This is a genomic window from Geodermatophilus sp. SYSU D00710, from assembly GCF_054050195.1.
This window is the reverse complement of record NZ_JBJGYX010000016.1, coordinates 1-57422: the sequence shown is the minus strand read 5'-3', so window position 1 is coordinate 57422 and position 57422 is coordinate 1. Positions and strand designations below refer to the sequence as shown.

52 protein-coding genes, 1 tRNA gene and 1 pseudogene are annotated in these 57422 nt (G+C 75.8%); 43 read left to right on the top strand and 11 right to left on the bottom strand.

Annotation, left to right across the window (positions count from 1 at the left end):
- The first annotated feature begins 49 nt into the window (after positions 1–49).
- Both ACI78U_RS10005 and ACI78U_RS10000 read left to right on the top strand, forming a co-directional pair.
- Positions 50–382: a TadE family type IV pilus minor pilin gene (locus tag ACI78U_RS10005; protein WP_456875154.1), complete on the top strand. Its 333-nt coding sequence runs from the start codon at positions 50–52 to the stop codon at positions 380–382.
- Positions 379–708 (top strand): annotated as a pseudogene (locus ACI78U_RS10000) (Rv3654c family TadE-like protein); the annotation flags it as partial. The gene ACI78U_RS10005 and the pseudogene ACI78U_RS10000, both read left to right, overlap by 4 nt.
- A 51-nt stretch (positions 709–759) precedes the next feature.
- Here the strand turns inward: ACI78U_RS10000 and ACI78U_RS09995 are convergent.
- A complete protein-coding gene (locus ACI78U_RS09995; RefSeq protein ID WP_456875153.1) occupies positions 760–3399 on the bottom strand; it encodes a DEAD/DEAH box helicase in 2640 nt (879 codons plus the stop codon).
- Positions 3400–3602: 203 nt separating this feature from the next.
- Between ACI78U_RS09995 and ACI78U_RS09990 the strand changes: the two genes are divergently transcribed.
- The 5 genes from ACI78U_RS09990 to ACI78U_RS09970 all read left to right on the top strand — a co-directional run bounded on the left by ACI78U_RS09990 (position 3603) and on the right by ACI78U_RS09970 (position 11824).
- A complete protein-coding gene (locus tag ACI78U_RS09990; protein ID WP_456875152.1) occupies positions 3603–5942 on the top strand; it encodes a sodium-translocating pyrophosphatase in 2340 nt (779 codons plus the stop codon).
- 167 nt (positions 5943–6109) lie between these two features.
- Positions 6110–6442, top strand: a complete 333-nt coding sequence (locus tag ACI78U_RS09985; RefSeq protein WP_456875151.1) for a hypothetical protein — start codon at positions 6110–6112, stop codon at positions 6440–6442.
- Positions 6439–8004 (top strand): alpha/beta hydrolase, encoded by a 1566-nt coding sequence (locus tag ACI78U_RS09980; RefSeq protein WP_456875150.1) that lies wholly within the window; start codon positions 6439–6441, stop codon positions 8002–8004. Before ACI78U_RS09985 ends, ACI78U_RS09980 begins: the two co-directional genes overlap by 4 nt.
- Positions 8005–8186: 182 nt before the next feature.
- Positions 8187–11054 (top strand): type I DNA topoisomerase, encoded by a 2868-nt coding sequence (gene topA, locus ACI78U_RS09975; protein ID WP_456875149.1) that lies wholly within the window; start codon positions 8187–8189, stop codon positions 11052–11054.
- Positions 11055–11062: 8 nt separating this feature from the next.
- Positions 11063–11824: a class I SAM-dependent methyltransferase gene (locus tag ACI78U_RS09970; RefSeq protein ID WP_456875148.1), complete on the top strand. Its 762-nt coding sequence runs from the start codon at positions 11063–11065 to the stop codon at positions 11822–11824.
- Here ACI78U_RS09970 and ACI78U_RS09965 read toward each other — a convergent pair.
- Positions 11811–12605 (bottom strand): trans-aconitate 2-methyltransferase, encoded by a 795-nt coding sequence (locus ACI78U_RS09965; protein ID WP_456875147.1) that lies wholly within the window; start codon positions 12603–12605, stop codon positions 11811–11813. The genes ACI78U_RS09970 and ACI78U_RS09965 overlap by 14 nt on opposite strands.
- Here ACI78U_RS09965 and tmk point away from each other — a divergent pair.
- The 8 genes from tmk to ACI78U_RS09925 all read left to right on the top strand — a co-directional run bounded on the left by tmk (position 12598) and on the right by ACI78U_RS09925 (position 19630).
- Complete coding sequence (gene tmk / locus ACI78U_RS09960; protein ID WP_456875146.1) at positions 12598–13362, top strand: dTMP kinase; 765 nt, start codon at positions 12598–12600, stop codon at positions 13360–13362. The genes ACI78U_RS09965 and tmk overlap by 8 nt on opposite strands.
- The gene (locus ACI78U_RS09955; protein WP_456875145.1) at positions 13359–14558 is read left to right on the top strand and encodes a DNA polymerase III subunit delta'; all 1200 of its coding nucleotides are present in this window, start codon (positions 13359–13361) and stop codon (positions 14556–14558) included. The genes tmk and ACI78U_RS09955 overlap by 4 nt, the downstream gene beginning before the upstream one ends.
- A gap of 57 nt (positions 14559–14615) precedes the next feature.
- Positions 14616–14688: transfer RNA gene (locus ACI78U_RS09950), tRNA-Thr, on the top strand.
- A gap of 64 nt (positions 14689–14752) precedes the next feature.
- The gene (locus tag ACI78U_RS09945) at positions 14753–15202 is read left to right on the top strand and encodes a helix-turn-helix transcriptional regulator (RefSeq protein ID WP_456875144.1); all 450 of its coding nucleotides are present in this window, start codon (positions 14753–14755) and stop codon (positions 15200–15202) included.
- 5 nt (positions 15203–15207) lie between these two features.
- The gene (locus ACI78U_RS09940) at positions 15208–15618 is read left to right on the top strand and encodes a VOC family protein (RefSeq protein WP_456875143.1); all 411 of its coding nucleotides are present in this window, start codon (positions 15208–15210) and stop codon (positions 15616–15618) included.
- A gap of 103 nt (positions 15619–15721) precedes the next feature.
- Complete coding sequence (locus ACI78U_RS09935) at positions 15722–18109, top strand: ATP-binding cassette domain-containing protein (protein WP_456875142.1); 2388 nt, start codon at positions 15722–15724, stop codon at positions 18107–18109.
- Between the two features lie 103 nt (positions 18110–18212).
- On the top strand, positions 18213–18863 hold the full coding sequence (locus ACI78U_RS09930; RefSeq protein WP_456875141.1) for a flagellar brake protein: 651 nt from the start codon (positions 18213–18215) through the stop codon (positions 18861–18863).
- An 8-nt stretch (positions 18864–18871) separates the two neighbouring features.
- Positions 18872–19630, top strand: coding sequence for an SAM-dependent methyltransferase (locus tag ACI78U_RS09925; protein WP_456875140.1), 759 nt, complete (start codon positions 18872–18874; stop codon positions 19628–19630).
- Between the two features lie 117 nt (positions 19631–19747).
- On the opposite strand, the gene ACI78U_RS09920 is transcribed toward ACI78U_RS09925, so the two are convergent.
- The gene (locus ACI78U_RS09920) at positions 19748–20239 is read right to left on the bottom strand and encodes an inorganic diphosphatase (protein WP_456875139.1); all 492 of its coding nucleotides are present in this window, start codon (positions 20237–20239) and stop codon (positions 19748–19750) included.
- 165 nt (positions 20240–20404) lie between these two features.
- Here ACI78U_RS09920 and dacB point away from each other — a divergent pair, with 165 nt between their 5' ends.
- The 10 genes from dacB (at position 20405) to ACI78U_RS09870 (ending at position 29661) form a co-directional block, all read left to right on the top strand.
- Positions 20405–21736: a D-alanyl-D-alanine carboxypeptidase/D-alanyl-D-alanine endopeptidase gene (dacB, locus tag ACI78U_RS09915; protein ID WP_456875138.1), complete on the top strand. Its 1332-nt coding sequence runs from the start codon at positions 20405–20407 to the stop codon at positions 21734–21736.
- A gap of 85 nt (positions 21737–21821) precedes the next feature.
- Positions 21822–22907 carry a zinc-dependent metalloprotease gene (locus tag ACI78U_RS09910; protein ID WP_456875137.1) on the top strand — a complete coding sequence of 362 codons (1086 nt, stop codon included), beginning with the start codon at positions 21822–21824 and terminating at the stop codon, positions 22905–22907.
- A gap of 10 nt (positions 22908–22917) precedes the next feature.
- Complete coding sequence (gene tilS / locus ACI78U_RS09905; protein WP_456875136.1) at positions 22918–23928, top strand: tRNA lysidine(34) synthetase TilS; 1011 nt, start codon at positions 22918–22920, stop codon at positions 23926–23928.
- Positions 23925–24512, top strand: coding sequence for a hypoxanthine phosphoribosyltransferase (hpt, locus tag ACI78U_RS09900; RefSeq protein ID WP_456875135.1), 588 nt, complete (start codon positions 23925–23927; stop codon positions 24510–24512). The genes tilS and hpt overlap by 4 nt, the downstream gene beginning before the upstream one ends.
- A 220-nt stretch (positions 24513–24732) precedes the next feature.
- Complete coding sequence (ftsH, locus tag ACI78U_RS09895; protein ID WP_456875134.1) at positions 24733–26787, top strand: ATP-dependent zinc metalloprotease FtsH; 2055 nt, start codon at positions 24733–24735, stop codon at positions 26785–26787.
- Positions 26784–27401 carry a GTP cyclohydrolase I FolE gene (folE, locus tag ACI78U_RS09890; RefSeq protein WP_456875133.1) on the top strand — a complete coding sequence of 206 codons (618 nt, stop codon included), beginning with the start codon at positions 26784–26786 and terminating at the stop codon, positions 27399–27401. The genes ftsH and folE overlap by 4 nt, the downstream gene beginning before the upstream one ends.
- Positions 27398–28261 carry a dihydropteroate synthase gene (gene folP / locus ACI78U_RS09885; RefSeq protein WP_456875132.1) on the top strand — a complete coding sequence of 288 codons (864 nt, stop codon included), beginning with the start codon at positions 27398–27400 and terminating at the stop codon, positions 28259–28261. Before folE ends, folP begins: the two co-directional genes overlap by 4 nt.
- Positions 28254–28649 carry a dihydroneopterin aldolase gene (gene folB, locus ACI78U_RS09880; RefSeq protein WP_456875131.1) on the top strand — a complete coding sequence of 132 codons (396 nt, stop codon included), beginning with the start codon at positions 28254–28256 and terminating at the stop codon, positions 28647–28649. Before folP ends, folB begins: the two co-directional genes overlap by 8 nt.
- Positions 28646–29149 (top strand): 2-amino-4-hydroxy-6-hydroxymethyldihydropteridine diphosphokinase, encoded by a 504-nt coding sequence (folK, locus tag ACI78U_RS09875; RefSeq protein WP_456875130.1) that lies wholly within the window; start codon positions 28646–28648, stop codon positions 29147–29149. The genes folB and folK overlap by 4 nt, the downstream gene beginning before the upstream one ends.
- The gene (locus ACI78U_RS09870; RefSeq protein WP_456875129.1) at positions 29146–29661 is read left to right on the top strand and encodes a DUF3180 domain-containing protein; all 516 of its coding nucleotides are present in this window, start codon (positions 29146–29148) and stop codon (positions 29659–29661) included. The genes folK and ACI78U_RS09870 overlap by 4 nt, the downstream gene beginning before the upstream one ends.
- A 99-nt stretch (positions 29662–29760) precedes the next feature.
- Here the strand turns inward: ACI78U_RS09870 and ACI78U_RS09865 are convergent, their stop codons facing one another.
- Entirely contained in the window at positions 29761–30306 is a 546-nt protein-coding gene (locus ACI78U_RS09865; protein ID WP_456875128.1) for a TetR/AcrR family transcriptional regulator, read from the bottom strand.
- 71 nt (positions 30307–30377) lie between these two features.
- Between ACI78U_RS09865 and ACI78U_RS09860 the strand changes: the two genes are divergently transcribed.
- Positions 30378–31043: a GAP family protein gene (locus tag ACI78U_RS09860; protein WP_456875127.1), complete on the top strand. Its 666-nt coding sequence runs from the start codon at positions 30378–30380 to the stop codon at positions 31041–31043.
- A gap of 11 nt (positions 31044–31054) precedes the next feature.
- Here the strand turns inward: ACI78U_RS09860 and ACI78U_RS09855 are convergent, their stop codons facing one another.
- Positions 31055–32242, bottom strand: a complete 1188-nt coding sequence (locus ACI78U_RS09855) for an ABC transporter ATP-binding protein (RefSeq protein WP_456875126.1) — start codon at positions 32240–32242, stop codon at positions 31055–31057.
- Positions 32243–32260: 18 nt separating this feature from the next.
- Here ACI78U_RS09855 and ACI78U_RS09850 point away from each other — a divergent pair, with 18 nt between their 5' ends.
- From ACI78U_RS09850 to ACI78U_RS09835, 4 genes are all read left to right on the top strand, one after another.
- Positions 32261–32992, top strand: a complete 732-nt coding sequence (locus tag ACI78U_RS09850) for an ABC transporter permease (protein WP_456875125.1) — start codon at positions 32261–32263, stop codon at positions 32990–32992.
- Positions 32989–33726: an ABC transporter permease gene (locus tag ACI78U_RS09845; RefSeq protein ID WP_456875124.1), complete on the top strand. Its 738-nt coding sequence runs from the start codon at positions 32989–32991 to the stop codon at positions 33724–33726. The genes ACI78U_RS09850 and ACI78U_RS09845 overlap by 4 nt, the downstream gene beginning before the upstream one ends.
- 159 nt (positions 33727–33885) lie before the next feature.
- The gene (locus ACI78U_RS09840; protein WP_456875123.1) at positions 33886–34896 is read left to right on the top strand and encodes a glycine betaine ABC transporter substrate-binding protein; all 1011 of its coding nucleotides are present in this window, start codon (positions 33886–33888) and stop codon (positions 34894–34896) included.
- A gap of 164 nt (positions 34897–35060) precedes the next feature.
- Positions 35061–36212 (top strand): DUF6779 domain-containing protein, encoded by a 1152-nt coding sequence (locus ACI78U_RS09835; protein ID WP_456875122.1) that lies wholly within the window; start codon positions 35061–35063, stop codon positions 36210–36212.
- Positions 36213–36231: 19 nt separating this feature from the next.
- Here ACI78U_RS09835 and ACI78U_RS09830 read toward each other — a convergent pair whose 3' ends face one another.
- Positions 36232–36978: an SDR family oxidoreductase gene (locus ACI78U_RS09830; RefSeq protein WP_456875121.1), complete on the bottom strand. Its 747-nt coding sequence runs from the start codon at positions 36976–36978 to the stop codon at positions 36232–36234.
- A 303-nt stretch (positions 36979–37281) separates the two neighbouring features.
- On the opposite strand from ACI78U_RS09830, the gene ACI78U_RS09825 reads away from it, so the two are divergent.
- The 9 genes from ACI78U_RS09825 to ACI78U_RS09785 all read left to right on the top strand — a co-directional run bounded on the left by ACI78U_RS09825 (position 37282) and on the right by ACI78U_RS09785 (position 47869).
- Complete coding sequence (locus ACI78U_RS09825) at positions 37282–38226, top strand: Rossmann-like and DUF2520 domain-containing protein (protein WP_456875120.1); 945 nt, start codon at positions 37282–37284, stop codon at positions 38224–38226.
- On the top strand, positions 38223–39071 hold the full coding sequence (panC, locus tag ACI78U_RS09820; protein ID WP_456875119.1) for a pantoate--beta-alanine ligase: 849 nt from the start codon (positions 38223–38225) through the stop codon (positions 39069–39071). Before ACI78U_RS09825 ends, panC begins: the two co-directional genes overlap by 4 nt.
- Positions 39068–39493, top strand: coding sequence for an aspartate 1-decarboxylase (panD, locus tag ACI78U_RS09815; RefSeq protein ID WP_456875118.1), 426 nt, complete (start codon positions 39068–39070; stop codon positions 39491–39493). Before panC ends, panD begins: the two co-directional genes overlap by 4 nt.
- On the top strand, positions 39490–41172 hold the full coding sequence (locus tag ACI78U_RS09810) for an L-aspartate oxidase (RefSeq protein ID WP_456875117.1): 1683 nt from the start codon (positions 39490–39492) through the stop codon (positions 41170–41172). Before panD ends, ACI78U_RS09810 begins: the two co-directional genes overlap by 4 nt.
- Entirely contained in the window at positions 41166–42074 is a 909-nt protein-coding gene (gene nadC / locus ACI78U_RS09805; RefSeq protein WP_456875116.1) for a carboxylating nicotinate-nucleotide diphosphorylase, read from the top strand. Before ACI78U_RS09810 ends, nadC begins: the two co-directional genes overlap by 7 nt.
- Before the next feature lie 6 nt (positions 42075–42080).
- Positions 42081–42875: a type III pantothenate kinase gene (locus ACI78U_RS09800; RefSeq protein WP_456875115.1), complete on the top strand. Its 795-nt coding sequence runs from the start codon at positions 42081–42083 to the stop codon at positions 42873–42875.
- A gap of 41 nt (positions 42876–42916) precedes the next feature.
- Entirely contained in the window at positions 42917–44419 is a 1503-nt protein-coding gene (gene lysS / locus ACI78U_RS09795) for a lysine--tRNA ligase (protein ID WP_456875114.1), read from the top strand.
- A gap of 158 nt (positions 44420–44577) precedes the next feature.
- On the top strand, positions 44578–44931 hold the full coding sequence (locus ACI78U_RS09790; protein WP_456875113.1) for a histone-like nucleoid-structuring protein Lsr2: 354 nt from the start codon (positions 44578–44580) through the stop codon (positions 44929–44931).
- Between the two features lie 394 nt (positions 44932–45325).
- Entirely contained in the window at positions 45326–47869 is a 2544-nt protein-coding gene (locus ACI78U_RS09785; protein WP_456875112.1) for an ATP-dependent Clp protease ATP-binding subunit, read from the top strand.
- 302 nt (positions 47870–48171) lie between these two features.
- Here ACI78U_RS09785 and ACI78U_RS09780 read toward each other — a convergent pair whose 3' ends face one another.
- Positions 48172–49089, bottom strand: a complete 918-nt coding sequence (locus ACI78U_RS09780) for a GNAT family N-acetyltransferase (protein ID WP_456875111.1) — start codon at positions 49087–49089, stop codon at positions 48172–48174.
- A 67-nt stretch (positions 49090–49156) separates the two neighbouring features.
- Positions 49157–50032 carry an A/G-specific adenine glycosylase gene (locus ACI78U_RS09775; RefSeq protein ID WP_456875110.1) on the bottom strand — a complete coding sequence of 292 codons (876 nt, stop codon included), beginning with the start codon at positions 50030–50032 and terminating at the stop codon, positions 49157–49159.
- A gap of 77 nt (positions 50033–50109) precedes the next feature.
- Between ACI78U_RS09775 and ACI78U_RS09770 the strand changes: the two genes are divergently transcribed.
- Positions 50110–50787: a MucR family transcriptional regulator gene (locus ACI78U_RS09770; protein WP_456875109.1), complete on the top strand. Its 678-nt coding sequence runs from the start codon at positions 50110–50112 to the stop codon at positions 50785–50787.
- Between the two features lie 26 nt (positions 50788–50813).
- Here the strand turns inward: ACI78U_RS09770 and disA are convergent, their stop codons facing one another.
- From disA to ACI78U_RS09755, 3 genes are all read right to left on the bottom strand, one after another.
- A complete protein-coding gene (disA, locus tag ACI78U_RS09765) occupies positions 50814–51902 on the bottom strand; it encodes a DNA integrity scanning diadenylate cyclase DisA (RefSeq protein WP_456875108.1) in 1089 nt (362 codons plus the stop codon).
- 108 nt (positions 51903–52010) lie between these two features.
- The gene (radA, locus tag ACI78U_RS09760) at positions 52011–53384 is read right to left on the bottom strand and encodes a DNA repair protein RadA (RefSeq protein WP_456875107.1); all 1374 of its coding nucleotides are present in this window, start codon (positions 53382–53384) and stop codon (positions 52011–52013) included.
- Between the two features lie 36 nt (positions 53385–53420).
- Entirely contained in the window at positions 53421–54044 is a 624-nt protein-coding gene (locus ACI78U_RS09755; RefSeq protein WP_456875106.1) for a hypothetical protein, read from the bottom strand.
- Positions 54045–54190: 146 nt separating this feature from the next.
- Here ACI78U_RS09755 and ACI78U_RS09750 point away from each other — a divergent pair, with 146 nt between their 5' ends.
- The 3 genes from ACI78U_RS09750 (at position 54191) to ACI78U_RS09740 (ending at position 57333) form a co-directional block, all read left to right on the top strand.
- Positions 54191–55756 (top strand): cryptochrome/photolyase family protein, encoded by a 1566-nt coding sequence (locus tag ACI78U_RS09750; protein ID WP_456875105.1) that lies wholly within the window; start codon positions 54191–54193, stop codon positions 55754–55756.
- Between the two features lie 78 nt (positions 55757–55834).
- The gene (locus ACI78U_RS09745) at positions 55835–56455 is read left to right on the top strand and encodes an RNA polymerase sigma factor (RefSeq protein WP_456875104.1); all 621 of its coding nucleotides are present in this window, start codon (positions 55835–55837) and stop codon (positions 56453–56455) included.
- Positions 56452–57333 (top strand): hypothetical protein, encoded by an 882-nt coding sequence (locus ACI78U_RS09740; protein WP_456875103.1) that lies wholly within the window; start codon positions 56452–56454, stop codon positions 57331–57333. The genes ACI78U_RS09745 and ACI78U_RS09740 overlap by 4 nt, the downstream gene beginning before the upstream one ends.
- The last annotated feature ends 89 nt before the right edge of the window (positions 57334–57422 follow it).

Genomic DNA, 57422 nt, shown 5'->3' with positions numbered 1-57422 from the left:
ACGGCGGCGCGACGGACGGACGAGGGGCGGGGCGGGCGGCGAGGCCGGGATGGTCACCGCCGAGACGGCCGTGGTGCTGCCCGTGCTCCTGCTGGTCCTGGCGGCGGTCGTCGCGGCGGTGCTGGTGGTCGGGGCGCAGCTGCGCTGCGTGGACGCCGCGCGCGAGGGCGCCCGGGCCGCCGCCCGCGGGGAGGACCCGGCCACCGTCCGCGCCCTCGTCGCGCGGATCGCGCCCGACGCGGCGGTCACGGCCGTCAGCGTCGGCGGCGGCGAGGTCCGGGTGACCGTCCGCGCGGAGGTCGCGCCGGTGGGGCCGGTGTCGCCCGGGATCGGCGTCGGCGCCACCGCGGTCGCCCGGGTCGAGCCCGGGGTCGTCGGGTGAGCGACGGCGAGCGGGGGTCGGCAACGGTGTGGACCGTCGCGCTGGCCGGTGTGCTGGCGGCCGTGGGGATGGCCGCCGTGCTGCTCGGGGCCGCGGCCACCGCGCGCCACCGCGCCGGCACCGCGGCCGACCTCGCGGCCCTCGCGGCGGCCGGCGCGGCGGTGACCGGGGACCCCGCGGCCTGCACCGTGGCCGCCGCCGTCGCCCGCGACAACGGCGCCGCGCTCGTCGCCTGCGCGGTCGACGAGGGCGCGGTGGTCGAGGTGACCGCCGAGGTGGGCGTCCGGCTGGGACCGCTCGGCGTCCGGCGCGCGCAGGCCACGGCCCGTGCCGGGCCCGTCCCGCCCGACGTGCCCGCGCCGGGGGATCCCGCCGGGTCAGAAGACGAGGTCGTCCTCGACGGGGCGGACGTCGCGCCCGGCGTCCTCGGCGGTCCGGTGGCCCTCCACGGCCGGGGCAGGGGGATGGGCCGGGGGCCCGGTGGCGACCTCCACCGCCCCCGTCCCCGCCTCGTCCGCGGCGGCCAGCTCGTCGAGCACCACGTCGAGCACGCGCACCGCACCGGCCTTGTCCAGCGGGTCGTTGCCGTTGCCGCACTTGGGCGACTGGACGCAGGACGGGCAGCCGCTGTCGCACTCGCAGCTGGCCACGGTGGCCCGGGTGGCGGTGAGCCAGCGCCGCAGGGCCGCGAACCCCCGCTCGGCGAACCCGGCGCCACCGGGGTGGCCGTCGTAGACGAACACCGTGGCGGTGCCGGTGTCGGGGTGCAGCGCCGTCGACAGCCCGCCGAGGTCCCAGCGGTCGCAGGTGGCCAGCAGCGGCAGGATGCCGATCGCCGCGTGCTCGGCGGCGTGCAGCGAGCCGGGCAGCGACAGGTCGTCGACGGCGGCGCGCGCGACGGCGTCCGCGTCCAGGGTCAGCCAGACGGCGCGGGTGCGCAGCTGGCGGGCCGGCAGGTCGAGCGGGAACTCGGCGAGCACCTCACCGGTCCCGGCCCGCCGCCGCTGGTAGGCGACCACCTGGTTGGTGACGTCGACGACGCCGGTGTGCGCCGTGACGGTGCCCAGCCGCCGGACGCGGTCGGTACCGACGATGCCCAGGTCGGTGACGTCCCGCGCCACGGTGGTCCACTCGGGGCTCTCGGCGTGCACGACCGCGCAGGCGTCCTCGAGGTCGAGCTCGTCGACGACGAAGGTGTCGCCGCGGTGGACGTAGAGGGCGCCGGTGTGCACCGTCGCGTGCGCGGCGCCGCCGTCGACGGTGCCGAGCAGACGGCCGGTGCCGCCCTCGATGATCGCCACCGGCTCCCCGCCGCTGCCGCGGATGTCGACGTCGGGCCGCCCGCGCCCCGCCCAGTACCAGCCGGCCGGTCGCCGTCGCAGCTGACCGGCCGCGACCAGCTCGTCGAGCCGGGCCTCGGCCACCGCGCCCCCGAAGTCCGACAGGTCGGCTGGCGTGAGGGGGAGCTCGGCCGCCGCGCAGCAGAGCTGGGGGCCGAGGACGTAGGGGTTGGCCGGGTCGGTGACCGTGGCCTCGACCGGACGACCGAACACCGCCCGCGGGTGGTGGGCCAGGTAGTGGTCCAGCGGGTCGTCGCGGGCGACGAAGACGACCAGCGACTCGCGCTGGGCACGCCCGGCCCGGCCCGCCTGCTGCCACAGCGAGGCCAGCGTCCCCGGGTAGCCGGCCAGCACCACCGCGTCGAGGCCGGCGATGTCGATGCCGAGCTCGAGGGCGTTGGTGGTGGCCACGCCCAGCAGCTCCCCGCAGGACAGCGCCCGCTCGAGCTCCCGGCGTTCCTCGGGGAGGTAGCCGCCGCGGTAGGAGTCCACCCGCCGGGCCAGGTCACCCCGGCCGCGGTCCTGCAGCAGGCGCCGGGCCTGCTCGGCCACCGACTCGGCGCTGCGCCGCGACCGCACGAACGCCAGCGTCCGGGCGCCCCGCTCGACCAGGTCGGCCAGCAGCCCGGCGGCGTCCGCCGCCGCCGACCGACGCAGGGGGGCGCCGTGCTCGCCGGTCCGCTCCGTCAGCGGCGGCTCCCACAGCGCGAAGGTCGCGCCGGGGCGCGGCGACCCGTCCTCGGTGACCGCCACGACGGGCGCACCGACCAGCCGAGAGGCGGCCGCCGCGGGCTCGGCCACCGTGGCCGAGGCCAGGACGAACACCGGGTCGGCGCCGTAGCGGCGGCAGATGCGGCGCAGCCGGCGCAGGACGTGACCGACGTGCGAGCCGAAGACCCCGCGGTAGGCGTGGCACTCGTCGATGACGACGTAGGCCAGCCGGCGCAGCGTCGAGGACCACCGCTGGTGCGCCGGCAGCACGCCCCGGTGGAGCATGTCCGGGTTGGTGACGATCCACCGTGAGTGACGGCGCACCCAGTCCCGCTCCTCGGCCGGGGTGTCGCCGTCGTAGGCGGCCGGGCGCACTGACGGGTCGGCCAGCGTGGCCACCGAGGTCAGCTGGTCGCGGGCCAGGGCCTTGGTCGGCGCCAGGTAGAGCACGCAGGCCCGCGGGTCCTCGGCCAGGCGGGTCAGCGCGGGCAGTTGGTAGGCCAGCGACTTGCCCGAGGCCGTGCCCGTGGCGACCACCACCGAGGTGCCGTCGTGAGCGAGCTCCGCGGCCTCCACCTGGTGCCGCCACGGCTGGGCAACGCCCTTCTCCTCCAGCCGCGCCCGCAGGCCCGGGTCGACCCACGCCGGCCACGGCAGCGTCCGGGACGCACGCACCGGCAGGTGGTGCACGTGCGTGACCGGCTGCTCCTCCTCGGGCGTGCCGGCGAGCAGGTCCTCGAGCAGCTCGGCCCCGGGCAGGACGCCGCCGGGCCGCGCCGCGGCGCCGTGCCCCTCCGCGGCGCCGTGCCCCTCCGCGGCGCCGTGCCCCTCCGCGGCGCCGTGCCCCTCCGCGGCGCCGTGCACCTCCACGGCGTCGGGTGCGGCACCCGGGCGCTCGTCGCCCCCTGGGATCCCCTCGCGGCCGGATGGGGGAGCAGCCGGCCGGACCGGGTGGAGCGCGGTCACCCCTCCACTGTCACACCCCGAGGCAACCCACCGCGGACCGCCCTCGCGGTGAGCGACCGGAGCACTACGGAAGTGGACCTACCACAGTGTGTGATCTCCATTACAGTGGCGCGGCATCCGCGGACGGCCCGCCGCCCGCGGATGCTCTCCGCCGACCGGGGAACGCGGGGCCGCCCGGCGGCAACCACCGCTGGGAGGTCTAGATGCCGGACAGTTCTCTCTCCGGCGGGGACGTCGTCCTCGTGACGGCTGCCCTCGTCGTCTCGCTCGCGGCGCTGCTCTTCGCCGCGTCACTGGTCCGCGCCGTGATGGGCGCCGACCAGGGCACGACGCGGATGCGGGACATCGCGCGCGCGGTGCAGGAGGGAGCCGGCGCCTATCTACGGCGCCAGTTCAGGACCCTCGGCGTCTTCGCCGTCGTCGTCTTCCTGCTGCTCCTCGTCCTGCCGGTCGCCGAGGGCGGCTGGGGGACCCGCATCGCCCGGGCCGTGTTCTTCCTCGTCGGTGCGCTCTTCTCCGCCGCCGTGGGCTTCATCGGCATGACCCTGGCCACCCGCGGCAACGTCCGGGTCGCCGCCGCCGCCCAGGCCGGGGGCTACCGCCCGGCCTTCCGCATCGCGTACCGCACCGGTGGGGTCTGCGGGATGATCACCGTCGGGCTCGGTCTCTTCGGCGCCTCGCTGGCGCTGCTGCTCTTCGACGACACCGCGCCGGTGGTCCTCGAGGGCTTCGCCTTCGGCGGCGCCCTGCTGGCCATGTTCATGCGTGTCGGCGGCGGGATCTTCACCAAGGCCGCCGACGTCGGCGCCGACCTCGTCGGCAAGGTCGAGGCCGGCATCCCCGAGGACGACCCCCGCAACGCCGCGACCATCGCCGACAACGTGGGCGACAACGTCGGCGACTGCGCGGGCATGGCCGCCGACCTCTTCGAGTCCTACGCCGTCACCCTGGTCGCCGCGCTCATCCTCGGCCAGGTCTTCTTCGGCGCCGACGGGATGGTCTTCCCCATCGTGGTGGCCGGCATCGGCGTGCTCGCCTCGGTCGTCGGCATCCTCGCCAGCAACCCCGGCAAGGGCGACTCCAGCGGCCTGGCGCCCATCAACCGCGGCTTCTTCACCTCCGCGGTGGTCTCCCTCGTGCTCGTCGCCGCGGCGGCCTTCACCGTCCTCCCCAGCGTGGCCGACGTCCCCGACTCGGTGGTCAACCCGCAGGTGCTCGGGTTCGTCTCGGTCGTCATCGGGATCGTCCTGGCCGCGGCCATCCAGCAGCTCACCGGCTACTTCACCGAGACCTCCCGCAAGCCGGTCCGCGACGTCGGCCAGAGCTCCCTCACCGGGCCCGCCACCGTCGTCCTGTCGGGCATCTCCCTGGGCCTCGAGTCGGCCGTCTACGCGGCCCTGCTCATCGGCGGCGCGGTCTACGGCGCCTTCCTCATCGGCGGCGGCGCGGCCCTCTACGCCGTCGCGCTCGCCGGCTGTGGCCTGCTCACCACCGCGGGCGTGATCGTCTCCATGGACACCTTCGGCCCGGTCAGCGACAACGCGCAGGGCATCGCCGAGATGTCCGGCGACATCGACGAGACCGGCGCCCGCGTGCTGACCGACCTCGACGCGGTGGGCAACACCACCAAGGCGATCACCAAGGGCATCGCCATCGCCACTGCCGTCCTGGCCGCGACCGCGCTGTTCGGGTCCTACAACGAGCAGGTCCGCACCGCGCTGGGCGACGTCGACCTCGCGCAGTCGTTCAGCCTCGTCGAACCGGACAACGTCGTCGGCGCGGTGATCGGCGCCGCGGTCGTCTTCCTCTTCTCCGGCCTGGCGATCAACGCCGTCTCCCGGGCCGCCGGGCGGGTCGTGTTCGAGGTGCGCGAGCAGTTCCGCACGCGTCCCGGGATCATGGACTACACCGAGCGGCCGGACTACTCCGCCGTCGTCGACATCTGCACGAAGGACTCGCTGCGGGAGCTCGCGACGCCCGGCCTGCTCGCCGTCCTCGCGCCGGTCGCGGTCGGTTTCGGCCTCGGCTTCGGTCCGCTGGCGGCCTACCTCGTCGGCGCCATCGCGACGGGCACGCTCATGGCCGTGTTCCTCGCCAACTCCGGCGGCGCCTGGGACAACGCCAAGAAGATGGTCGAGGACGGGGCGTACGGCGGGAAGGGGACCGAGGCGCACGCCGCCACGGTCATCGGGGACACCGTCGGCGACCCGTTCAAGGACACCGCGGGTCCGGCGATCAACCCGCTCATCAAGGTGATGAACCTGGTGGCGCTGCTGATCGCCCCGGCGGTCGTCAGCCTGTCGGTCGGCGAGGACGCCAACACGGCGGTCCGGCTGCTCATCGCGGCCGTCGCCGCGCTGATCGTCATCGGTGCCGTGGTGGTGTCCAAGCGGCGCTCCGTCGTCGTCGGCGACGCCGGCGGCGGACCGGCCGGGACGCTGCCCACGACCGCGACGAACCCGATCGCGACGCACCCGCACGCGACACCTCCCGCCGCGACGACCCCGACCGGGACCAGCGCCCCGACCACGACCGCTCCCTGACCGCACGCCGCGAGCCTCCGCCCGGACACCCGCCGGGCAGAGGCCCGCGGCGTGCCCTGTGGACGGCCGGCCGGGTTGTGGACGGCTCGCCGCGGCCGGTCACCGCCCGGTCCTAGCGTCCGCTCCGCCGACCCGGTCCCGGGCCGGCAGCGACGCCGGGAGGGGCCGTGTCCGTATCCATCGCCATCCAGCTCGACGCCGTCCAGGCGCTGGGCGAGGAGCTGGCCGCACTCGCCGGCGAGCTGTCCGCCGACGCCGACCTGTGTGCCTCGACCGCGGTGTCCCTGGACACCGCGGCACCCGGGGAGGTGTCCGCCGCCGCCGGTCTCACCGGCCGGGCGTGGGCCAGGGTGGTGGCCGACTGCGCGGACGGCGCCGACGCGGCCGCGCGGGCGCTGCTGGCCGCGGTCCAGGGCTACCGCCTCACCGACGCCGCGCTCTCCGACCGGGTCCTGGCCACCCGGACCGCCACCGGGGCCGGGGCCGGGGCCGGGGCGTGAGCACGCCCGGCCTGACCGCCGTCGCCGGCTGGGACACGCCCCTGCTCGACGGCGCCGTCGCCACGCTCGAGGCGGTGACCGAGCGCCTGCCCCCGTGGCGGGCACGGATGGAGGCGGTGGCGCGCTCCCTCGCCGACGCCGAGTGCTGGTCGGGACCGGCAGCATCGGCCGCCGCGGACGCCCTCGACGACGTGTCCCGGGTCGTGACGGAGGTGACCGGCGCGCTCGGCACCTCCCTCGACCGGCTCCGGGAGACCGCCCGCGAGGCGCGCACCGCCCAGGAGCTGGCGGCCCAGGCCCTGGCCGCCGCCGCGGCGTCGGGGATGACGCTGGACGAGGCGGGTGGTGTCACCGCGCCCGCTCCCGTCGCGCCGCCCGCCGACGCCTCGCCCGACGCACTCGCCGCTCACGACGACCGGCTCGCCGAGCAGGCGGCCGCGGCCGAGCGGGTCGCCGGGACCGCCGCCCAGGCGCTGCGTGCCGCCGCGCGCGCCGCTGCTGCGGCCGGGGACTCCGCGGCTCCGGTCGCGGCCCTCGCCCCCTTCGGCTTCCGGCCCGCCGGTTTCGCCGGCCTCGCCGCGACCGTCCTGCCCGACGGCGTGTGGATCCCGTCGTGCCTCCCGGTCGCCGGGACGGCGCCGGCGTCGGTGGCGGCGTGGTGGGCCGGGCTGTCCGAGCCGGCCCGGGACCAGCTGATCGACGTGGAGACCCGGCTCGTCGGGAGCCTGGACGGCCTGCCCGCCTGGGCGCGGGACCAGGCCAACCGGCAGCTGCTCTCCCGGGCGCTGGAGGACCCCACCTCCGAGGGGTACGCGACGGCGCGGGCGGCCGCCGACGAGATCGCGGCCGAGGAGGCGGCCGGGCGGACGGTCCAGCTGTGGTCCTTCGACGCCGACGACCACCTCGTGGCCCTCGCCTACGGCGACCTCGACGCGGCCGAGGACGTCGCCGTGCTGGTGCCGGGGGTCGGGAACGGCGTCGACGACCTCGACGACCTCGGCGACGACGCGCAGGCCGTCGCCGACGCGGCGCGGGCGGCCGGCTCCGCCGCCTCGGTGGCCGCCGTGGCCTGGCTGGGCTACCGGCCCCCGGGCCACGTCCTCCATCCCGCCGCCTGGGTCGAGGGGCGGGCGGGAACCGGCGGGAGGGCGCTCGCCGGGGACCTGGCCGGTCTGCGCGCCGCACGCGCGGGCGATCCCGCGCCCGGGGCGGCCGTGCCCCGCGTCACCGTGGTGGCGCACAGCTACGGGACCGTCGTGGTCGATCGCGCCTCGGAGGAGCGCGGGGAGCTCGCGGCCGCCGCGCTGGTCCTCCTCGGCAGCCCTGGCATGGACGGCCCGGCGTCGGACCTCGAGGCGGCGGAGGTCCACGAGGCCTCCGCGCTGCTCGACCCGGTCACGTGGCTGGTGGACGTCCACGGCACGGAGACCGACGACGAGGACTTCGGTGCCGCGCCGCTGCCGGCGGACTGGGACACCTGGCACACCTGGTTCCTCGAGCCGGACCGGCCGACCCTCGCCGCCGTCGGGGAGGTGGTCGCCGGCCTCCGTGCGCCGGACTGACCCGCCCGCCGGCCTCCGGGAACAGCCACGGTGCTGCGCCGTTGGACGCGGTGACGGCGCGCCCACCCGGGGTCGCCAGCCGGTCGCGTTCCGCGGTCGTGGCCTACCGTGGCCCGCCGAGGGGGCGCACCGGGTGCCGACACCGCACCCGCCGCCGACCGAGCACCACCGACAGGAGCACCGTGCCCACGAAGACCACCAAGAACGGCGAGAGCGCCGGCCGGACGGCCGGCGGCACCAGCACGCCCGCCCGCCGCCGGACCGCCGCCACCGGGGGCGGCCGCCCACTGGTCATCGTGGAGTCGCCGACCAAGGCCGGGAAGATCGCCGGCTACCTCGGCAACGGCTACGTCGTCGAGGCCAGCGTGGGGCACATCCGTGACCTGCCCCGCAACGCCGCCGACGTCCCTGCCGAGCACAAGGGCGCGCCCTGGGCACGGCTGGGCGTCGACGTCGACAACGCGTTCGAGCCGCTCTACGTCATCAGCCCCGACCGCAAGCAGCAGGTGAGCCGGCTCAGGCAGCTGGTCAAGGACGCCAGCGAGGTCTACCTCGCGACCGACGAGGACCGCGAGGGCGAGGCCATCGCCTGGCACCTGGTCGACACCCTCAAGCCGCGGGTCCCGGTCCGCCGGATGGTCTTCCACGAGATCACCCCCGAGGCGATCGCCCGCGCCGTGGCCAACCCGCGCGACCTCGACACCGCGCTGGTCGACGCGCAGGAGACCCGCCGCATCCTCGACCGGCTCTACGGCTACGAGGTCAGCCCGGTGCTGTGGAAGAAGGTGCTGCCCCGGCTCTCGGCCGGCCGCGTGCAGTCGGTGGCCACCCGCATCGTCGTCGAGCGCGAGCGGGAGCGGATGGCGTTCACCGCCGCCGACTACTGGTCCCTCGACGGCGTCTTCGCCGTCCCCGGGCGCACCGGCGCCGACGCGGGCGAGCCCACGACGCTGCGCGCCCGCCTGGTCAGCGTCGACGACAGCCGCGTGGCCACCGGCCGCGACTTCGACCCGGCCACCGGCCAGGTCACCGGCGACGTCGTGCACCTCGACGAGGCCGGCGCCCGCGGCCTGGCCGCCCGGCTCGAGGGCCGGCAGGTGACGGTCGGCCGGGTCGACGAGAAGCCCTACCGGCGGCGCCCCTACGCACCCTTCACCACCTCCACACTGCAGATGGAGGCCGGCCGCAAGCTCGGCTGGTCCTCGGCGCAGGTGATGCGGGTCGCCCAGCGGCTGTACGAGAACGGCCACATCACCTACATGCGGACCGACTCGACCAACCTCTCCGACGAGGCGATCAACGCCGCCCGCACCCAGGCCCGCCAGCTCTACGGCGACGCCTACGTCCCCGCCGAGGCCCGTCGCTACAGCAAGAAGGCCAAGGGCGCGCAGGAGGCGCACGAGGCGATCCGGCCCGCCGGCGACTCGTTCCGCACCCCCGGCCAGCTCGCCGGCCAGCTCGCCCGCGACGAGTTCCGCCTCTACGAGCTGATCTGGCAGCGCACCGTCGCCTCCCAGATGGCGGACGCGGTCGGGCAGACGGTGAGCATCCGGCTGGCCGGCCGCAGCGCCACCGACGAGCGGGTCGAGTTCACCGCCAGCGGCCGCACCATCACCTTCCCCGGCTTCCTGCGCGCCTACGTCGAGTCCCGCGACGAGGGCGCCACCGGCGGTGACGACGAGCCCGGCAGCGACGACGCCGAGCGCCGGCTGCCCCGCGTCGAGCGCGGCCAGCTGCTCGACACCCGGTCGCTGGAGCCCAAGGGCCACACCACGACGCCGCCGTCGCGCTACACCGAGCCGAGCCTGGTCGCCCGGCTCGAGGAGCTGGGCATCGGCCGCCCGTCGACCTACGCGTCGATCATGCAGACCATCCAGGACCGCGGGTACGTGTGGAAGAAGGGCGCCGCGCTGGTGCCCTCCTTCACCGCCTTCGCGGTGGTCAACCTGCTCGAGCAGCACTTCGCCGCGCTGGTCGACTACGACTTCACCGCGTCGCTGGAGAACGAGCTCGACGAGATCGCCAGCGGCGAACTGGGCCGGGTCGACTGGCTGACCGAGTTCTACTTCGGCGGCGAGGGTCGGCACGCCGGCGGCATCGCGGCCTCCGGCGGGCTCAAGCAGGTCATCGGCCAGCAGCTGGAGGAGATCGACGCCCGGGGGGTGAACTCCATCCCGCTGCGCGCCACCGGCCCCGACGGCGGCCCGGTCGTCGTCCGCGTCGGCCGCTACGGCCCCTACCTGCAGGCCGGCGGGGAGGACGGCGCGCGCGTCAGCCTCCCCGAGGACCTCGCGCCCGACGAGCTGACCAGCGAGAAGGTCGCCGAGCTGCTCGCCGCGCCCACCGGTGACCGGCAGCTGGGCACCGACCCCGAGGCCGGCCACCCGGTGGTGGTCAAGGCCGGCCGCTACGGCCCGTACGTCACCACCGTCGTCCCCGAGGGCAGCAAGGACAGTCCCCGCACGGCCAGCCTCTTCTCGTCGATGTCCCCGGAGACGGTGACCCTCGAGCAGGCCCTGCAGCTGCTCACCCTGCCCCGCACCGTGGGCACCGCGCCCGACGGCGAGGAGATCCAGGCGCTCAACGGCCGGTACGGGCCCTACCTGAAGAAGGGCAGCGACTCCCGCTCGCTGGAGAGCGAGGACCGGCTGTTCACCGTCACCCTCGACGAGGCCCTGGCGGTCTTCGCCCAGCCCAAGCAGCGGGGACGGCGGGCCGCGGCGGCGCCGCTCAAGGAGCTGGGTCCCGACCCGGTGACGCAGGGCCAGATCACCGTCCGCGAGGGCCGCTTCGGTCCCTACGTCACCGACGGCGAGACCAACGCCAGCCTGCGCAAGGGCGACGCGGTCGACACGATCTCGCTCGACCGGGCCGCCGAGCTGCTCGCCGACCGCCGCAGCCGGCCGGCCGCGACCAAGAAGAAGGCCACCAAGAAGACGACGGCGGCCACCAAGACCACCGCGAAGAAGACCGCCGCCAAGAAGACGACGGCCAAGAAGACCACCGCGAAGAAGACCGCCGCACCTGCCGACGCCGTCCCCGCGAGCTGACCGCGGCCGTGACCGGCCCCCTCGACCCCGCCGAGCACCAGCGGCGGCGGACGTCGTTCGGGTCGGTCGCGGCCGAGTACGCCGCCCTGCGCCCGGGTTACCCGCCCGACGCCGTGGGGTTCCTGCTCGGCGGGCGGCCGCTGCGGGTGCTCGACCTGGGTGCCGGCACCGGCCTGCTCACCGACGTCCTGCTCGCCGCCGGGCACGAGGTGGTGGCGGTCGACCTGTCCGCGCGGATGCTCGACCAACTGCGCGCCCGCCACCCCGGCGTGCCGGCGCGCGTCGGCGGCGCGGAGGAGATCCCGCTGCCCGACCGCAGCGTCGACGCCGTGGTCGCCGGCCAGGCCGCGCACTGGTTCGACCCCGACCCGGCGGCCCGCGAGCTGCGCCGCGTCCTGCGGCCCGGCGGCGTGGTCGGCCTGGTGTGGAACACCCGCGACGAGTCCGTGCCGTGGGTCGCCGCCCTGGGCGCCGCGCTGGCCGCCGAGGCCCGCGACCACGAGGCCGACCAGGGCGTCGTCGCCGCCGTCGCGCGGGTCCTGCCCGCCGACGTCGCCACGCACCGGTCGGGCACGGTGCAGCGGGTGACGCCCGAGCAGGTCGTCCGCGGCATCGGCACCCGCAGCTACGTGGCCACCATGACCGCCGAGCGGCGCGCGGCCTTCCTCGGCGGCCTGCGCGACCTGCTGGCCACCCACCCGGACACGGCCGGCCGGGACCTGCTGGACCTGCCGTACCGGACCGACGCCTACCGGCTCACCCCGCGCTGACCGGTCGCGAGCCCACCGCGAACACCCGCCGGAACGGCAGCACGGTCGTGCCGTCGGGCCGCACCGGGTACGCCTCGCGCAGCGCCGCGGCGTAGGCGGCGGTCAGCCCGGCGGCGGCGTCGTCGTCGAGCCGGGCGAGCACCGGCCGCAGCACCGTGCTCCGCACCCAGGTCAGCACCGGGTCGGGCCCATGCAGCACGTGCAGGTAGGTGGTCTCCCACACGTCGGCCGTCAGCCCGGCGGCCACCAGCACGTCGAGGTAGCCGGCCGGGTCGAGGACCGGCTCCGGCGGGGGAGCGGCCGCCGCGAGCCGCCCCGACCACTCCGGGGCGGCACACAGGTCGGCCAGCAGCCGGTGCGTCGGCGCGCGGTGGTTGCCGGGCACCTGCACCGCCAGCCGGCCGCCGGGCGCCAGGTACCCGGCCCAGCGCGCCAGCAGGCCGGCGTGGCCGGGCACCCAGTGCAGGACGGCGTTGGAGACGACGACGTCGACCGGCTCGTCCGGACGCCAGTCGCGGACGTCGCCGAGCTCGAAGCCGACCCGCCCGTCGACGGCGTGCGCCGCGGCCGCGGCGAGCATCTCCGGGGAGGAGTCGACGCCGGTCACCCGCGCCTCCGGCCACCGTGCGGCGAGCGAGGCGGTCAGCGCCCCCTCGCCGCAGCCGAGGTCGACGACGACCCGCGGCTCGCGCGCGTCGACGCGGGCCAGCAGGTCGGCGAAGGGGCGCGCCCGCTCGCCGGCGTAGCGCAGGTAGGTCGCGGGGTCCCAGGCGGTGTCCACGGCAGCGACGCTAGGCCCGCGGCGGACCCGGGGACGTCGCACCCGGCCGGTACCGTGGACCGGCCTCGACCACTCCGCCAGCCATCCCCGGGAGCACCCGATCGACGTCCATCCGCGCCTGCCCGGCCGCGGGCTGTTCGTCGCCTTCGAGGGTGGGGAGGGCACCGGCAAGTCCACCCAGGCCGGCCTGCTGTTCGACTGGCTGGGGCTGCACGAGGTCCCGGCACGGCTGACCTCCGAGCCGGGCGGTACCGGGCCCGGCGCCCGCATCCGCGCACTGCTGCTCGACCCCGCCACCGGCGACCTCGCGCCCCGGGCCGAGGCGCTGCTCTACGCCGCCGACCGCGCCCACCACGTGCACGCGGTGGTCCGCCCGGCGCTCGAGGCCGGCGAGGTCGTCGTCACCGACCGGTACGTGGACAGCTCGCTGGCCTACCAGGGCGCCGGCCGGGCGCTGGCGCTGGAGGAGGTCCGCCGGCTGTCGGAGTGGGCCACCGGGGGGCTGGTCCCCGACCTCACCGTGCTGCTCGACCTGCCGCCCGACGCGGGGCTCGCGCGGGCGCTGGGCCGCGCCGCGGCCGACCGGCTGGAGTCGGAGTCGCTGGAGTTCCACGAGCGGGTCCGCGCCACGTTCCGATCGCTGGCCGCCGCCGAGCCGCACCGTTACCTGGTCCTCGACGCCGGCCTGCCCGCCGAGGAGATCGCCGCCGCCGTGCGCGATCGGGTCGCCGCCCTGCTGCCCGGGCGGGTCGCATGACCGAGCTCGCGAGGTCGCCAGGAGGCACAGCCGCGCCGGCCGGGGTGTGGTCCGAGGTGATCGGCCAGCCGGCCGTCGTCGCCGAGCTGCGCGCCGCGGTCGCCGACCCCGCCGCCATGACCCACGCGTGGCTGTTCACCGGACCGCCGGGGTCGGGCCGCTCGGTCGCCGCGCGGGCCTTCGCCGCGGCGCTGCAGTGCCCCGACGGCGGCGACGGCACGTGCCACGAGTGCCGCACCGTGCTGGCCGGCACCCACGCCGACCTCAACCTCATCGTCCCGGAGGGGTTGTCGATCGGCGTCCTGGAGGCACGCGAGCTGGTGCGCATCGCCGGCCGGGCCCCCTCCCAGGGCCGCTGGCAGATGATCATCGTCGAGGACGCCGACCGGATGAGCGAGGCCGCGGCCAACGCGGTGCTCAAGATGATCGAGGAGCCACCACCCCGCACCGTGGTGATGCTCTGCGCGCCGAGCCTGCACCCGGAGGACGTGCCGGTCACCATCCGGTCCCGCTGCCGCGTCGTCGGCCTGCGCACCCCGCCGGTCGACGCCGTCGCCGACGTGCTGGTGCGCCGCGACGGCGTCGACCCGGCCCTGGCCGCCTGGGCCGCGGCCGCCGCCGGCGGTCACGTCGGGCGGGCGCGCCACCTGGCACGCGACGAGAGCGCCCGGCTGCTGCGCAAGGCCGTCCTCGACATCCCGCTGTCCCTGGTCTCGCTGGCCGCCTGCCTCACCGCCGCCGACGACCTGGTCGGCGCGGCCAAGGAGGAGTCCGACCGCACCAGCGCCGCACTCGACGCGCCGGAGACCGAGGCGGTCAAGACCAGCCTCGGGGTCGGCGCGCGGGGACCGGGGGTGGCCGCCTCCCGCGGTGGCGCCGGCCAGCTCAAGGAGCTCGAGCGGCGGCAGAAGAGCCGCGCCACCCGGATCGGCCGCGACTCGCTCGACCGCGCGCTGGTCGACCTCGCCGGGCTCTACCGCGACGCCCTCGTCCTGCACGCCGCTCCCGCTGCGGGGCTGCCGCTCAACCACCCCGACCGGCGGGCCGACGCCGAGGAACTGGCCCGGCGGATCGGTGCGGAGGGCGCGCTGCGGCGCATCGACGCGGTGCTCGCCTGCCGCACCGCACTCGAGCAGAACGTCAAGCCGCAGGTCGCCGTCGAGGCGCTCACCGTGGCGCTGCGGCTGCCGGCCTGACCGCCGGGCCTGCGCGGGCGCGGCCGGCCGGTGCCGTACTCTGGACGCCGCACGCCCGCCGCCTTAGCTCAGTCGGTAGAGCATCTCACTCGTAATGAGAAGGTCGTCGGTTCGATTCCGACAGGCGGCTCTCCTCCTCCCCGGGGCTCCCGTCCCCCGGGACGACGGCCCCCGGCCATGGCACGATCCCGGCCGTGACCAGCGGAGCCGCCGACGCCCAGCGCCTGCGCGACCTCGCCCGGCTGCGCCGCGTCCGCGACCGGATCGACCGCGAGTACGCCCAGCCGCTCGACGTCGAGGCGCTCGCCCGCGGCGTCCACGTCTCGGCCGGGCACCTGAGCCGCGAGTTCCGACGCGCCTACGGGGAGTCGCCCTACTCCTACCTGATGACCCGGCGCATCGAGCGGGCGATGGCCCTGCTGCGCCGCGGCGACCTCGGCGTCACCGAGGTCTGCTTCGCGGTCGGCTGCTCCTCGCTGGGCACCTTCAGCACCCGCTTCACCGAGCTGGTCGGGATGCCGCCGAGCACCTACCGGCGGCTCGCCACGGAGGGCACCCAGGGCCTCCCCGCGTGCGTCGCCAAGCAGGTCACCCGACCGGTCAGGAATCGAGAAGCACGGGCCGGTGAGCCGTCCCTAGCGTGACCGCCATGGACCTCACCATCCACACCACCGTCCTCCCGCACACCGACCCCGACGCCTCCCTGACGTTCTGGCGCGACACCCTCGGCTTCCAGGTGCGCACCGACGTCGGGCGGGGCGCGATGCGCTGGATCACCCTCGGCCCCGCCGGCCAGCCCGGCACGTCGGTCCTCCTGGCGCCGCCGGCCGTCGACCCGGGCATCACCGACGACGAGCGCCGCACCATCGCCGAGATGATGGCCAAGGGCACCTACGGGTGGATCCTGCTGGCGACCAAGGACCTCGACGGCACCTTCGACCGGCTGCAGGCCGGCGACGCCGAGGTCGTCCAGGAGCCCACCGAGCAGCCCTACGGCGTGCGAGACTGCGCCTTCCGCGACCCCGCCGGCAACCTGGTCCGCATCCAGCAGGCCGGCTGAGCGCTGCGTCAGCCGGACGGGCGTCGCGCCGTTCCGGTCGTCACCCCCACCCGGTAGACAACGGGGGCGCCGACGACGGCGGCGCCCGCCGGATGGAGGAACGATGAGCACCGCCACCAGCACCGACCCCGGAGCCTCCGCGCGGCACGCCGCCGACAGCCACGACCTGATCCGGGTGCAGGGCGCCCGCGAGAACAACCTCAAGGACGTCACCGTCGAGATCCCCAAGCGCCGGCTGACGGTGTTCACCGGCGTCTCCGGGTCGGGCAAGAGCTCGCTGGTGTTCGACACGATCGCCGCCGAGTCGCAGCGGATGATCAACGAGACCTACAGCGCCTTCGTGCAGGGCTTCATGCCGACGCTGTCGCGCCCGGAGGTCGACCTGCTGGAGGGCCTGACGACGGCGATCATCGTCGACCAGGAGCGGATGGGCGCCAACCCCCGCTCCACCGTCGGCACCGCCACCGACGCCAACGCGATGCTGCGGATCCTGTTCAGCCGGCTCGGGCAGCCGCACATCGGCCCGCCCAACGCCTACTCGTTCAACATCCCCACCGTACGGGCGAGCGGCGCCATCACCGTGGAGCGCGGCGCGAAGACCAAGGCCGAGAAGGCGACGTTCACCCGCCTCGGCGGCATGTGCCCGCGCTGCGAGGGCATGGGCTCGGTCACCGACTTCGACCTGACCGCGCTCTACGACGAGACGAAGTCGCTCAGCGAGGGCGCCCTGACCGTCCCCGGCTACAGCATGGACGGCTGGTACGGCCGCATCTTCAGCGGCGCCGGCCTGCCCATGGACAAGCCGATCCGGGACTTCACGGACGAGGAGCGGCACACGCTCCTGTACGGCGAGCCGACGAAGATCAAGGTGGAGGGGATCAACCTCACCTACGAGGGCGTCATCCCCAAGATCCAGAAGTCGATCCTGTCCAAGGACGTCGACGCACTCCAGCCGCACGTCCGCGCGTTCGTCGAGCGGGTCATCACCTTCACCACGTGTCCCGACTGCGACGGCACCCGGCTGGCCCCGGAGGCCAGGTCGTCGACGATCCGCGGCACGAGCATCGCCGACGTCTGCCGGATGCAGATCAGCGACCTCGCCGAGTGGATCCGGGACCTCGACGAGCCCTCGGTGGCGCCCCTGCTCGCCGGCCTGCAGCACCTGCTCGACTCGTTCGCGAGGATCGGGCTGGGCTACCTCTCCCTCGAGCGGCCGGCGGGCACGCTGTCCGGCGGCGAGGCGCAGCGCACCAAGATGATCCGCCACCTCGGGTCCTCGCTGACCGACGTCACCTACGTCTTCGACGAGCCGACCATCGGGCTGCACCCGCACGACATCGAGCGGATGAACGACCTGCTGCTGCAGCTGCGGGACAAGGGCAACACGGTGCTGGTCGTGGAGCACAAGCCCGAGACGATCGCGATCGCCGACCACGTCGTCGACCTCGGCCCCGGCGCCGGCGCCGGCGGGGGCGAGGTGGTCTTCGAGGGCACCGTCGAGCGGCTGCGGGCCAGCGGCACGCTGACCGGGCGGCACCTCGACGACCGGGCGTCCCTGAAGCCGGCGGTGCGGACGCCGTCGGGAGCCCTGGAGGTCCGCGGCGCCCGCACCCACAACCTGCAGGACGTCGACGTCGACGTCCCGCTCGGCGTGCTGGTGGTGCTGACCGGCGTGGCCGGGTCCGGCAAGAGCTCCCTGGTCCACGGCTCGGTCGCCGGGCGCGACGGCGTGGTCGTGGTCGACCAGGGCGCCATCCGCGGGTCCCGGCGGAGCAACCCGGCCACCTACACCGGGCTGCTCGAGCCGATCCGCAAGGCGTTCGCGAAGGCCAACGGCGTGAAGCCGGCGCTGTTCAGCGCCAACTCCGAGGGCGCCTGCCCCACCTGCAACGGCGCCGGCGTCGTCTACACCGACCTGGGCGTCATGGCCACCGTCGAGTCGGTCTGCGAGGAGTGCGAGGGCCGGCGCTTCCAGGCCTCGGTGCTGGAGTACACGCTCGGCGGCCGCGACATCGCCGAGGTCCTCGCGATGTCGGTGACCGAGGCGGAGGAGTTCTTCGGTGCCGGGGAGGCGCGCACGCCGGCCGCGCACGCGATCCTCGACCGGCTCGCCGACGTCGGGCTCGGGTACCTCGGCATCGGCCAGCCCCTGACCACGCTGTCCGGCGGCGAACGGCAGCGGCTCAAGCTGGCCACCCGCATGGCCGAGAAGGGCGGCGTCTACGTCCTCGACGAGCCGACCACCGGCCTGCACCTCGCCGACGTCGAGAACCTCCTCGGCCTGCTCGACCGGCTGGTCGACTCGGGGAAGTCGGTGATCGTCATCGAGCACCACCAGGCGGTCATGGCGCACGCCGACTGGATCATCGACCTCGGCCCCGGCGCCGGCCACGACGGCGGCCGCGTGGTGTTCGAGGGCACACCCGCCGACCTCGTCGCCGCCCGGTCCACCCTCACCGGCGAGCACCTGGCGGCCTACGTGGGCGGGTGAGAGGGGTCTCCTGCTCCGCCCGGCTCCACTTCACCGCGGTCCGTGCCGATGCCTCTGGACGGGAGCGGACCCAGGACCGGGACGCGGAGACGGAGGACGGAGCATGACGACGCCGGGAGTGGACCACCCCGAGGAGAAGGCGGTGCTCGACGTCAAGGCGACCAGCCGCGCCGACGTCCTGACCAGCTTCGTCGAGCGGGTGTCGGGCTCGGAGCTGGTGGTCAGCGTCGGCGAGGACGCCCAGAAGCGGCGCGTGCGGCTCGACACCGGGGAGCAGCTGGAGCTGATCTGGCGCGGCCCGGAGGAGCTGCGGTCGCTGCCCGCCGAGCTCGTCGAGGTGGTCGCCGGGGACCCGCCGACCTGGCGGCTGAAGGCGGTCGGGCCGGCGTCACGGGGGCAGCGGCGCAACGCCGTGCGCGCCCCGATGTCGGTGCCGATCGAGGTCGCCGTGGGGGAGCGGCTGCTGGCCGGGACGACCATCGACCTCAGCGAGGGCGGCACGCGCTGCCTGCTGACCGGCAAGCCCGGGGCGGAGCGGCCCGAGATCGAGGTCGGCGCCGTGCTGTCCGTGGTCGTCGACCTCGACGGGGACCGGGTGGCCACCAAGGCCGAGGTGATCCGCCGCCACCCGCGGGAGGACGCCCACACCGAGCTGTCCCTGCGCTTCGTCGGCCTGGGGGAGCGGCGCGAGGACGCCATCCGGCGCCGGGTCTTCGCCGAGCTGCGTGACCTGCGCTCACGCGGCCTGATCTGATCCCCTCCGTGGACCGAGCCCGGCTCAGCGCGATCGCCCACCGCTGGCACCCCGTCGCCAGCCCCGTCTCCGACGACGCCCTCGCCCGCCTGGTCGACCGGGCCGCCCCGCCCGGCCGCCCCGGCGGCAGCGGGCGCGTCCTCGACCTCGGCTGCGGCCCCGGCTCCTGGCTGCTGGCGCTGGTCGCCGCACACCCGGCGCTGGTGGGCGTGGGGGTCGACACCTCCGCGCCGGCGCTCGACACCGCCCGCGACCGCGCCGCCATGGCCGGACTCGTGGGGCGCGTCGTGTTCGTGCAGGCCGACGCCGCCACCTGGGAGGGCGAGCCGGCCGACGTCGTCCTGTGCATCGGCGCCGCGCACGCCTTCGGCGGCACCGCCGGGGCGCTGGCCGCGGTGCGCCGGCACCTGCGTCCCGGTGGGCGCGTGCTCTTCGGTGACGGGTTCTGGGAGACCGGGCCGAGCGAGCGGGCGCTGGCCGGCCTGGGCGCCGAGCCCGGCGAGCTGCCCGACCTGCCGGGACTGCTGGCGGAGGTGGCGCGCGCCGGGTTCGAGCCGGGCTACGGGCACGTGAGCACCCTGGCCGAGTGGGACGAGTACGAGTGGTGCTGGACCGGCGCCGTCACCGAGTGGGCGCTGACCGAGGCCGCCCCCGGGGAGCGGGAGGAGGCGCTCGAGGCCGCGCGGACGCACCGGCGCCAGTGGCTGGAGGGCTACCGCGGCGAGCTGGGCTTCCTGACCGCCGTCCTGCACGACACCGGGAGCTGAGCGGCGGCGCCGCGGACACCGGGCCCACGACGACGACGGCGGCGCACCCCTGGGGGTGCGCCGCCGTCCGTCGTCCGGAGTGCGCTCAGAGCCGGCCCGGGGCCGGACGGGTGCGGCTCAGTGGTCGCCTGCCTCCGCGGCCCGCTTGATCGAGGCGTCGATCTCGGCCTCCGCCGCGGCGCGGCCGACCCACTCCGCACCCTCCACCGACTTGCCCGGCTCGAGGTCCTTGTAGGTCTCGAAGAAGTGCTGGATCTCCAGGCGGTCGAACTCCGACACGTCGGTGATGTCCTGGAGGTGGGCCATCCGCGGGTCGGTGGCCGGGACGGTGAGGACCTTGTCGTCGCCGCCCGCCTCGTCGGTCATCCGGAACATGCCGATGGCCCGGCAGGTGATCAGGCACCCCGGGAAGGTGGGCTCGTCGAGGAGCACCAGGGCGTCGAGCGGATCGCCGTCCTGACCCAGGGTGTTCTCGATGTACCCGTAGTCGGCCGGGTACCGGGTCGAGGTGAACAGCATCCGGTCGAGCCGGATGCGCCCGGTGGCGTGGTCCAGCTCGTACTTGTTCCGCTGGCCCTTGGGGATCTCTACCGTCACGTCGAACTGCACGGCACGTAGTGTGGCCCACCGGTATCGGGTCCACCGGCGCAGGGCGTCCGCGGGGGCCTCTTCCGGGGGGAGCGCACCATCACGCCGAGCGGGTCCAGCACCATCACGCCGAGCTACCGGCGGCTGCGCCGACGGCTCCTCGTCGCCCTCCTGGCGGTGGTCCTCGTGGCCGCGCTCGCCGTCGGCGCCGCGGTGGCCCTCGGGGGCGACGACGACGGCACGGCCACCGCCGACCCCCCGGCCCCCGCCGCGCAGCTGCCCGAGGTCGGCGATCCCGGCCCGGTGCTCGCGGCGCTGTCCTCCGGCGCGCCGGCCCCCGAGCCCGACGCGCTCGCCGCGGCGCTGCGCCCGCTGCTGGCCACGCCCGCGCTCGCCGGCGGCGTGTCGGCGGAGGTCGTCGACGTCACCACCGGGGACGTCCTCCTCGACGAGGGCGCCGACCGGCCGGTGACGCCGGCCTCCACGGCCAAGCTGCTGACCGCCGTCGCGGCCCTGACCACGCTCGACCCCGAGAACACGCTGGAGACCACGGTCGTCGCGGGAGCCACGCCCGACGAGGTGGTGCTCGTCGGCGGCGGCGACCCCACCCTGTCGACCACCGTGCCGTCGCAGAGCTACCCGGGCGCGGCGACGGTCGCCGACCTCGCCGCCCAGGTCCGCGCCGCCCTGCCCCCGGGCACCACCGTCAGCCGGGTGCTCGTGGACAACTCGCTGTTCGAGGGCCCGCTCACCGCGGAGGGGTGGGGGGCGGAGGACGCGCCGTCCACCTACGCCTCGCCGGTCACCGCCACCGCCGTCGACGGCGCGCGGGTCACGCCGGGGGACACCGCCCGCAGCGGCGCGCCCGGCACCGACGCCGGCCGGGCCCTGGCCGCCGCACTCGGCGCTCCGGGCGCGATCGTCGAGCTGGGGCAGGCCCCCGACGACGCGCGGACGCTGGCCACCGTCCGGTCCGCGCCCGTCGCCCGTCTGGTCGAGCAGGCGCTGTCGCTGTCGGACAACCTGCTGGCCGAGTCGCTGGCCCGCCACGTGGCCCGCGCCCGCGACCTGCCGGCCTCCTTCGAGGGCGCGGCGCAGGCGGTCACCGCGGCGCTCGCCGACGCCGGCGTCGACGTCTCCGGGGTCGAGCTGCACGACGGCAGCGGCCTGTCCCGCCTGGACCGCGTCCCCCTCGCCGTCCTCACCGACCTGGTCGCCGGCGCCGCCGACGGGTCGCTGGAGGGGACCTCGGCGGTGGTCTCGGGACTGGCAGTGGCCGGCTACGACGGCACCCTGGCCGACCGGGGCGACGTCGACCCCGCCACCGCACCGGGGTCCGTCCGCGCCAAGACCGGCACGCTGCTGGGCGTGCACGGACTGGCGGGCACGGTGGTCACCGCCGACGGCCGGCTGCTGGCCTACGCGCTGGTCGCCAACGGCACGGTCGGCGGCGGCGGGCCCGAGGAGGCGGCCCTGGACGCCGCAGCCGCCACCCTGGCCGCCTGCGGCTGCCGGTGAGGAACGGGAACGGCCATCCCTCAGGGGCCCGCGCCGAGCCGGCGAGGCGTGGGGGGAGGGGTGGTCCTTCCCGTACGGTGAGGCGATGACGAGCAGCTCACTGGTCGACTGGGAGCTCGCCGGCCGCACCGCCCGCCGGCTGTCCGGTGCGGGGCCCGCGACCACCCGCGAGGAGGCCGCCGCCGTCGTCCGGGAGCTGCACGAGGCCGCCGCGGCCGCCGTCGCGCACGTCGAGGAGCTCACCGGGCTGCGCCCGGTCGAGGGCGGGCCGGTGCCGGAGGTGGCCGTGGTCGACCGGCCGGGCTGGATCGACGCCAACACCACCGGCATGGCCGCGCTCATGGACCCGCTGGTCACCGCGCTCACCCAGCGTCAGGAGAACCGCCCGGGGCCGCTGGCCACCGCCATCGGCTCCCGCGCGACCGGCGTGCAGGCCGGCGGCCTGCTCGCCTTCCTCTCCTCGCGGGTGCTGGGCCAGTACGAGGTCTTCGGCACCGGCGGCCGGCTGCTGCTCGTCGCCCCCAACATCGTCGACGCCGAGCGCAAGCTCGGGGTGGACCCCTCCGACTTCCGGCTGTGGGTCTGCCTGCACGAGGTCACCCACCAACTGCAGTTCACCGCCCACCCGTGGCTCACCGCCCACCTCGAAGCGCAGATCGCCGAGTTCGTCGACGCCACCGACCTCAGTCCCGACGCGCTGCGCGACCGGCTGGCCGACCTGGTCCGCGGGGTCACCGACGCCGTCCGCGGCGAGGACGACGGCGGGGGCGGGCAGGGCCTGATGGCGCTGGTCCGCGACCCCGCGCAGCGCGCCGTGCTCGACCGGGTGACCGCGGTGATGAGCCTGGTCGAGGGGCACGCCGAGTACGTGATGGACGGCGTCGGCCCCGACGTGGTGCCCTCGGTCCGCACCCTGCGCAAGCGCTTCGCGCAGCGGCGCAAGGGCCGGGGGCCGCTCGACCGTGTGCTGCGCCGCCTGCTCGGGCTCGAGCAGAAGATGAAGCAGTACGCCGACGGGCGGCACTTCGTCGGCGGCGTCGTCGACCTGGTCGGCATGGAGGGCTTCAACCGGGTGTGGGCCGGGCCGGACAACCTGCCCCTGGTCGAGGAGCTCACCGACCCCGCCCGCTGGGTGGAGCGGGTGCACGGCCGCCCCGCCGTCCCCGCCTGAGCCGTCTCGGGTGAGCGGCCCGCCACCCGCGGTCGCGCACGTCCGCAGCGCCGTCCGGCGGGGCCTGCGCTCCTCCGCGCAGCCGGTGCTGGTCGCCGTCAGCGGGGGAGCGGACTCCCTCGCGCTGGCCGCGGCGGTCGCCTTCGAGGCCCCGCGGGCCGGGGTGCCGGCCGGGGCGGTCACCGTCGACCACCGTCTGCAGCCGGGCTCGGCGCAGCGGGCCGCGGCGACCGCGGACCTGCTGCGCGGCCTGGGGCTCGACCCCGTCCGGGTCGTCGCCGTCGACGTCGGCACCGGCGGCGGACCCGAGGCCGCGGCCCGCACCGCCCGCTACGGCGCGCTGGCGCGGGAGGCCGCCGCGCACGGCGCGCGCATCGCCCTGGGCCACACCCTCGACGACCAGGCCGAGACGGTGCTGCTGGGCCTGGGGCGCGGCTCGGGCCCGCGCTCGGTCGCCGGCATGGTGGCGCAGCGCCCGCCGTACTGGCGCCCGCTGCTGGGGACCCGCCGCGCCACCACGCGGGCGGCGTGCGCGGCGCTGGGCCTGCCGGTGTGGGACGACCCGTGGAACACCGACCCCGCCCACCGGCGGGCCCGGCTGCGCGCCGAGGTGCTGCCGCTGCTGGAGGACGTGCTCGGTGGCGGGGTCGCCGAGGCCCTCGCCCGCACCGCGGACCTGCTGCGCGAGGACCTCGACGTCCTCGACGGGCTGGCCGCCGGCCACCTCGCGCGGCTGGCCGAGCCGGCGGGCCTGCCCACGGCCGACCTCGCCGGGCTGCCGGACGCGCTGCGCCGGCGGGTGCTGCGAGGCTGGCTGCGCGACGGCGGCGTCCCGGACCTGCAGGGGGTGCACCTGGCCGCCGTCGACGCGCTCGTGGCCGCCTGGCGCGGGCAGGGCCCGGTGACCCTCCCCGGCGGTGCGGAGGCCCTGCGGGCGTCTGGCAGGCTGGTGCTGCGGCCCGCCGGCTCCCCGGGCGGGAGGGCTGTCTCGGCACCCGATCCGGAGGAGCAGACCCCGTGAGCGAGACCGCGTCGACCCCTGCGGTGCTGGGGCCCGACCACGGCTACGGCCCCGACATCGACCACGTCCTGCTCCACGAGGAGCAGATCCAGGCGAAGATCGCCGAGCTGGCCGACCAGGTCGCCCGGGACTACGCCGGCCGCGAGGTGCTGCTGGTCGGCGTGCTCAAGGGCGCGGTGCTGTTCATGAGCGACTTCGCCCGGGCGCTGCGGCTGCCCACCCAGATGGAGTTCATGGCCGTCTCCTCCTACGGCAGTTCCACCAGCTCCTCGGGCGTCGTGCGGATCCTCAAGGACCTCGACCGCGACATCAGCGACCGGCACGTGCTCGTCCTCGAGGACATCATCGACAGCGGGTTGACCCTCTCCTGGCTGCTGAAGAACCTCGGCAGCCGCCGGCCGGCGTCGCTGGAGGTGTGCGCGCTGCTGCGCAAGCCCGACGCGATCAAGGTCGAGGTGCCGGTGCGCTACGTCGGGTTCGACATCCCCAACGAGTTCGTCGTCGGCTACGGCCTCGACTACGCCGAGCGCTACCGCGACCTGCCCTACATCGGGACCCTCAAGCCGGAGGTCTACGAGGCCTGATCGCCGGCCTGCCGGCCGGGCGGAGGCTCCTCCCGAGGGGTGAGCGGACGGTGTCCGCCCAGTTCGCGTACAGGGGATCCACAGGCGTCCCGGTGTACCGTCGAGGCCTACGACGCCTGACCGAGCGCCAGGGTGCCCGCCCGGGTCGCGCGGAGCGTCACCCGGACGATCAGGAGGGTCGACGGGCCAGGCCGGCGCCCCGGCCGCCCGGCATCGGTGTATGGAACGCAAGAAGATCTTCCGCTCCGTGTGGTTCTGGGTCGTGCTCGTCGTCCTGGTGGCCCTCGGCCTGTCCGCCGTGTTCAGCGGCGGCTCGGCGTACGAGCCGGTCCAGACCTCCGTCGCGCTCCAGCAGATCGAGGACGGCAACGTCGAGTCCGTCACGATCAACGACAAGGAGCAGACGCTCGACCTCGACCTGAGCGACCCGGTCGACGGCAACGACCAGATCAGCGCCTCGTACCCGATCGGCGCGTCCGACGACGTCTTCGCCCTGGTCTCCGGGATCGGCTCCGACGGCCAGCGCACCGGTGACGGGGTCGAGTTCACGACCAACGTCACGCAGGACAGCGTGCTGGTCAGCGTCCTGATCAGCTTCCTGCCCTTCCTCATCCTCCTGCTGCTGCTGTTCTGGCTGTTCAACTCCATGCAGGGCGGCGGCCGCGGGGTCATGGCCTTCGGCAAGTCCAAGGCCAAGGTGGTCAGCAAGGACACCCCGAAGACGACGTTCGCCGACGTCGCCGGGGCCGACGAGGCCATCGAGGAACTGCACGAGATCAAGGACTTCCTCGCCAACCCGGTCAAGTTCCAGGCCGTGGGCGCCAAGATCCCCAAGGGCGTGCTGCTGTTCGGCCCGCCCGGCACCGGCAAGACCCTGCTCGCCCGCGCGGTGGCCGGCGAGGCCGGCGTGCCGTTCTTCTCCATCTCCGGGTCGGACTTCGTCGAGATGTTCGTCGGTGTCGGCGCGAGCCGGGTGCGCGACCTGTTCGAGCAGGCCAAGGCCAACGCCCCCGCGATCATCTTCGTCGACGAGATCGACGCCGTCGGCCGCCACCGCGGCGCCGGCATGGGCGGCGGTCACGACGAGCGCGAGCAGACGCTCAACCAGATGCTCGTCGAGATGGACGGCTTCGACGTCAAGGGCGGCGTCATCATGATCGCCGCCACCAACCGGCCCGACATCCTCGACCCCGCGCTGCTGCGCCCCGGGCGCTTCGACCGGCAGATCGCCGTCGACCGGCCCGACCTGGAGGGCCGCAAGCGGATCCTCGAGGTGCACGCCAAGGGCAAGCCCCTCGCCCCCGACGTCGACCTCGAGACCGTCGCCCGCCGCACCCCCGGGTTCACCGGTGCCGACCTCGCCAACGTGCTCAACGAGGGCGCGCTGCTCACCGCCCGCACCGACGCCACGGTGATCACCGACGCCGTCCTCGAGGAGGCGATCGACCGTGTCATCGCCGGCCCCGAGCGCAAGACGCGGGCGATGAGCGAGAAGGAGAAGAAGGTGACCGCCTACCACGAGGGCGGCCACGCCCTGGTGGCGCACGCGCTGCCCAACCTGGACCCGGTGCACAAGGTGACGATCCTGCCGCGCGGGCGGTCCCTGGGGCACACGCTCGTGCTGCCCACCGAGGACAAGTACACCCAGACCCGCTCGGAGATGATCGACACCCTGGCCTACGCGCTCGGCGGACGGGCGGCCGAGGAACTGGTCTTCCACGAGCCCACCACCGGCGCGGGCAACGACATCGAGAAGGCCACCTCGATGGCGCGCGCGATGGTGACCCAGTACGGCATGAGCGCCAAGCTCGGCGCGGTCAAGTACGGCAGCACCGACTCCGAGCCGTTCCTCGGCCGGGACATGGGCTCGCGGCCCGACTACTCCGAGGCCGTCGCCGCCGACATCGACGCCGAGATCCGCGCGCTCATCGAGGCCGCGCACGACGAGGCGTGGGAGATCCTGGTGGAGTACCGGGCCGTCCTCGACCAGCTCGTGCTCGAGCTCATCGAGAAGGAGACCCTCTCCAAGGAGGACATGGCCCGCATCTGCGCGCCGGTCACCAAGCGGCCCTCGATGGCGCCCTACAACGGCTTCGGCAAGCGGACGCCGTCGGACCAGCCGCCGGTGCTCACCCCCGCCGAGGCCGCGGCCGCGGCGAACGGCCACGGCACCGGCCACGGCGCCACTGCGGTCGGGGCCAACGGCAACGGCACCGGTCTGGTCAAGGGCGGGACCAACCCGGTGGGGGACGTCGGCGCACCCGTACAGCGGTGAGCGCACTCCCGGAGGAGCCGGAGGACGAGGTCCGCGCCGACCCGGCCCGGATCGACCACGCGCGCGCCGAGGCGGCGGTGCGGGAGCTGCTGCTCGCGGTGGGGGAGGACCCCGACCGCCCCGGTCTGCGCGACACCCCCGCCCGGGTGGCGCGCGCCTACGCGGAGACCTTCGCCGGCATCTGGCAGGACCCCGGCGAGATCCTCGCGACGGTGTTCGACGAGGACCACGACGAGCTGGTGCTGGTCAAGGACATCCCGATGTACTCGACCTGCGAGCACCACCTGGTGCCCTTCCACGGCGCCGCGCACGTCGGCTACATCCCGGGCGAGGACGGCCGGGTGACCGGGCTGTCGAAGCTCGCGCGGCTGGTCGACGTCTACGCCCGCCGGCCGCAGGTGCAGGAGCGGATGACCCGGCAGATCGCCGACGCCCTCGCCGAGCACCTCAAGCCGCGCGGCGTCATCGTCGTCATCGAGGCCGAGCACCTGTGCATGGGCATGCGCGGGGTCCGCAAGCCGGGCTCGACGACGGTCACCTCCGCCGTGCGCGGCGTCTTCCGCGACAGCGTCGCCACCCGCGCCGAGGCGATGAGCCTCGTCCTGGGCCGGTGAGCGCGGCCGGAGCGCAGCTGCTGCACCCCGGGCGGTGCGTGGTGATGGGTGTCCTCAACGTCACGCCCGACTCCTTCTCCGACGGCGGCTGCTTCGCCGACCGGGAGCCCGCGGTCGCGCACGGCCTGGCGATGGCCGCCGCCGGCGCCGACTACGTGGACGTGGGCGGGGAGAGCACCCGGCCGGGCGCCGACCGGGTCGACGCCGCCGAGGAGCGCCGGCGCGTGGTCCCCGTCGTGCGCGACCTCAGCGCCGCCGGGGTCCGGGTCAGCATCGACACCACCCGCACCGAGGTCGCCGCGGCCGCGATCGAGGCCGGTGCGGTGCTGGTCAACGACATCAGCGGCGGCCTGGCCGACGACGGCATGGCCCCGCTGGTCGCCGACGCCGGGGTGCCGTGGGTGCTCATGCACTGGCGCGGGCACAGCCGCGAGATGTACTCCCGCGCCGAGTACGGGGACGTCGTCGCGGAGGTCTGCGGGGAGCTGTCCGCGCGGGTGGACGCCGCGCTCACCGCCGGGGTCGACGCCGGCCGGCTGGTGCTCGACCCGGGCCTGGGCTTCGCCAAGCAGGCGGGGCACAACTGGGCGCTGCTGGCCGCGCTGCCCCGGGTGGTCGCCCTCGGCCTGCCGGTGCTGGTCGGCAGCTCGCGCAAGTCCTTCCTCGGCCGCCTGCTCGCCGGCCCCGACGGCGCCCCGCGCCCGGCCGCCGGGCGGGACGCGGCCACGCTGGCCACCACCGTCCTGGCCGCGGAGGCCGGCGCCTGGGGGGTGCGGGTGCACGACGCCGCCGCCTCGGCCGACGCCGTCGCCACCGTGGCCGCCGTCCAGCGCGCCCGCGAGGAGGCCCGTCGTGACTGAGCCGCCCACCCCGGGCCGGGGCACGCCCGACCGGATCGCCGTCCGCGGCCTGACCGCGCACGCCCACCACGGCGTGTACGGCTTCGAGCGGGAGCGGGGGCAGACGTTCTCCGTCGACGCCGTCCTCGAGGTCGACACCGCCCCGGCCGCCGCCACCGACGACCTCGCGCTGACGGTCAACTACGCCGAGCTCGCGCAGCGGCTGCACGCCGTCCTCACCGGCGAGCCGGTCGACCTGCTCGAGACGCTGTGCCGACGGCTGGCCGACGTCTGCCTGGCCGACCCGCTGGTGCAGGCCGTCGAGATCACCGTGCACAAGCCGCAGGCCGACCTCGGCGTCCCCTTCGACGACGTCACCGTGACCATCCGCCGGGAGCGCGCGGCATGACCCGCGCGGTGCTCTCCCTCGGCGCCAACCTCGGCGACCGCGCCCGGGCGCTGCGCACCGCGATCGAGGCGCTGCGGGCCGACGGACTGGTCGCCCGCTCCACCCTGTACGAGACGCCGCCGTGGGGGCCGGTCGAGCAGCCGCCCTACCTCAACGCGGTGGTGTTCGTCCGCGGCGACCGGGACGCCGCCGGCTGGCTGGCCCGCGCCCACGAGCTCGAGCAGGCCGCCGGCCGCACCCGCGAGGTGCGCTGGGGGGCGCGCACCCTCGACGTCGACGTCGTCACGGTCACCGCCGACGACGGCACCCCGGTGCTCTCCGACGACCCGGCGCTCACGCTGCCGCACCCGCGCGCGCACGAGCGGGCGTTCGTCCTGGTGCCGTGGCTGTCGCTGGACCCCACCGCCGTCCTGCCCGGGCGCGGCCGGGTCGCCGACCTGGTGGCCGCGCTGCCGCCCGACGACGTCGCGGCGGTCCGCCGCTGGGAGCACCTGCAGTGAGGCCGGTCAGCCGGCGGGACCTCCTCGTCGTCGCGGCCGGGCTCGCGCTGGCGACCTGGCTGGTCGTCCGCGCCACCTACGGGGCGCTGCCGCTGCTGCGCTGGTGGCTGCCGGTGCCGCTGGCGGTGCTCGCCGTCGCCGAGGCCCTCGGTGCCCGGACCCTGCGCGCCCGCCTGGCCGCCGAGCGCGCCGCCCGCCGCGGTACCCGACCCGACGAGCCGGGCGCCCCGCTCGTGCGCCCGGTCGAGCCGATGCTGGTCGCCCGCCTCGCGGTGCTCGCCCAGGCCAGCGCCTACGTGGGCGCGGTGTTCACCGGCGTCTGGGCCGGCGTCCTGCTGCACGTCGCGCCGTCGGTGTCCCGGCTCTCGGCCGCGGGCAGCGACACCGTCACCGCCGTCGTCGGGGTCGTCTGCGCCGCGGCGCTCACCGCGGCGGCGCTGTGGCTGGAGTCGGTCTGCCGGGTTCCGCCCGACCGGGACGGCGAGGGCCCGGAGGACGCCGCCCGCGCCTGACGAAGGACCCTCCTGCCCCCACCGCTCACACGCTCGCGGCGGGCCCCTGCAGGAGGGCCGCACTCCGCAGCATCCTGCGGTGCTGCGGCGGGTGGTCGCTCAGCGCCGGGTGAGCGCGGTCAGCACCGTCTCGGTGACCAGCCGGTCGAGGTCGGCGGCGGCCACCCGGCCGGTGCGCAGACCCTCGGCGGCGCCGACGACCAGCCAGGTCACGGTGATCAGGACCCAGTCGGCCGGCAGGTCGACGCGGAAGTCGCCGGCCTCCTGTCCGCGTCGCACGAGCGCGCGGATGCGGTCGTCGGTGGCCCGCGCCCGCGCGAGCAGGTCGGCCTCGACCTGGTCGGCCAGCGGTTGCACCGCGAGCGCGCCGTGCTCGGGTCCGAGCGCGGCCAGCCCGGCCAGCACCCGCCGCAGCGCCCCCGGCGGCGGACCGGACTCCGGCTCGGCCCGGTCGACCGCCCCGGCGTAGGCCTCCACCGCTCGCCGGGACAGGTCGGCGACCAGCGCCGCGCGGGAGGGGTGGCGGCGGAACAGGGTGGCGCGGCTGACCCCGGCGGCGGCGGCGATCTCCTCCATCGAGGCGCCCGGGCGTCCGGCCAGCAGGCGGACCGCGGCGCGGGCGATCGTCTCGTCGTCCGTGGGCACGGGTGCTCCTCTCAGCGTGAGATGACAGCGTCTCACATAAGACGTTAGAGTCTCAGCATGGACGTCATGCCATGAGTGGTGAACTGCTCGCGGGGCTCGCCGGGCTGGCCCTCCTCGACTCGCTCAACCCCGCGACGATCCTCGGGGTCGCCGTCATCCTGCTGTCCTCGGTGGCGCACCCCGGCCGGGTCGCGCTGCTCTACGTGGCCGGGGCCTACGCCACGGTGCTCGCCGCCGGGTCGGCGCTCTACCTGGGTGCCGGGGCACTGGCGGGTGCCCTGGAGGGCGGGACGGTGTGGATCCGGCGCGCGGCGCTGGCCCTCGCCGCGGTCCTGCTGCTCGTGGCCGCCGTCCGCCGGTTGCGGACCCGGCCCCGGCGCGAGGTGCGGCTGCCGTCGTGGTTCGGGCCCTGGACGGCGGTCCCGGCGGGGGTGCTGGTCACCGCGGCCGACCTCCCCAACGCCTTCCCCTACCTCGTGGCGATCGAGCGGGTGCTGGCCGCCGAGGTCCCGGCCCTCCCGGCGGTGGGGCTACTGGCCGGCTACGCGCTGGTCTACTGCCTGCCCTGCCTGCTGCTGCTCGCGGCCGGCCTGACCCACGGTCAGCGGGTGCGGGCCCGGCTGCAGGCGCTGCGGCGCCGGGCGGCAGGCGACGGGACGGTGCCGGCGAGCGTCCCCCGGGCATCGCTGATGTTCGCCGCCGCGGTCGCCGTGGGAGGGCTCGCCGCCGTGGCGTGACGCGGGTGGGGTCAGCCCTCCGCGGTGATCGCGGCGCCGGCCGTCTCCGGCGCCGTCCCCTCCACCGAGCGGCGCAGCGCCGCGTGCAGCGACCCCGGCGTGAGCACCCCCAGGAAGACGTCGCCGTGGAGCACCGCCACCCAACCGGCCTCGTGCTGCAGCATCGTCGCGAACGCCGTCTTCAGCGTCGCGTCGACCGGCACCCAGGCCTCCATCCGGCGCGCGGCCGAGCCCACGGTGCCCGCGCCGCCGGCCCGCTCGGCCGACAGCCACCCGTGCAGCCGGCCGTCGTCGTCGAGGACCACCGCCCAGTGGGCGCCGGCGGCGGCCATGGAGGCCCGCGCGTCGGCCAGGCCGTCGGCCACGTGCACCACCGGCGGCCGCTCCAGGTCCTCGACCGAGATGCCGGTGACCGCCAGCCGCTTGAGCCCGCGGTCGGCCCCGACGAAGTCGGCGACGAACTCGTTGGCCGGCCGGCCCAGCAGGTCGGCGGGCGGGGCGAACTGCTCCACCCGCCCGCGGGTGCTCATCACCGCGATCCGGTCGCCGATGCGGACGGCCTCCTCGATGTCGTGCGTGACGAACACGATCGTCTTGCGCACCGTCTCCTGCAGCCGGAGGAACTCCGTCTGCAGCCGCTCGCGCACCACCGGGTCGACGGCGGAGAACGGCTCGTCCATGAGCAGGACGGCGGGGTCGGCCGCCAGCGCCCGGGCCACCCCGGCCCGCTGCCGCTGCCCGCCGGAGAGCTGGGCGGGGTAGCGGTCGCCGTGGACGGCGGGGTCGAGACCCACCGTGGCGAGCAGCTCGTCGACCCGCTCGCGGGTGCGCCGCCTGTCCCAGCCGAGCAGCCGCGGCACGGTGGCCACGTTGGCCCGCACCGTCTGGTGCGGGAAGAGCCCGACGTTCTGGATCACGTAGCCGATGCGGCGGCGCAGCCGGTCGCCGTCGACCCGGGTGACGTCCTCACCGCCGAGCAGGATCCGCCCCGTCGTCGGTTCGATGACCCGGTTGATCATCTTCATCGTGGTGGTCTTGCCGCAGCCGGAGGGTCCGACCAGGACGCTGAGCTCGCCGGCGGCGAAGGTGAGGTCGAGCTCGGCCACGCCGACCGTGCCGTCGGGGTAGGTCTTGCTCACCCCCTCGAGCCGGATCTCCTGGGCGGTGCCGTCCCCGGCACTGCTGCGCAGGCCCCTCACGGCAGTAGCGTCCACGGCGTGACCTCCCTGGGTGCGCGCCCTCTGCTGGACGCGGTGGGTGGACCGGGGCCGGGGCTGCTCGCGGTGGACGAGGCCCCCAACCCCTGGTTCGACCCGTCCTACGTGACCGACAACTGGGACACCATCCTGGCCTACACCGGCGAACACGTCCGCCTCACCGTGCTCGCCGTGGTCATCGGGGCGGCGCTCGCGCTCCCGCTGGCGCTGCTCGCCCGGCGCAGCCGCTTCCTGTCGGCGCCGGTGCTGGGGCTGTCCACGGTCGTGTACACCATCCCGTCCCTGGCGATGTTCGCGCTGCTGGTCCCCTTCACCGGGCTGTCGTCGAACACCGTGCTGGTCGGCCTGGTCGCGTACTCGCTGGTCATCCTGGTGCGCAACTTCCTGGCCGGGCTGCAGGGCGTGCCCGCCGAGGTCCGCGAGGCCGCGCGGGGGATGGGGATGTCGGCCGCGCAGACGTTCCGGCGGGTGGACCTGCCCCTGGCGCTGCCGGCGTTCATGGCCGGGCTGCGGATCGCGACGGTGTCCACCGTGGCGCTGACGACGGTGGGTGTCCTGGTCGGCCACGGCGGGCTCGGGCAGCTGATCACCGGCGGGTTCGCCGCGAACTTCTACCGGGCCGAGATCGTCACCGGCGCGGTCGGGTGCGTGCTGCTGGCCCTGCTGGCCGACGTCCTGCTGGCCGGCGCCGAGCGGGCGCTCACCCCCTGGACCCGGGCGGTGCGGGCATGAACGACTTCGAGCGGGCGCTGGTCTACCTCAACGACCCGTACAACTGGTCCCGCCCCAACGGGATCGCCGACCTCGCCGTCGAGCACCTGGTCATCTCGGCCGTGGCCGTGCTGGCCGCGATGGTGGTCGCGCTGCCGATCGGTACGGCCCTGGGCACCGCCCGCCGGGGTGGCGGGCTGGTCGTCGTGCTGTCCAACGTCAGCCGCGCGGTGCCCACCCTGGCGCTGCTCACCCTCTTCGCCGTGAGCCCGATCGGCTTCGGCAACCGAGCGACGACGATCGCCCTGGCCGTCTTCGCCATCCCGCCGATCCTCACCAACACCTTCGTCGGGTTCCGCGGTGTCGACCCCGAGCTGCGCGAGGCCGCCCGCGGCATGGGCATGAGCCGCGGGCAGGTGCTCGCCCGGGTGGAGTTCCCGCTGGCCCTCCCGCTGGTGATGACCGGCATCCGCACCGCCGCCGTCCAGGTGGTGGCGACCGCCGGGCTGGCCGCGCTGGTGGGCGGTGGCGGGCTGGGCCGGCTGATCAACCTCGGCTTCGGCCAGCAGGACTACGGGGTCATGATCGCCGGCGCGATCCTCGTCGCCGGGCTGGCGCTCCTGACCGAGGCGGTGCTGGCGCTCCTGTCGTGGGCGATCACCCCCGGGCCGCGCCGGCTGCCGTTCCTGCACGTCAGGACGTCGCCGAGGGCCGGTGGGGTTCCGGAACCGACGGCCAGCGGCGTCCCGCTGTGAGCCGGTGCCCGTCCTCGGGGTCGGCCGTGTAACGACCGGGCAACACATCGGCGCGACCGTTGCCCTGCACCGGAGCCGGACGGTTGCATGTGCGCGCGGGGACCCCCGCCAGACACGCGTCGCGGCGCCACGCCGCACGGGACACAGAAGGCGGACAGCATGCGTCAGCCACGCGCACTCGCCCCCCTCCTCCTCACCGGGCTGCTGCTCACCGCCGCCTGCGGCGAGTCGGGGTCGTCCGGCACCGGTGGGTCCACCGCCAGCGGTTCGGCGGCCAGCGGCGACGCCTGCGCCCCGGTGGCCGGCGACCAGCTCGTCGTCCTCGAGGACGACCAGCAGCTGCAGAACGCCGACAACATCGTCCCGGCGATCACCTCGGCCACCGCCTCGGCCAACCCGGCCCTGGTGCCGGCGCTCGACGCGGTCTCCGCCGCGATGACCACCGACCAGCTGATCGAGCTCAACGCCGCGGTCGACCTCGAGCGCCAGAGCGCCGAGGACGTCGCCGCCGCGTGGGTCGAGGAGAGCGGGGTCACCGACGGGCTCGAGCAGGGCAGCGGGCCGATCATCGTCGGCGCCGGCAACTTCACCGAGTCGACGATCCTGGCCAACGTCTACGCCGGGGTCCTCGACGCCGCCGGGTTCGACGCCTCGGTCCGCGAGGTCGGCAACCGCGACACCTACCTCCCGGCGCTGATCTCGGGGACCGACCTGCAGGTCTTCCCGGAGTACCTGGCCACCGTCACCGAGGCGCTCAACGCGCAGGTCAACGGGCCCAACCCGACCCCGATCGCCAGCGGCGACCCGCAGGCCACCCGCGACGCGCTCCAGCCGCTGGCCGACCAGGTCGGGCTGACCTTCGGCACGCCGTCGGAGGCCGCCGACCAGAACGCCTTCGCCGTCACGCAGGAGTTCGCCGACCAGCTGGGCGTGAGCACGCTGTCCGAGCTCGCCGACGCCTGCGGCGACGGGTCGCTGGTCCTGGGCGGTCCGGCCGAGTGCCCGACCCGGCCGTTCTGCCAGCCGGGCCTCGAGGAGACCTACGGTCTGCAGTTCGCCGAGTTCCGCGAGTTCGACGCCGGCGGCCCACTGACCAAGGCCGCGATCCAGGAGGGCGAGGTCTCCATGGGCCTGGTCTTCAGCTCCGACGGCGCCCTGGCGCAGGGCTGACGGATCCCGGTGCCGAGTGAGCAGTTGACGGTCCGCGACACGACGTGCCGGCGCGTGTCGTGGACCGCAACTGCCCACTCGGGTCGGGAGGGTGCCGCGCGCGGGCGGACACGGGGAGACTCCGTGATGCAGTCGGGGGCTCGCGCAGCGTTACGCTGAGCGCCGTGCGGACGACGGGAGAGGACGGCGGAGCCCGTCGCGCGGCGAGCGGAGCCGGGGCGTCCCGGCGGGTCGCGGGCCTCGCCCTCGGCTGCCTCGCCGCCGTCGCGGCCACGGCCGTGGTCTTCCTGAGCGAGGACCCGCAGGTGCTGCGGATCGCCGTCGTCTCGGTCGCCTGGGCCTGCCTGCTGGCCGCGTTCGCCACCGCCCGCCCCGCCCGCGACGACGACGAGCCCGCGGGCGCCGCCGACCGGGCCGACCTGCACGCCGCCCACCAGCGGGAGCTCGCCGCCGTCCGCGACACCGAGCGGGAGCGCACCGACCGGGCCCGCCGCGACGCCGAGGCCGCCGTGCGCCGCGAGCTCGACGCGCTGCGCGGCGAGCTCGCCGGCCTGCGGGAGGGGCTGTCCGGGCTCGACGACCTCCGTCGCGAGGTCACCGCGGCCGGCGCCCTGCAGCGGGAGCTGCACGCGGGACTCTCCGGGCTCGGCGCACTGCGGGCCGACGTCGGCCGGCTGCGCGCCGAGCTGACCGGCCAGCTCGGCGGCCCGCTGTCGGGGGAGATGCGGGTCGAGCGGGTGGTGATGCACGCCCAGTCGGTGCGCACCGGGCCGGGCCTCGAACCGCTGGAGCCGGCCACCGCCGCGTGGTCGGCCGACGTGGCCCGGGAGCTGTCGGGCCGCTGGCCCGCGGTGCCCGCGTCGACCGTCGCGGTCGGGGTCGCCCGCGACGAGCCCCGGCCGGACCCCTGGCCTGAGCCGCCGCTGCCGCCCCCGCCGCCGCCCGCGCCGGTCGCCCGCTCCCTGCCCGCCGTCCCCCCGCCGCCGCCCCGGCCGGCCGACTCGCCCCGCGAGTGGCTGGCCGCGCGCGGGATGCTCGACGACGCCCCGGCCGTCCCCGCGCCCGCCGACCGGGCGCCGCTGGGCCGCCGCCGCACCGACCTGCCGGTCGACCTGCCCGTCCCCGTGACCACCGAGCGGCCCACCGTGCAGCGGCCCGCCGTGCACGCCGTCGCGGCCGGCCACGCCGGTGCGAGCACCCCGTCGCCCGGCCGGGCCGCGGACATCCCGGACGACCCCGGCGCCGCCCGGCTCGCGCGGATCCTCGCCGAGAGCGGCGTGACCCCCGGCGGCCGCCGCCGGCGTTACCGCGAGTAGGCCGTCGCGCAGCGGCCGGTCACGCCGGCCCGCGGGAGAGCGCACCGCCGTCGAGCACCAGCGTCTGGCCGGTGACCCAGCCCGCGCCGAGCAGGTAGGCCGCGGCCTCGCCCACGTCCTCGGGCTCACCGAGGCGGCCGACGGGGTAGGCGCGGGCGGCCTCCGCCTCGCGGCCCTCGTACAGCGCGCCGGCGAACCGGGTCTTCACGACGGCCGGGGCCACCGCGTTGACCGTCACCGTGGGGCCCAGCTCGACGGCGAGCTGGGTGACCAGGTTGACCAGCGCCGCCTTGCTCACCCCGTAGCCGGCGATGTTCGGGGAGGCCTTGAGCCCGGCCACCGACGCCACCACGAGCACCGAGCCGCCGTGCTCGCCCATCCACGCCCGCCAGGCATCCTGCACCAGGCCCAGCGTGCCGACGACGTTGGTGTCGAGGATCTTGCGGAAGGCGTCGAGGTCGAGGTCCACCAGCGGGCCGTAGACCGGGTTGATGCCGACGTTGCCGACCAGGTGGTCGAGGCTGCCGAAGCGCTCGACCGCGGTGCGCACGGCCTCGGCGCGGTGCGCGGCGTCGCCGGCGTTGCCCGGCACCCCCACCGCGACCTCGGGGCCGCCGAGCGCGGCGACCGCCTCCTCCAGCGCCTCGGCCTTGCGGGCGGTGAGCACCACCCGGGCCCCCCGGTCGACCAGGCTGCGGGCGATCGCCAGCCCGATGCCGCGGCTGCCGCCGGTGACCAGCGCGGTGCGTCCCTCGAACGTGCCCACCGAACCCCCTCGTGTCCGCCGGCCACCGCGTCGGCGCCGGTGTCGCGCACACCGTAAGGACCGGCCCGTCCACCGCCCGCGCCACCCCCGGAGGCGGAGTGACCCACTCCACAGGCCCGGCGCGTTGCAGGCGACGGCGGGCCGTCACACACTCGCCATCAGCGCGTCGCCCGCGTGACACACCCGGTCGCAGCAGGCCTCCCGCCGGCACCACCCCGCACGACCCCGCACACCCGGGACGACGACGTCGGCCCGGCCACCGAGTCCGGTACCCGCCAGGGACTGGAACGAGAGGTGACCGCGATGCCTGCTGCCCGCAGGACCCCCCGCGCTGCCGGGCTCCCGCCCGCCGACAGCGCTCCCGCCCGGCTCCGCGTCGGGGTCATCGGGGCCGGCCGTGTCGGGTCGGTCCTGGGCGCCGCCCTCGCCACCGCCGGCCACGACGTGGTCGCCGCCTCCGGCGTGTCCACCGCCTCCGCCGAGCGTGCGGCCCGGCTGCTGCCGGGTGTCCCGCTGCTGCCCGCCGACGAGGTCGTCGCCGCCTCCGACCTCGTCGTCCTCGCCGTCCCCGACGACACGCTGGCCGGCCTGGTCGCGGGCCTGGCCGGTACGGGCCACTGGCGGGCCGGCCAGATCGCCTTCCACACCTCCGGCGCGCACGGCCTGTCGGTGCTCGGGCCCGCGGAGCAGGCCGGCGTCCTGCCGCTCGCGCTGCACCCGGCCATGACCTTCACCGGCGCCCCCGAGGACGCCGACCGGCTCACCGGCGCGCCGTTCGGCGTCACCAGCCGACCCCTGCACCGGGCGGTCGCCGAGACCCTGGTGCTCGAGATGGGCGGCGAGCCGTTCTTCGTCGCCGAGGCCGACCGGCGGCTCTACCACGCCGCGCTGGTCACCGGCGCGAACCACCTGGTCACCCTGGTCGCCGAGGCGGCCGACCTGCTGCGCAGCGCCGGCGTCGACAGCCCCGCCCGCGTGCTCGCCCCGCTGCTCACCGCCGCGCTGGACAACGGGCTGCGGCGCGGCGACCGCGGGCTCACCGGCCCGGTCAGCCGCGGCGACGTCGGCACCGTCGCCGACCACCTCGAGACGCTCACCGACCGGGCCCCGGCGTCGGTGGCCGCCTACGTGGCGATGGCCCAGCGGACCACCGAGCGGGCGCTGGCGGCCGGCCGGCTCAAGCGGCACGAGGGTGCGCCCCTGCTCGACCTGCTCTACGAGGCCGCGGACCCGGCGGGCTCCCGGTGAGCTCTCCTCCGGCCGTCGCCGGGACCGCCGCGGAGCTGCGCGAGGTGGTCGCCGGCCTGCCCGGCCCGGTCGCCCTGGTGCCCACCATGGGCGCGCTGCACGAGGGGCACCGGACGCTGGTGCGCGCCGCCCGGGAGCGGGCCGGCAGCGTCGTCGTCTCGGTGTTCGTCAACCCGACCCAGTTCGGGCCCGGCGAGGACCTCGACCGCTACCCCCGCACCTGGGACGCCGACCTCGCCGCGCTCACCGAGGAGCGCGCCGACGTCGTCTTCCACCCGCCGGTCGGGGAGGTCTACCCGTCCGGCGCGCTCGGCGTCACCGTCGACCCCGGCCCGCTCGGCGGCGTGCTCGAGGGCGCGGTGCGGCCCGGGCACTTCGCCGGCGTGCTGACCGTCGTCGCCAAGCTGTTCGGCCTGGCCCGGCCCGACCTCGCGTTCTTCGGCGAGAAGGACTACCAGCAGCTCACGCTCGTGCGCGCGATGGTGCGCGAGCTCGCGCTGCCGGTGGAGGTCGTCGGCGTCCCCACCGTCCGCGAGGACGACGGCCTGGCGCTGTCGAGCCGCAACCGCTACCTCGCGCCCGACGAGCGGGCCCGCGCCGCGACGGTGCACCGGGCGCTGTGCGCCGGCGCGGATGCCGGGCCGCGGGGCGCGGGCGCCGTCCTCGCCGCCGCGCGGGAGGTCCTCGCCACCGCGCCCGAGCTGGTGCCCGACTACCTCGAGCTCACCGACCCCGACCTCGGCCGCGCCCCCGCGGCCGGCCCCGCCCGCCTGCTGGTCGCCGTCCGCGCCGGCAGCACCCGACTCCTCGACAACACCGCCGTCCGACTGGGAGGCCCCCGATGATGCGCACGATGCTCAAGTCCAAGATCCACCGGGCGACGGTGACCCAGGCCGACCTGCACTACGTGGGCTCGGTGACCGTCGACGAGGACCTGCTCGACGCGGCCGACCTGCTGCCCGGCGAGCAGGTGGCGATCGTCGACGTGACCAACGGCGCCCGGCTGGAGACCTACGTCATCCCCGGCGAACGGGGCAGCGGCGTCATCGGCATCAACGGCGCCGCCGCGCACCTGGTGCACCCCGGCGACCTGGTCATCCTGATCAGCTACGGCCTCATGGACGAGACCGAGGCCAAGGCCTACATCCCGAAGGTCGTGCACGTCGACGGCGCCAACCGCGTCGTCGAGCTCGGCGGTGACCCCTCGGCCCCGGTGCCCGGCGCCCAGGACCACCGGCGCAGCGACCTGGGCGTGCCGGTCCGGTGACCACGCTGGCGGCCGACCCGGTGGTCGGGCTGCCCACCCGGCTGGCCGCGCCGGCGCCCGGGTGGGAGCTGTCGGCCGACGTCTGCGTCGTCGGCTCCGGCGTCGCCGGGCTGTGCGTCGCGCTGCACGCCCGTGCCGCGGGCCTGTCGGTCGCCGTGGTCACCAAGGTCCGGGTCGACGACGGCTCGACCCGCTGGGCGCAGGGCGGCATCGCCGCGGTCCTCGACCCGGCCGACACCCCGAAGGCGCACGCCCGCGACACCGAGGTGGCCGGCGTCGGGCTGTGCGAGCCCGACGCGGTGCACGCGCTGGTGACCGAGGGCCCGGCACGGCTGCACCAGCTCATCGACTGGGGCGCCGGCTTCGACCGCGACCCCTCGGGCCGGCTCCTGCTCACTCGCGAGGGCGGGCACTCCGCCGACCGGATCGTGCACGCCGGCGGCGACGCCACCGGGGCCGAGGTCATGCGGGCGCTGTGCGAGGCCGTGCACGCCGACCCCGGCATCACCCTCGTCGAGCACGCGATGGTGCTCGACCTGCTCACCGACGCCACCGGGCGGGCGGCGGGGGTCACCCTGCACGTCCTCGGCGAGGGCACCGAGGACGGCGTCGGCGCGGTGCGCTCGCGCGCCGTCGTGCTCGCCACCGGCGGGATGGGGCAGGTCTACGCCGCCACCACCAACCCGCCGGTGTCCACCGGTGACGGCGTGGCGCTGGGCCTGCGGGCGGGGGCCGTCGCCACCGACCTGGAGTTCGTGCAGTTCCACCCGACGTCGCTGTACCTGGGCCCGGGCGTGCGCGGCCAGCAGCCGCTGGTCAGCGAGGCGCTGCGCGGCGAGGGCGCGGTGCTGCGCGACGGCGCGGGGGAGCGGTTCATGCTCGGCGTCCACCCGCTGGCCGAGCTCGCCCCGCGCGACGTGGTCGCCAAGGCGATCACCCGGGTGCAGCTGCGCGACGGGGTGGACCACGTCTGGCTCGACGCCCGCGGCATCGACGGCCTGGCGCAGCGGTTCCCGACGATCGTCGCCCGCTGCCGGGCGGGCGACGTCGACCCGGTCACCGAGCTGGTGCCGGTCACGCCCGCCGCGCACTACGCCTCCGGCGGGCTGGTCACCGACCTGTCCGGGCGCACGACCGTCGCGGGCCTCTACGCGTGCGGGGAGGTGGCCTGCACCGGGGTGCACGGGGCCAACCGGCTGGCGTCGAACTCGCTGCTCGAGGGGCTGGTCTTCGCCGCCCGCATCGGCGCGGACCTGGCCCGCTCGCTGCCGCCGTCGGCCCCCGCGGTCGACGCGGCGCCGGCGACCGGCGGGCTGCTCGACCCGGCCGGCCGCCGCGTGGTCACCGACACGATGTCCGGCCGCGTCGCGGCGCTGCGCTCGGGCGCCGGGCTGGCCGAGGCCACGCACACGCTGGCCGGCCTGGCCGCCTCGCTGGCCGGCGGGCCCGGTGCGGCGCCCGGCGTGGACAGCTGGGAGGCCACCGGGCTGCTCACCGTGGCCAGCGCGCTGACCGCGGCGGCCACCGCGCGGGAGGAGACCCGCGGCTGCCACTGGCGCGAGGACCACCCCGACAGCGAGGACCGGTGGCGGCTGCACCTCGACGTCCGCCTCGGCGGGGACGGGCGGCTGTCGCTGACCCGCCGCCCGGTGGGCGCGCCGGTGGTGCCCCCGTGGTGACCGTCGACCCGCGCTCGCTCGAGGGCACGGGCCTGTCGGAGGCGTGGGTCGAGGAGCTGGTCGAGCGCACGCTGGCCGAGGACCTCGCCGGGGGCGCGGTGCTGCCGAGCGAGCCGGACCTCGCCGTCGCCCTGGACGTCACCAGCGCCGCCACCGTCCCCCCGGCGCAGTACGGCACCGCCGACCTGGTCGCCCGCGCCGACGGTGTCGTCGCCGGCCTGCCGGTCGCGGCCCGGGTGTTCACCAGGCTCGCCCCCGGCGCCACGCTCACCGCGGGGGCCGCCGACGGCGACCGGGTGACCCGGGGCGACGTGCTGCTGACCGTGCGCGGGCCGGTGCGGGCGCTGCTGGCCGCCGAGCGGAGCGCGCTGAACATCGCCAGCCGCGCCAGCGGCATCGCCACCGCGACCCGGGCCTGGGTGGACGCCGTCGAGGGCACCGGCGCGGTCGTCCTCGACACCCGCAAGACCACGCCCGGCCTGCGCCCGCTGGAGAAGTACGCCGTGCGCTGCGGCGGCGGGTCGAACAAGCGCATGGGCCTCTACGACGTCGCGATGGTGAAGGACAACCACGTCGCCGCCGCCGGCTCGGTGGCCGCCGCGGTGGCCGCCGTCCGCGAGCGGGCGCCGCGGGTGCCGGTGCAGGTGGAGGCCGACACCCCGGCCCAGGCGGTCGAGGCGGTCGAGGCCGGCGCCGATTTCCTGCTGCTGGACAACATGCCCCCCGCGCGGCTGCGCGAGGTGGTCGCGCTGGTCGGGGGCCGCGCGGAGCTCGAGGCCACCGGCGGGCTGACCCTCGCCGTCGCCCGCGAGGTCGCCGCGACCGGGGTGGACTTCCTGTCGGTGGGCGCGCTCACGCACTCCGCGCCGATCCTCGACCTCGCCCTCGACCTGCGGAGCTGACCGGCCGTGCTGCTCACCGTCGACGTCGGCAACAGCCAGACCGTGCTGGCCACCTTCGACGGCGCCCGCCGGGTCGGCTGCTGGCGGGTCACCACGCACCCGCGGGCCACCTCCGACGAGCTGCGGATGCTCTGGCGCGGCCTGCTGCGCGACACCGAGGTCACCGGCGTCGCCGCCTGCTCGACGGTGCCGGCCCTGCTGCCGGCGCTGCGCGGGCTGCTGGAGTCCCTCGAGGTGCCGGTCGTGCTCATCGGCCCCGGCGTGCGCACCGGCGTCCCGCTGCACGTGGACAACCCGCGCGAGGTCGGCGCCGACCGCGTGGTCACCGCGCTGGCCGCCCACGAGCTGTTCGGCACCGCGCCCGACGGGCGCTCCCGGCCGGTCGTCGTCGTCGACTTCGGCACCTCGACCAACGTCGACGCCGTCGGACCGGACGGGCAGTTCCTCGGCGGCGCGCTGGCGCCGGGCCTCGAGGTCAGTCTGGAGGCGCTCGCCTCCCGCGCCGCGCAGCTGCGCTCGGTCGAGCTGACCGTCCCGGCGCAGGCCATCGGCAAGAACACGGTCGCCGCCCTGCAGTCGGGGGTCGTGCTCGGCTTCGCCGGGCTGGTCGACGGCCTGGTCGACCGGATCGGCGCCGAGCTGGAGGCGCAGTTCGGCCGCGCGCCGGTCGTCGTCGCCACCGGCGGGCTGGCGCCCCTGGTGGCCGACAGCTGCCGGTCGATCGGCGCCCGGGAGCCCGACCTCACGGTGCACGGGCTGCGGCTGGCCTTCGCGCGCCAGCAGGCGGCCGGCCGCCGGTAGCCGCCGGGGTGGTGCGGCGCACGCCCGTAGGCTCGGGCGCCGTGAGCGACCTGCCCCCCGGCCCCCCGGACGACGAGCTCCCCGAGCAGCTGCGCGTGCGGCGCGCCAAGCTCGACCGGCTGCGCGAGGCCGGCACCGACCCCTACCCGGTCACGGTGGGGCGCACGACGTCGCTGGCCGACGTCCGCGCCAAACACCCCGACCTCGAGCCCGACACGATGACCGGTGAGCGGGTCGGCGTCACCGGCCGGGTCATCTTCAGCCGCAACACCGGCAAGCTCTGCTTCGCGACGCTGCGCGAGGGCGACGCCGAGCTGCAGGTCATGCTCTCCCGCGACCGGGTCGGGGAGGAGGCGCTCGACGCCTGGAAGGCCGACGTCGACCTCGGCGACCACGTCTTCGTCGAGGGCGAGGTCGGGACGTCGCGGCGGGGCGAGCTGTCGGTGTTCGCCGACTCCTGGCGGCTGGCCGCCAAGGCGCTGCGGCCGCTGCCGGTGGCGCACAAGCCGATGAGCGAGGAGCTGCGGGTCCGCCGCCGCTACGTCGACCTCATCGTCCGCGACGAGGCGCGCCGGACCGTCCGCCAGCGGGCCGCGGTGGTGGCGGCGCTGCGGGCCGGCCTCACCGCCCGCGGGTTCCTCGAGGTCGAGACGCCGATGCTGCAGACGGTCCACGGCGGTGCCGCGGCCCGGCCGTTCCGCACCCACATGAACGCCTTCGACCTCGACCTGTACCTGCGGATCGCACCGGAGCTGTTCCTCAAGCGGTGCATCGTGGGCGGGCTGGAGAAGGTCTTCGAGATCAACCGCAACTTCCGCAACGAGGGCGCCGACAGCTCGCACTCGCCGGAGTTCGCGATGCTCGAGTTCTACGAGGCCTGGACCGACTACGCCGGCGTCGCGCGCACCACCCGGGAGCTGGTCCAGGAGAGCTGCGCGGCGCTGTTCGGCGACCACACCGCCCGCCACCACGACGGCACCGAGATCGACCTGTCGGGGGAGTGGCCGCAGGTCCCGCTGTACTCCCTGGTGTCCGGCGCCGTCGGCGAGGAGGTCACCCCGGAGACGCCGGTCGAGCACCTGCGGGCCCTCGCGGAGCGGCACGCCGTCGGCGTGGACCCGGCCTGGCTCCCCGGCAAGGTGGTGGAGGAGCTGTTCGAGGCGCTGGTGCAGGACTCCCTGCAGGCGCCGACCTTCGTCGTCGACTACCCCGTGGACACCTCGCCGCTGACCCGCGCGCACCGCACGACGCCGGGCCTGGCCGAGAAGTGGGACCTCTACATCGGGGGCGTCGAGCGCGGGACCGGCTACTCCGAGCTCGTCGACCCCGTGGTGCAGCGCGAGCGGTTCACCCAGCAGGCGCTGCTGGCCGCGGCGGGCGACCCGGAGGCGATGGTCCTCGACGAGGACTTCCTCGAGGCCCTCGAGTACGGCATGCCGCCCAGCGGCGGGGTCGGGATGGGCATCGACCGGCTGATGATGACGCTCACCGGTCTCGGTATCCGGGAGACGATCCTGTTCCCTTTGGTGCGGCCGATTTCCTGAACCGCGCGTCCCGATCGGACGCTTTCTCCCCGAATTGGGCGAACCGCGGTGCACAATTCGTCCTATTGCGCCGTCGTGTGGTGGAATGGCCGCGTTGTCCGCGAGGACGGCGACCAATCGTCCGGCCACGGGGGCCGAGAAGGAGTGAGGCAGAAGGAATGGCACGCAAGGTCCAGGTGATCCTCAGCGACGACCTCGACGAGGACGTCCCCGCCGACGAGACGGTGAGCTTCTCCCTCGACGGCACGAACTACGAGATCGACCTGTCGGAGAAGAACGCCAAGGAACTGCGTGACGCGTTCTCCCGTTACGTGCAGGCCGCCCGCAAGGTCGGCCGCGGGAGCGGCGGCCGGGCCTCCGGTGGCGGCCGTTCCCGCGCCACCGGCGGCGGTCGCATGGACCGCGAGCAGGCCGGCGCCATCCGCGAGTGGGCCCGCAAGAACGGCCACGAGGTCAGCGACCGCGGCCGCATCCCCGCCAGCGTCGTCGAGGCCTACGAAGCGGCCCACTGAGGAAGGACCCCCTCGCCCCCCACCCCTCGCTCCGCTCGGGGTGGGCCCCTGCGAGGGGGCCGTTCCAGCAGGTCACCCCGCTCGGGGTGGGCCCCTGCGAGGGGGCCGATCCAGCAGGTCACCGACGGCCCGGCACCCACTCGGGTGCCGGGCCGTCGGCGTCCCTGCCGCGACGCGCCGTCCGCTGTCGGCGTAACCGGATCGGAACACCGCCCGTGCACCATCGGTTGACCCGGACAGCCACCCACCGCCCGCCGGTCGAGGCCGACAGGACGGCGTGGTCCGTGACTACAGTGGAAAGACCGGTGCCCCAGCGCGCCGACGGACGTCGGGTGCTCCTCTCCACGAGCGGGGAGGGCAGTGCCGGACCAGCCGGTCAGAGGAGAAGCAGCGCATGTTCGAACGGTTCACCGACCGAGCCCGACGGGTGGTCGTCCTGGCGCAGGAAGAGGCCAGGATGCTCAACCACAACTACATCGGCACCGAGCACATCCTCCTGGGCCTCATCCACGAGGGTGAGGGCGTCGCTGCCAAGGCCCTCGAGTCCCTCGGCATCTCGCTCGAGGGCGTCCGCCAGCAGGTCGAGGAGATCATCGGCCAGGGCCAGCAGGCCCCGTCCGGGCACATCCCCTTCACGCCGCGGGCGAAGAAGGTCCTCGAGCTGTCCCTGCGCGAGGCCCTGCAGCTCGGTCACAACTACATCGGCACCGAGCACATCCTGCTCGGCCTGATCCGCGAGGGCGAGGGCGTCGCCGCGCAGGTCCTGGTCAAGCTGGGTGCCGACCTCAACCGCGTCCGCCAGCAGGTCATCCAGCTGCTCTCGGGCTACCAGGGCAAGGAGCCGGCCGCGGCCGGCGGCCCCTCCGAGGGCACCCCGTCGACGTCACTGGTGCTCGACCAGTTCGGCCGCAACCTGACGCAGGCCGCCCGCGACTCCAAGCTCGACCCGGTCATCGGCCGGTCGAAGGAGATCGAGCGGGTCATGCAGGTCCTCTCGCGGCGGACCAAGAACAACCCCGTCCTCATCGGCGAGCCCGGCGTCGGCAAGACCGCCGTCGTCGAGGGCCTGGCGCAGGCCATCGTCAAGGGCGAGGTCCCCGAGACGCTGAAGGACAAGCAGCTCTACACCCTCGACCTCGGCGCGCTGGTCGCCGGGTCGCGCTACCGCGGTGACTTCGAGGAGCGCCTGAAGAAGGTGCTCAAGGAGATCCGCACCCGCGGCGACATCATCCTGTTCATCGACGAGATCCACACCCTCGTCGGTGCCGGTGCCGCCGAGGGCGCGATCGACGCCGCCAGCATCCTCAAGCCGATGCTGGCCCGTGGTGAGCTGCAGACGATCGGTGCCACCACGCTCGACGAGTACCGCAAGCACCTGGAGAAGGACGCCGCCCTCGAGCGCCGCTTCCAGCCGATCCAGGTGGGCGAGCCGACGCTCACCCACACGATCGAGATCCTCAAGGGCCTGCGCGACCGCTACGAGGCGCACCACCGGATCAGCATCACCGACGGCGCACTCGTCGCCGCCGCCACGCTGGCCGACCGGTACATCTCCGACCGCTTCCTGCCGGACAAGGCGATCGACCTGATCGACGAGGCCGGTGCCCGGATGCGGATCAAGCGGATGACCGCGCCGCCGGACCTGCGCGAGTTCGACGAGCGGATCGCCGGCATCCGGCGCGAGAAGGAGTCCGCGATCGACGCGCAGGACTTCGAGAAGGCCGCCTCGCTGCGCGACAAGGAGAAGCAGCTCCTGGGCGAGAAGGCCGAGCGCGAGAAGGCGTGGAAGGCCGGTGACATGGACGTCGTCGCCGAGGTCGACGACGAGCAGATCGCCGAGGTGCTGGCCAACTGGACCGGGATCCCCGTCTTCAAGCTCACCGAGGAGGAGACCACGCGTCTGCTCCGCATGGAGGAGGAGCTCCACAAGCGGATCATCGGCCAGGAAGAGGCCATCAAGAGCGTCAGCCAGGCGATCCGGCGCACCCGCGCGGGCCTCAAGGACCCGCGTCGCCCCGGTGGCTCGTTCATCTTCGCCGGCCCCTCGGGTGTCGGTAAGACCGAGCTGGCCAAGGCGCTCGCGCAGTTCCTCTTCGGTGAGGACGACGCCCTCATCCAGATCGACATGGGCGAGTTCCACGACCGGTTCACCGTGTCGCGTCTGGTCGGTGCGCCTCCCGGCTACGTCGGTTACGACGAGGGTGGCCAGCTGACCGAGAAGGTGCGGCGCAAGCCGTTCTCGGTGGTCCTCTTCGACGAGATCGAGAAGGCGCACGCCGACGTGTTCAACACGCTCCTGCAGGTGCTGGAGGACGGCCGGCTCACCGACGGTCAGGGCCGGATCGTGGACTTCAAGAACACGATCCTGATCCTCACGACCAACCTCGGGACGCGGGACATCTCCAAGGCCGTGGGGCTGGGCTTCCAGGTCGGCAACGACACCCAGTCCAACTACGAGCGGATGAAGAACAAGGTCAACGAGGAGCTCAAGCAGCACTTCCGGCCGGAGTTCCTCAACCGCATCGACGACATCGTCGTGTTCCACCAGCTGACCGAGGACGAGATCATCGAGATCGTCGACCTCATGGTCGCCCGCGTGGAGAGCCAGCTGGCGAACAAGGACATGTCGCTGGAGATCACGCAGGACGCCAAGAAGCTGCTGGCGGCCCGCGGGTTCGACCCGGTGCTGGGTGCCCGGCCGCTGCGCCGGACCATCCAGCGCGAGATCGAGGACGCGCTGTCGGAGAAGATCCTCTACGGCGAGCTGACCGCTGGTCAGATCATCGTGGTGGACGTCGAGGGCGAGGGCCCGACCGCGAAGTTCACCTTCCGCGGCGAGGCCAAGCCGATCGACGTGCCCGACACGCCCCCGGTGGCGCTCACCGTCGGCGACGACGAGGACGGCCAGGGCGGCACCACGTCCCTGGAGAAGAAGTAGTCCCACACCGCACCACCGACGAGGGCCGTCTCCCGCACCGCGGGGGGCGGCCCTTGCCGCGTCTGGGGTCGGCGCCACGATCAGGTGACCTGATCGTGGCGCGTCCTCCCGCACGGTGGGACGTGGGGGAGGACGCATTGCGGTGAGGGAGGACGGCGGGCGGCGGGGTCGGGCGGGGAGGGTGGACCGGCCACGGCGCCGGGAGCGGTGACCGTCTCCCGCGCGATCGGCCACCTGCCCGCCACGGACCACTCCGCGACGACGTCGCCGGCCGGTGTGGTCTCCGTCTCCCGGCGATCCGGTCAGCGGGCGGCGGCGACCGGGCCGAGGTCCACGGCGCGGTGCACCCAGGTGCCGGTGACGACCATCCCGACCCGCTCGTAGAGGCCGAGGGCGCCGGTGCGGGTGTCGGTGGACAGCTCGCAGCGCGTGGCGCCGTGCCGGCGGGCGTTGGCGAAGGCGTCCGCGAGGAGGGCCCGGGCCAGCCCGAGCCCGCGCCGGTCCCGGCGCACCGCGAGCTTGTCGACGTAGCCGTCGGGGCCACCGGTGACCAGGAAGCAGGCACCGACCACGTCGCCGTGCGGGGCCGCGACGACCCGCAGGTGCCACGGCTCGAAACCGGGGCGGCGCACGGTCGTCGCGGCGAAGTCCTCGAACGACCGCCGGTCCCGCTGCGACCACTCGAGGAAGGCGTCCTCGACCACCGTCCAGGCGGCCCGGTGGTCCGCCTCGCCGGCCGCCGTCCGGATGGAGTACCCGTCCGGCAGGGGCTGGGCCTCGATCCGCGTGTCCTCGGGGAGCTCCAGCAGCCACGAGGTCCACCGGACGTCGTAGCCGAGGTGCGCCAGCAGGACGTCCGCGGGGGAGCCCTGGGGCACGGACATGCCGAGGACCGGGGCGCCGCGTTCGCGTGCCAGCTGCCGGGTCCAGGCCGCCAGCGCCGTGCCGATGCCCCGTCCGCGGTACTGCGGGTGCACGGCGGCATCACCACGTCCCTCGCCCGAGACCTCGGCGTAGGCGACCAGTCGGCTGCCGTCGAAGACGCCGAGCGTGCTGGCGGGTACGTCGAAGCTGGGGCGCTGCCAGTCCCCGACGATGTCGGCCTCCTCGATCTCGAGGGTGCCGATGTCGTGCAGCTCCTGGGCGGCCATCACCTCGTAGACCGCACGGGCGTCTCCGGCGGTCAGGGGTCGGGCGGTGAGCTCCCCGGGCAGCTGCACGGGCCCAGTGAACCGCGCCGCGGGGCCGTCGCACGACCGGTTCGGTGGCGCGAGGCGTCGCGGGCGGTCAGTGGGGGAGTCGGAACCGCCCGTCGGCGGACTGCTCGACCAGCCCGTCGGCCAGCAGCGAGTCCAGGCAGCGGGCGCGCTGCACGACGTCGTCCCACGCGGCGTCGAGGGCCTCGGCCGGCACCGGGCCGTCCGCGGCCCGCAGGACGTCGAGCAGCCGGCCGCGCACCTGCCGGTCGGTCCCGGCGAAGCGCTGCACCCGCCGCGGCGGCCCGTCGGCGGCCGGAGAGCCCGCCAGCCGCCAGGCGCAGCGCTCGCGCACCGGGCAGACGGCGCAGCGCGGCGTCCGGGCGACGCAGACCAGCGCGCCGAGCTCCATGGCCGCCACCGAGAACCGGCAGGCCCGCTCCCGGTCGGCCGGCGCCAGCGCCGCGACGTCGGCGAGGTCGGACGCCCGCGCGGTGCCCGCCTCGGCGCGGCCGTGCACCAGCCGGGCCACGACCCGGCGCACGTTGGTGTCCACGACCGGCTGGGGCTGCCCGTGGCCGAAGCAGGCCACCGCCCGGGCCGTGTAGGTCCCCACGCCCGGCAGGGCCTCCAGGGCCGCCACGTCGGCCGGGACGGTCCCTCCGTGCCGCTCGGTCAGGGCGACGGCGGTCTCGCGCAGCCGCAGCGCCCGGCGCGGGTAGCCGAGCTTGCCCCAGGCGCGGATGACCTCCGCCGGCGAGGCGTCGGCCAGGTCCGCCGGCGTGGGCCAGCGCGCCATCCACGCCGTCCACACCGGCTCGACCCGCGCCACCGGTGTCTGCTGCAGCATCACCTCGCTGACCAGCACCGCCCACGGGTCCACCCCGGGACGCCGCCACGGCAGGTCCCGGGCGGCGGTGTCGTACCAGTCGACGAGGGCGTCCCCGAGTCCGGCCGTGCTGCTCACGGGGGTCCAGTGTGCCCGGCCCGGTCGGCGGCGTGCCCCGTGCGGCGGCGGGACGAGGGGGCACTACCGTCCGTCTCGTGCTGCACCCGGTCGGACCGCTGCCGTCCGCCGTCTACTGGCGACGGCGCCTGCTGGTGCTGGCCGTGCTGCTCGCCGTGCTCGGCGGTGGCGGCTGGCTCGGCGTCTCGCTGCTGACCGGCTCCGGGGACAGCGCCGCGGCGGCCGGCTCGTCGTCCTCCCCGGCGGGCACCCCCGCGCTGGACCGGGTGGTCCCCTCGCTGGCCAGCGTCCGGACGCCGACCCCGCCGCCCAGCACCACCCCGCCGCCACCGCCGCAGCCGCCCACTCCACCGGCGCAGCAGGCCGACGCGCCGTGCGGGGACGACGTCATCGCCCTCGAGGTCCGCACGCCCGGCACGGTGCCCGCCGGGTCCGCCCCGGTGCTCGAGCTCGTCGTCACCAACACCGCGACCGTGCCGTGCACCCGGGTGCTGGACAAGCAGCTTCAGGAGATGGTGCTGCTCGACGGCGCCGGCGCCCGGCTGTGGGGCAGCAACGACTGCCGGCCCGAGACCAGCAGCGACACCCGCACGCTGGCACCGGGTGAGCAGGTCGTCTTCCCGCTGACCTGGAGCGGCCTGACCAGCGAGCCGACCTGCACCGCGGCACGCGTGCCGGTGGGGCCAGGGACCTATGTGGTGCGAGCGCGGCTGGACACCAAGACCAGCCCGGACGCCCCCCTGCAGGTCACCTGACCTGTGGCCCCTGCGGGGTCCTTCGTTCAGCTGTAGCGGTCGAGGATCGAGGTCTCGGCCAGCCGGGACAGCCCCTCGCGGATGCCGCGGGCCCGGGCCTCGCCGACGCCGTCGACGGCCAGCAGGTCCTCGATGGTGGCCGCCAGCAGCTTCTGCAGCCCGCCGAAGTGCTCGACCAGCCGGTCGATGATCGCGGCCGGCAGGCGCGGCACCCGGGCCAGCAGCCGGTAGCCGCGCGGGCTGACGGGGGAGTCCAGCGCGTCGGCCGAGGTGGGCAGGCCGTAGCAGCGGGCGACCGCGGAGAGGTCCAGCAGCTCGGTGGCCGACAGCGTGCGCAGCTCGGCCAGCACGTCCTCGATGGTCCGCGGGCGGCGGGCGGCACCGCCGGGCATGTAGTCGCGCACCAGCAGTGCGCGGTCCTCCTCCACGCCGGCGAGCATCTCGTCGAGCTGCAGCGCGAGGAGCCGGCCGTCGGTGCCCAGCTCGACGACGAAACCCTCGATCTCGTCGGCGATCCGGCGGACCATCTCCAGCCGCTGGCTGACGCTCATCGCGTCGCGGACGGTGACCAGGTCCTCGATCTCCAGCGCCGACAGGGTGCTGGCGACCTCGTCGAGCCGCAGCTTGTAGCGCTCCAGCGCCGCGAGGGCCTGGTTGGCGCGGGCGAGGATCGTCGTCGGGTGCTCGAGGGTGTACCGCCGGCCGGCGACGTAGACGCTGATGATGTGCATCGACTGGCTCACCGAGATCACCGGGAAGCCGGTCTGCACGGCGACCCGCTCGGCGGTCCGGTGACGGGTGCCCGACTCCTCGGTGGGGACCGTCGGGTCGGGCATGAGGTGCACGCCCGCCCGCACGATGCGCAGGCCGTCGGAGGAGAGGATGACCGCGCCGTCCATCTTGGCCAGCTCACGCAGCCGGGTGGCCGACAGCGCGACGTCGAGGGCGAACCCGCCGGTGCAGATGGACTCCACGACCCGGTCGTAGCCCAGCACGATCAGCGCACCGGTGCGGCCGGCCAGGATCCGCTCCAGCCCGTCGCGCAGCGCCGTGCCCGGGGCGATGCGGCCGAGGAGTTCGCGCAGGGCGACCTCGGAGTCCACAGCGGGGGGCACGGGCGCTCCTGACGTCGTCGCGGTTCGACCGCCGAGTCTACGGGTCCCGCGTCGCGGCGGGTCGGGAGCGGGGTGCGGGCGCCCGGACACCGAGCGCCGCAGCCGGCCTCATCCGGGGAACAACCCGGCCAGCGCCGCACCGAGGTCGGGGACCTCCATCAGCCGCATCCCCTTGGGTGCCGTCCCGGCGTCCGGCGGCACGAGCGCCAGCCGGTACCCCTGGCGGGCCGCCTCGGCCAGCCGCCGGCCGGTGCCGCCGACCCGGCGGATCTCGCCGGACAGGCCCACCTCGCCCAGCGCCACCATCCCCTCGGGCAGCGGGGTGTCCTTCGACGCCGACGCGATGGCCAGCGCCAGCGCGAGGTCGGCCGCCGGCTCGGCGATCTTCACGCCGCCGACCGAGGCGGCGAACACGTCGGCGTCGGCCAGCCGCACCCCGCCGCGGCGCTCGACGACGGCGTTGACCATCGCGACCCGCTGGGAGTCCAGCCCGCTCACCGCCCGGCGGGGCGAGCCGCCGCCGGCGCTGGTGGCCACGAGCGCCTGCACCTCGGCCAGCAGCGGCCGGCTGCCCTCCATCGTCACCGTGACGCAGCTGCCGGGCACCGACGCGGTGCGGCGGGAGACGAACAGGTGCGACGGGTCGGGGACGCCGACGACGCCGCGGTCGCCGATCTCGAAGCAGCCGATCTCGTCGGCCGGGCCGAAGCGGTTCTTCGTGGCCCGGACCAGGCGCAGCGTGGAGTGCCGCTCGCCGTCGAAGGAGACGACCACGTCGACCAGGTGCTCGAGCGCCCGCGGGCCGGCGATCGCGCCGTCCTTGGTGACGTGTCCGACCAGGATCGTCGTCATCCCGCGCGACTTGGCGACGGCGGTCAGCGCCGTGGCGACCGCGCGGACCTGGGAGGCGCCGCCGTCGGTGCCGTCGACGGCGGGAGAGCGGACGGTCTGCACGCTGTCGAGCACCAGCAGCGAGGGGGCGACCTGCTCCACGTGCGCGAGGACGGCCGACAGTTCGGTCTCGGCGGCCAGGTAGAGCCGCTCGTGCAGCGCGTCGATCCGCTCGGCGCGCAGTCGCACCTGCGCCGCGGACTCCTCGCCGGACACCACCAGCGTGGGGCCGCCTGAGTCCGCGACCCGGTGGGCGACCTCGAGCAGCAGCGTGGACTTGCCCACCCCGGGCTCGCCGGCGACCAGCACCACCGCGCCGGGGACCAGGCCGCCGCCGAGGACGCGGTCGAACTCGGGGATGCCGGTGGCCACCGCGCGGGCGCCGGTGAGCTCGACCTGCGCGATCGGCCGGGCCGGCGCGGTGACCGGGCCGGCGGCGACCGCCCGCAGCGCGGGCGCCGTGGCGCCGACCTCCTGGAGGGTGCCCCAGGCCTGGCACTCCGGGCAGCGGCCGACCCACTTCGCCGACGCGTAGCCGCACTCGGTGCAGCGGTGGGCGGGACGGGCGGGCTTCACTCCGGAGGGGGGCACCCCGTCACGGTAGGTGGGGGGACCGACAGTCCCGCCTCACTCGGCCTGGGTGTCCTCCTCGCTCTCCGGGTTCTCGGCCTCGCCGGCCTCGCCCTCGTGGAAGTCGAAGGCCTCGCCGCGCTCGAGCTCCTCCTCGGGCTGGCCCACGAGCGCCTCGATCTCGATCTCCCCGGCCTGCTCGAAGGTCAGCGTCAGGGGCAGCGTCTGCCCTGGCGTCAGCGGCTCGGCGAGGTCCTGCAGCGTGATGGTCGCGTCGCCGTCCTGGCCGATGTACAGCGCCGTGTCGGCGGGGATCTCCAGCGACAGGTCCGAGCCGCCCGTGGCGCCGGTCGTACCGGGCGCGGGCGCGGTGGTGGGCTGGTTGCCCGCCGGGGACGACGGCGACGGGGTCGGGCCGGTGCCGGAGACCCGGATGCCCGAGAAGCCCTCGCCCTCGATCCCGGTGAGGGTCTCGTCCTCGTTCGAGGCGTTGACGATGGTCATGACCAGCACCGCGTCGTCGCCCTCCTCGTAGGCGTTCTCGTCGGGGTAGGCGATCAGCACCTGGCGCAGGAGGACGTCCTCGACCTGGGCCTGCGGCCCGACCTTGTCGCGGTCCTGGGTGCCGGTCTGCGAGACCTGCCCGGCGCTGCACGCACCGAGCGCGACGGGGCTGATCACGAGAGCACCCGTCAGGGCAGCGCGCAGCGCGCGGTTCACGGCGGTCGACCTCCAGCGAGAGACGTGCCGGCCACCGTGGGTCTCGATGGCCCGAGTCGCGCCGAGCGTAACGGTCCACCCACCATGTCCGCCGGGAGGTGAGGCCGATGCGGGGCCCGGGACCGCGCGCCGGCGCGGAGGAGCACGACCCCGCGCTCGCCGACTTCCCCGAGCGGTCGCCCGCGACGCGACGATGGCTGTTCGCCGACCAGCTCGGCCCCCACTTCCTCGACCGGCCCGACCAGCCGGTGCTGCTGGTCGAGTCGAAGGCCGTGTTCGCCCGGCGCCGCTTCCACCGGCAGAAGGCGCACCTGGTGCTCTCCGCGCTGCGCCACCGGGCCGCCGAGCTGGGGGAGCAGGCGCACCTGCACCGGGTCGTCACCTACGCCGAGGCGCTGGACCGCTACGACGAGCCGCTGAGCGTCTGCGCGCCCACCACCTGGAGCAGCCGCGACCTCGTCCTCGCGCGCCCCGGCGTCGAGGTGCTGGCCGCCCGCGGGTTCGTCAGCTCGCAGGGCGAGTTCGCGCGGTGGGCGCAGGGGCGCGGCCGTCGCCGCCTGCTCATGGAGGACTTCTACCGCGATGCCCGCCGCCGCCTCGACGTCCTCATGGACGGCGCCGAGCCGCTGGGCGGGACGTGGAACCTCGACGCCGAGAACCGCGAGCCCCCGCCGCGGGACGGCCGCTCGCCGGCACCGGAGCCGTGGTGGCCCGCCGAGGACGAGATCGACGAGCAGGTGCGCGCCGACCTCGACCGCTGGGAGGCCGACGGCGAGGTCTCCTTCGTCGGTGACGACGGCCCGCGGCTGTTCCCGGTCACCCGCGAGGAGGCGCTCACCCGGCTGCACGACTTCCTCGCCGCGCGGCTGGGCGCCTTCGGCCCGCACGAGGACGCGATGCTCGCCGACGAGCGCTGGCTGGTCCACTCGCTGCTCTCCCCGGCGATGAACCTCGGCCTGCTCGACCCGCTGGAGGTCGTGCGCGCCGCCGAGGCCACCGCGCGCGCCCGCGCCGCCGCCGGCGACCCGCTGCCGCTGAACTCCGTGGAGGGCTTCGTCCGGCAGGTCATGGGCTGGCGCGACTACATCTGGCACACCTACTGGCACTTCGGCCGCCACTACCGGCACGCCAACGCCCTGCGGGCGCTCGAGCCGGTGCCCGGGTGGATGGCCGAGCTCGACGACTCCGCCGTCGACGCCGCCTGCCTGTCCGGCGTGCTGGGCGACCTGCGCCGCGACGGCTGGGTCCACCACATCCCCCGGCTGATGGTGCTGGGCAACTACGCGCTGCAGCGCGGCATCGACCCGCGGGAGCTGACCGACTGGTTCCACCGCACCTTCGTCGACGGCTACGACTGGGTGATGGTGGCCAACGTCGTCGGCATGAGCCAGCACGCCGACGGCGGGGCGCTGGCCACCAAGCCCTACGCCGCCGGGGGCGCCTACATCGACCGGATGAGCGACTACTGCGGCCGCTGCCCCTACGACCCCCGGCAGCGCCTCGGCGACGACGCCTGCCCCTACACCGCCGGCTACTGGGCCTTCCTCGAGCGCAACCGCGAGCGGCTGGCCGGCAACCAGCGGATGCGCCGTCCGCTGCAGGGCCTCGACCGGCTGCGCGACCTGCCGCTGGTCGTCGAGCAGGAGGCCGCCCGCGGCACCAGCGCCCCCTGATCGGGGGACGGCGGTCCAGTTCCGCGGCGTCCCTGCCGATGCCCTCTCCGCACACGGAGAGACGGCAGGGAGGCGCGGATGGCGGTCGGACCGGCGTTCGACGACGTCCTCGCGGCGGCCCGGGCGGGCGCGGCGTGGGGGTTCGAGGTGCTGTACCGGGACCTCTCGCCGGTGGTCACCGGTTACCTGCGGCTGCACGGCGCGCTGGAGCCCGACGACCTGGCCAGCGAGACCTTCCTCGCCGTCTTCCGCGGCCTGGGCGGCTTCCGCGGGGACGAGGAGGCGCTGCGCTCGTGGGTGTTCACCATCGCCCACCGGCGGCTGGTCGACGACTGGCGCCGGCGCAGCCGCCGTCCGCACCTGGCCGACGACGCCGCCGACCTGCTGCCCGAGACCGCCGGCGGGGACGTGGAGGACGACGTCCTGACGCGGCTGGGCACCGAGGCCGTGCACCGGCTGTGCGCGGGGCTGCCCGCCGACCAGCGCTCGGTGCTGCTGCTGCGGGTGCTCGCCGACCTCACCGTCGAGCAGGTGGCCGCGGTGATGGGCCGCTCGGTGGGCTCGGTCAAGGCACTGCAGCGGCGCGGCCTGCGCCGGCTGCGCGCGGAGCTCGAGCCGGCCGGCACCACCCCTGCGGGTGAGATCGGGGATGCGGGCGCACCCCTCCCGGCCCGTCCGGCGATGACGGGGGCGAGATGACCACGCCAGCCGACGCCCGTGCCGACGAGCAGGCCCTGGCCGCGTTCTCCGACGCGGTCCGGGCCTGCGCCACCGCACCCGGGCGGCCGAACGCGGCCCTGGCCGAGCTGCTGGCGACCGGTCTGCTCACCGACCAGTCGGAACCGTCCACGCGGACGGCCGGGCACCCCGCCCGGGCCTCACGGAAGAGACCCCGCATGCTGCTGACCACCCTCACCGCCAAGCTCGCCGCGGCCGGCATCGCCGCCAAGGCGGCCGCCGCCACCGGCGTCGTCGCCGTCGCCCTGACCGGTGCGGCCACCACCGGCACCTTCTCCACCGCGGAGCCCCCCGCGTCCGTCGAGAGCGGCGACCCGGCCGCCGTCGACCCGCTCGACCCCGCCGACGGCGGTGCCGCCGACGGGACCGTGGACGACGGCGAGGACGGCCAGGAGCCGGTGGCCGAGGCGCCCGTCGAGGAGCCGGTGGCCGAGGAGCCGGTGGTCGAGGAGCCCGTGACCGAGGCGCCCGTCGAGGAGCCGGTGGCCGAGGAGCCCGTCGTCGAGGCGCCGGTGGCCGCCCCGGAGCGGACCGAGGAGGAGTGGGCGACGGAGGGCCCGGCCGCCGGGCAGTCCCACGGCGACTGGGTGAGCGAGGGCGCCCGCAACGGCTGGGTGACCGGCGAGCGGGTCAGCGGGCAGGCCCACCAGCGCAACGCCGAGCGCAAGGCCGCCCGCGAGCAGGCCGCGCAGCCGCCGGTGACCGAGCCCGCCGCGCCCGTGGTGGAGGAGGCGGCCCCCGCGCCCGCCCCGGCGCCCGCGCCGGCCCCCGTCGCCCCCGGCAACGGGAACGGCAACGGCAACGGCAACGGCAACGGCAACGGCAACGGCCGGAAGTGACGCCCTCGGGGGGGGGGGGGGGGGGGGGGGGGGGGGGGGGGGGGGGGGCGGGGGGGCGGGGGGGGGGGGGGGGGGGGGGGGGGGGGCGG

Excerpts from the sequence above, each read along its gene's own strand:
- ACI78U_RS09785 (WP_456875112.1), top strand. The coding sequence starts at position 45,326 with ATGTTCGAACGGTTCACCGACCGAGCCCGACGGGTGGTCGTCCTGGCG.
- ACI78U_RS09935 (WP_456875142.1), top strand. The coding sequence starts at position 15,722 with ATGAGCACCGCCACCAGCACCGACCCCGGAGCCTCCGCGCGGCACGCC.
- ACI78U_RS09990 (WP_456875152.1), top strand. The coding sequence starts at position 3,603 with ATGCCGGACAGTTCTCTCTCCGGCGGGGACGTCGTCCTCGTGACGGCT.
- ACI78U_RS09940 (WP_456875143.1), top strand. The coding sequence starts at position 15,208 with ATGGACCTCACCATCCACACCACCGTCCTCCCGCACACCGACCCCGAC.
- ACI78U_RS09840 (WP_456875123.1), top strand. The coding sequence starts at position 33,886 with ATGCGTCAGCCACGCGCACTCGCCCCCCTCCTCCTCACCGGGCTGCTG.
- ftsH (WP_456875134.1), top strand. The coding sequence starts at position 24,733 with ATGGAACGCAAGAAGATCTTCCGCTCCGTGTGGTTCTGGGTCGTGCTC.
- ACI78U_RS09825 (WP_456875120.1), top strand. The coding sequence starts at position 37,282 with ATGCCTGCTGCCCGCAGGACCCCCCGCGCTGCCGGGCTCCCGCCCGCC.
- ACI78U_RS10005 (WP_456875154.1), top strand. The coding sequence starts at position 50 with ATGGTCACCGCCGAGACGGCCGTGGTGCTGCCCGTGCTCCTGCTGGTC.
- ACI78U_RS09955 (WP_456875145.1), top strand. The coding sequence starts at position 13,359 with ATGACCGAGCTCGCGAGGTCGCCAGGAGGCACAGCCGCGCCGGCCGGG.
- ACI78U_RS09790 (WP_456875113.1), top strand. The coding sequence starts at position 44,578 with ATGGCACGCAAGGTCCAGGTGATCCTCAGCGACGACCTCGACGAGGAC.
- ACI78U_RS09860 (WP_456875127.1), top strand. The coding sequence starts at position 30,378 with ATGAGTGGTGAACTGCTCGCGGGGCTCGCCGGGCTGGCCCTCCTCGAC.
- ACI78U_RS09740 (WP_456875103.1), top strand. The coding sequence starts at position 56,452 with ATGACCACGCCAGCCGACGCCCGTGCCGACGAGCAGGCCCTGGCCGCG.
- ACI78U_RS09845 (WP_456875124.1), top strand. The coding sequence starts at position 32,989 with ATGAACGACTTCGAGCGGGCGCTGGTCTACCTCAACGACCCGTACAAC.
- ACI78U_RS09745 (WP_456875104.1), top strand. The coding sequence starts at position 55,835 with ATGGCGGTCGGACCGGCGTTCGACGACGTCCTCGCGGCGGCCCGGGCG.
- ACI78U_RS09750 (WP_456875105.1), top strand. The coding sequence starts at position 54,191 with ATGCGGGGCCCGGGACCGCGCGCCGGCGCGGAGGAGCACGACCCCGCG.
- panD (WP_456875118.1), top strand. The coding sequence starts at position 39,068 with ATGATGCGCACGATGCTCAAGTCCAAGATCCACCGGGCGACGGTGACC.
- ACI78U_RS09910 (WP_456875137.1), top strand. The coding sequence starts at position 21,822 with ATGACGAGCAGCTCACTGGTCGACTGGGAGCTCGCCGGCCGCACCGCC.
- folK (WP_456875130.1), top strand. The coding sequence starts at position 28,646 with ATGACCCGCGCGGTGCTCTCCCTCGGCGCCAACCTCGGCGACCGCGCC.
- ACI78U_RS09930 (WP_456875141.1), top strand. The coding sequence starts at position 18,213 with ATGACGACGCCGGGAGTGGACCACCCCGAGGAGAAGGCGGTGCTCGAC.